The following is a 57,041-nucleotide window of genomic DNA, read 5'->3' as shown; positions in this document are numbered from 1 at the left end:
GTGCTTGCGCCTGCATTGTGCCGGGTTGTCGGGTCGGCTGTCGCACACGCCCCGGTCGAGGCCGCACCTGAGCTCCGCTCAGCGCAGCTCAGGTGCGGCGGGACCGCCCGCCGCCGCCACCCGACGCCCCGCCGAAGAGCTTGGCAAGCAGCCTGAAGGGCAGGGTCACCACAGTGGCGATGGCCGAGCCGACCGTACGCAGTGCGTCTGCAATGGCACGAAACACGTTGAACCTCCTGCTGTCTCGGTCTGTCCCGGTATCCGGCACAGGCACTGATATCCGCTCACGCGGCACGCAAACGCCCTGTACGCCGGTCGTGGTCACTTTCCGCGTACTTTCCGAAGTCAGGCCGCGTCCCAGTCGCCGCCTTGCCGGCCGCGGGAGGTTAGCGCGAACCGCGGCGTCATGCCCCTGCCCGTCGCCGTGCGACTCACCAGCGCCTCCAGCGGTCCAGCTCCGCACTGAGCAGCGCCGTCAGGTGCCGTCGCCACGGTGGTCGCGCAGCAGTGGCCATGGCAGGAAAGGTGGGGTACTCGTCATTGTGGACATCGGTCCGGGCCCCAAAGATGGTCCGTATGACGCAGCGATCCGTGCTCGTCGTCCTCTACGACGACGTCCAGAGCCTCGATGTGACAGGCCCCATGGAGGTCTTCGCCGGGGCGGCCACCCACGCCGGCGATCCGGACACGTACCGCATGCGCACCGCCTCGCTCGACGGCACTCCCGTCCGCACCTCCAGCGGCCTCACGCTGGTCCCCGACACCGCCCTGACCGGGGTGCGGGAAACCCCGCACACCCTTCTCGTCCCCGGCGGCCGGGGGACCCGTACCCCCGACCCGAGGCTGACCGGCTGGCTGCGCGACAACGCCCCGGGCGCCGAGCGACTGGTCTCGGTCTGCACCGGAGCGCTGCTTCTCGCCGCGGCCGGGCTGCTCGACGGCCGCCGCGCCACCACCCACTGGGCCTTCTGCAACCACCTCGCCCAGGCCTACCCGGCCGTCGAGGTCGACCCGGACCCCATCTATGTGCGCGACGGGTACGTGGCCACCTCGGCCGGGGTGACCGCCGGCATCGATCTGGCGCTGGCCCTGGTCGAGGAGGACCTCGGCCGGGACACCGCGCTCGTCGTCGCCCGCTATCTCGTCGTCTTCCTGCGACGCCCGGGCAACCAGGCCCAGTTCAGCGCCCAGCTCGCCGCCCAGACCGCCCAGCGCCAACCGCTCAGGGAGGTCCAGCAGTGGATCTCCGAACACCCCGGCGGTGACCTGTCGGTGGAGGCGCTGGCAGCTCGGGCCCGCCTCTCACCGCGCCACTTCTCCCGTGCCTTCCAGTCCGAGACAGGGACGACCCCGGGCAAGTACGTCGAGCGGGTGCGCCTGGAACACGCGCGGCGCCTCCTGGAGGACTCCGCCGACGGCATCGAGGAGATCTCCCGCGCCTGCGGCTACGGCACGCCGGAGGCAATGCGCCGCGCGTTCGTGAAGACCCTCGCCGCGGCACCCGCCGAGTACCGGCGCCGCTTCCGCCCTCAGCCCATCCTGCCCATCCACCGACCGACCTGAACGGGACCCGTCATGACGCAGATCGCCATCGTCCTCTTCGACCACTTCACGGCTCTCGACGCCGTCGGCCCCTACGAGATGCTGTGCCGCCTGCCCGGCGCAGAGACGGTCTTCGTCGCCGAGCGAACCGGCCCCGTACGCAACGACCGGGACGAACTCACGCTCGTGGCCGACGCGACATTCGCCGAGGTCGCAACCCCGGACATCGTGCTGGTTCCGGGCGGCCCCGGCCAGGACGCGCAGATGGACAACGACGCCCTGCCCGGCTGGCTGCGCACCGTCGACGCCGCCACCACCTGGACGACGTCCGTCTGCACCGGTTCGCTGCTGCTCGCCGCGGCCGGGCTGCTGACCGGCCGCCGCGCCACCTCGCACTGGCTGGCCCTGGACCACCTGAAGACCTTCGGCGCCGAGCCCACCGGCGAACGCGTCGTCACCGACGGCAAGTACGTCACCGCGGCCGGCGTCTCGTCCGGCATCGACATGGGACTCACGCTGGTCGGCAGGATCGCCGGCGACGAGCACGCGCAGGCGGTGCAGCTGCTGACGGAGTACGACCCTCAGCCGCCGTACGACGCCGGATCCCCGCTCAAGGCCCCGGCCGCGCTGGTCGAGGAGTTCCGGGGGAAGAGCCGGTTCAGCTAGTTCGGCCGGGAGGTCCGGGGACCCAGTCGAAGCGTGGCGTACGGCGTTCCAGGAAGGCGGCGACGCCCTCGGCGGTGTCGCCGCTGTCGCACGCCTGGCCCGGCCAGTACGCGTCCCGGTCGGTGCGTCCCGATGCGAACTCCTTCGCCGCCGCCTGGGTCAGCTGCGAGCGCGACACCAGAACCTGGGTGAACTCCGCTACCCGGGAGGCCAGTTCGCCCGCCGGCAGCACCTCGTCCACCAGCCCGGTACGCAAAGCCCGATCGGCCGCGATCAACTCACCCGAGAACAGCAGGTACTTCGCGGCGGCCGGCCCCACCAGGGCGACCAGCCGACGGGTCGACGACGCCGGGTAGACGATCCCGAGCTTCGCCGGTGTGACCCCGAACGAAGCGCCCTCCTCCGCGAACCGCAGATCGCAGGCGGCGGCCAGCTGGCTGCCGCCGCCCACGCAGTACCCCCGGACGGCCGCGAGCGTCGGCTTCGGGAACGCCGCCAGCGCCTCCTCCGCCCGTACGGCGAGGCTCTGCGGCCCCTCGTCCTTGCCGCGCGGCTCCCGCAGAGACGAGATGTCCGCACCCGCGCAGAAGGTGCTCCCCGCGCCGGTCAGCACGACCGCCCGGATACTACGGTCGGCGGCCAGCGCGTCCAGCAGACCCGGCAGCGCCCGCCACATTCCGGCGGTCATGGCATTGCGCTTGCCGGGGTTGCTGATGACGATGGTGGCGACCCCGTCCGCGACGGTGTGTTCCAGCTGCGGCTCCATGCGCCGGATGCTATCCGGACCGTACGAACCTATGATCAAGAAGGGGCCGACAAGCGGACGACGCTGCGTTGAAGGAGTCGCTGATGGACGCTCACACCGGGCCCGACGACCGCACCGGCCACGACGACCGCACTGGCCACGACGACGGCACGGCCCGCCCCGCCGGCCCCGCCCGCACCCCCCGCTCGGGCCGCACCGCCCGCTCTTCGGCCGGCGAGCGCAAGAAGCTCCGCCGGGACTTCGGCCGGCTCGCGGTCCTCGGCGTCATCCTGGTGCTCGGCGGCATCGTCGGCCTGATCTACACCGGCGTCGCCACCCTCACCTCGATGATCCTCTTCGGCTGGCTGCTGCTGATCGGAGGTCTCGTCGGACTGCTCCAGGCGGTCCAGTCCCGCGGCTCGAACTTCTTCTGGCTCGGTGTGGTGGTCGCCGCGCTGAACCTGGCCGCCGGGGTCGTCGTGATCCGCCACCCCGAGGGTTCCGCCGAGGCGCTGACGATGTTCGCCGCCCTGCTCTTCCTGACCGGCGGGGTGTTCCGGCTGGCCGGGAGCGTGGTGGTGCGCGGCCCGCAGTTCGGCTGGACGCTGGTACAGGGCGCCTTCGGCGTACTGCTGGGCCTGCTGGTGCTCTTCGACTGGCCGCACAGCAGCCGCTACGTCCTGGGCTGCTTCTTCTCGCTCGGCCTGCTCTTCGACGGCCTCGGCCTCATCGCCATCGGTACGGGCGGCCGGCACATGGTCGACCTGGTCGCACCGGCCCCCGTCGAGGAGCAAAAAAAGCCAAGCACGTGACAGCCGCACAGCCGCACCGGTCATATGTCGTCGATTGCGGCTGATTTCAGTTCAGTGGGCCGGTCCGGACCAACTCGTTCCCAACACTCTCAGGGTGGTCACGAGCGAACACCCTGAGAGGTGCCGGTCCATGGAGAACCACGGGGGCGTACCCTCTCCAAGATCCACCGACGAGCCCCGAGCCGCATACGCAGGCGTCTGGCGATTCACCGCCCCGGCAGTGGACGCCTCCGTCCCGCAGGCCCGCCACGCCGTCCGCGACCTCCTGAACCGCCAGGGCGTCCCGGCCGAGGACGACTTGGTGCAGGGACTGCTGCTCATCGCCTCCGAGCTCGTCACCAACGCGGTACGCCACGCGGCGCTGCTCTCGCCCGAGCTCGCCGTCGAGGTGACGATCGCAGCGGAGTGGATCCGCGTCTCGGTGGCGGACAACCACCCCTACCGGCCCAAGGCCCTGGAGCGTGACTACGCGCAGACCGGCGGGCGCGGCCTGCTGCTGGTCCGGGAGATCACCGCGGAGGCCGGCGGGGTCTGCGACATCGAGCAGACCGCGAGCGGCGGAAAAGTCATCCGGGTAGCCCTGCCGCTGGCGGTCCTGCCCGTCACCAGCCCGCGCCCGGGCCCGTCAGCTCTCTGACCGCCGGGCGCGCCGCGTCCAGCACGGTGGAGAACCACGCGGAGAACGGCGCCGCCGCGTGCCGCTGGGCCAGTTCGCCCGCCGTGACGAAGGCCGTCTCGCCCACCTCGTCCGGATCGGGCCGCAGCGCCGCCTGGACCATGCCGACGAAGAGGTGGTTGTACTCCTGCTCGACCAGACCCGAGTCCGGGTCGGGGTGGTTGTAGCGGACCGTGCCGGCCTCGGCGAGCAGCGAGGGCGAGACCCCCAGCTCCTCGTACGTACGGCGGGCGGCGGCGGCGAACGGCGACTCCCCGGGGTAAGGGTGCCCACAGCAGGTGTTGGACCAGACGCCGGGGGAGTGGTACTTGCCGAGCGCGCGGCGCTGGATCAGCAGCCGGCCCGAGGCGTCGAAGAGGAACACCGAGAACGCGCGGTGCAGTCGGCCGGGGGCCTGATGCGCGGAGAGCTTCTCCGCGGTGCCGATGGTGCGACCGTCCTCGTCGACCAGCTCCAGCAGGATCTCCTGCGCCGGGCTGTCGGGCTGCGCTGTACCGTCGGGCTGCGCTGTGCCGTTGGGTGAGCTGTTCGCCGCGGTGACTGGTGTGCTCGGCATGACCATCCTTCGCTTCGGTACCCGGCTGCCAAGTCTGCCGTACAAAAGCGTCTTGTCCGTACTTCACGGAACGCCCCGCATGTCCGCCCCCGCCCGCCCGGCGTCGCGCGGGCGCAGGCGGACGGCGGATCAGCTCAGGGCGCAGGTGGGCCGCAGGACATAGCCCGTGTAGCCGTACTCGTCGCCGTGCTCGGCCCGTACGGCGATCTCCTCACGGGCGCCGCGAGCGCCTCGGCCATGCCGGGCGCCTCCGGTGCGGCGGCGTCGGCGCGGGCGCCGAGCGGGACGTAGTACTCGTCCCAGTCGCTCTGCGGTTGCGCGTACACCCCGAGCACCTCGTAGCCGGCCGCGACGGCCGCGGCCCTGTTCTCGGGCCGGCCGCGCAGAGCGTAGTGCTGATCCCAGAACGCCCGTACCGCGTGCGACGGCTCGGGGACCGTCCATTCGCACTCGGTGACGACGAGAGCACCGCCCGGGGCGACGAGCCGCCGCCACTCGCGCAGTGCGGTGTCGAAGCCGATGCTGTAGGCGGAACTCTCCGCCCAGACGAGGTCGAACGACCCGTCGGCGAAGGCCAGTTCGCCCATGTCGGCCGCGGTGGTACGGATCGAGTCGCCGAGCCCGCGCACTTCGGCCGACTCACGCAGCTCGGCGAGGAACGGCTCGTACAGGTCGACGGCAGTCACCTCGGCGTCGTACTCGCCCGCCAGGAGCAGCGAGGCCCGGCCGGGGCCGCAACCCAGGTCGAGGACGCGCGGCCGGCGCGGCACCGGTCCTGCGAGGGAGAACAGACGGCGGGTGGTGGCGTCGGAGCCCGGCCCCTGACGGGGAAGCCCGCGGTGCAGGGTCATGAAAGCTTCGAACATGGCGTTGTCGGTCAACGTGGGAACCCTTGGGTGTCAGGGCGCGGGCCGACGCGCGAAGGGTCAGCCGAGGGCCCGGGAGTTGAGGATGAACCGGACACTGCTCGCAGCAGCATCGACCGTGACGGTCATCAACCTCAGCTCCCCTCATCGTGTCCCCGAGGCCTGAATGCCTCGTCGAACACCGTATCAGCTCACCGGCAGAGCCCAGGGGCAGAGCTTCGGCCGCAGAGTTTCAGTGGCAGAGCATCGCCTCATGCTCGGCGTGCCCGTACGGCTCCAGCTGGAACGTGCAGTGCTCGACGTCGAAGTGGTCGCCGAGACAGCTCTGGAGAGCGTGCAGCATCTTCTCGTGGCCCACGGAGTCCAGGATGTCCTGGCTGACGACGACGTGCGCGGACAGCACCGGCATGCCGGAGGTGATCGTCCAGGCATGCAGGTCGTGTACGTCGTCGACGCCCGGCAGATCGAGTATGTGCGCCCGTACCTCGGCCATGTCCACGCCCGCCGGGGCGGTCTCCAGGAGCACGCGCAGCGTCTCCCGCAGCAGCTTCCAGGTGCGGGGCACGATCATGAGGCCGATCAGCAGGGAGGCGATCGGGTCGGCTGCCTGCCAGCCGGTCGCCATGATGATCGCGGCCGAGATCAGCACGGTGACCGAGCCCAGGGTGTCCGCGAGCACCTCAAGGAACGCGCCACGCACATTGAGGCTGTCCTTCTGGCCCTTCATCAGCAGGGACAGCGAGATCATGTTCGCCACGAGGCCGACCAGGGCGAAGACGATCGCCGTACCGCTCCTCGTCTGTGCCGGGGTGATGAACCGGTCCACGGCCTCGAAGAGCAGGAAGCCCCCCACACCGAGCAGCAGCAGACAGTTGGCCAGCGCTGCCAGGATCTCGGCCCTCGCGTAGCCGAAGGTGGCGTTGGCGGTGGCCGGGCGGTTGGCGAAGTGGATCGCGAGCAGCGCCATCGCCAGGCCGAGGGCGTCCGTCGCCATGTGGGCCGCGTCGGCGATCAGCGCCAGCGAGTTGGCGACCAGCCCGCCGACGATCTCGACCGTCATGACGGTCAGGGTGATGCCGAGGGCGATACGCAGCCGCCCCTTGTACGCGGCCGCGGCGGTGCCGGTGCGCCGCGGACCGGCGTGCGAATGCCCGTGATCGTGTCCTGCCCCCATGAGGGACGCCTCCCGCGGTCGTGTGACTGCCTGCCCGAAGTGCCAGTGAACTACGGGCGGGGGGTATGGGCAACACGAGACTGAACACCGTTGTCATGTGCTCTGACCTGCGGAAATGACCGCAGGTCAGAGACTCGCAAGATCACTTCGTGGCGGTCTGAGCAGCGACGGCCCCGGCGGCCTCCGGGTGACGCAGCACCCAGCCCTCCCAGGCCGAGGCGACCATCTCGCGCACCCCGTGCCGGGCCGTCCAGCCCAGTTCCTTGGTGATCCGCTCCGAGGACGCGACGGCCTTCGCGGCGTCGCCCGGCCGCCGCGGCTCGACGATCGGGGTGAGGGCGCTGCCCGTGACCTCGGCCACCAGGTCGGCGAGTTCGCGCACCGAGACGCCCTCGCCGCGGCCGATGTTGAGCGTCAGGTCCGCGGCCTCGTCCCGGGTTGTCAGCGCGCGGGCGACCGAAAGATGGGCGTCGGCGAGATCGGCGACGTGGATGTAGTCACGGACGCAGGTGCCGTCGGGCGTCGGATAGTCGTCGCCGAAGATCCTCGGGGCCTCGCCGCGGGTGATCCGGTCGAAGAACATCGGGATGATGTTGAACACTCCGGTGTCGGCCAGCTCCGGCGCCGCCGCCCCCGCCACGTTGAAGTAGCGCAGGCACGCGGTCGAGATGCCGTGCGCCCGGCCCGCCGCCCGCACCAGCCACTCGCCGGTGAGCTTTGTCTCGCCGTACGGGTTGATCGGTGCGCAGGGGGTGTCCTCGGAGATGAGCTCCGCGTCGGGCACGCCGTACACGGCGGCCGACGAGGAGAAGAGGAACCGCCGCACCCCGGCGGCGGCGACGGCCTCCAGGAGCACCGTCAGTCCGTGTACGTTCTCCCGGTAGTAGAGCAGCGGCTTGTCGACGGACTCGCCGACCTGCTTCTTCGCCGCCAGGTGCACCACACCGGTGACGGCGTGCTCCGCGAGCGTACGGTCGAGCAGGTCACGGTCCAGCACGGAGCCGCTGACCCTCTCGATCTCGGGGGGCAGCCGGTCCGGGACCCCGGACGAGGCGTCGTCCAGTACGACGACCCGCTCACCCGCCCCGGCCATGGTTCGCGCCACGTGCGCGCCGATGTATCCCGCACCACCTGTGATCAGCCACGTCATGACTGCCACCCTAGGGGCTGGGGGTGCCCGGCCAGCGCGGTTTGTGACGCGGGGCCTTGATCGACCAAGATGATCGCGGTGTGCTGCCCGCGTCCCGGTCCTTCTTATCGGGGCATGAACGGGCCGTGAATTCCAGCTTCCGAACATCCGATAACCTCTGCCGACACGCCTTCCCCGCCCGTGCCGGGCCGGGATGCCGCATGTCACACAGGGCCAGCCATGTCAGCTCCAAGGAGTGAGTTCGTCTGTCGACCGCCATCCTCACCGGCCCGCCGGTACCCGGATCGCCGCTCGAGGGCGATCTGCGGTCGCTCGGATTCAACGTGCGGTCCCCGGCGGCCGCCGACGCCGCGCAGATCCTGGAGCTGCTCGGCTCCGCCCCCGCCGGTGAACGCGTAGCGCTCGTCGACCCGCGCTTCGTCGGTCACCTCCACGCGCTGCGCCTCGCGCTGACCGACCCCCGCTTTCCCGCTGCCGGTGTCCCCGGCGCGCTCACGGCGCAGCCCGAGGCGCGAGCCGCGCTGGCCGGGGCCGTGCGCGACGCACCGGCGGGCGGGCCGGCCGGGCCCGACGCGGTCGCCGCCGGGCTCGCCGCCGCCGGCACCGCCGTGCAGCGCCCCGAACTGGGCTCCCTGATCGCCGCCGTCCCGGCGGACGAGGCCGAGCGCGAGCAGGCCCGCGCCGCCGTGGCGGCCGTCGACGAGGAGGCCGTACGGCTGCGTACGGCCGTGAAGTCCCGCGACGGCTTCTTCACCACGTACTGCGTCAGCCCGTACTCGCGCTACCTCGCACGCTGGTGCGCCCGCCGGGGCCTGACCCCGAACCAGGTCACCACCGCCTCGCTGGTCACCGCGCTGATCGCGGCGGGCTGCGCCGCGACCGGCACCCGCGGCGGCTATGTCGCGGCCGGGGTGCTGCTGCTCCTCTCCTTCGTCCTGGACTGCACCGACGGGCAGCTCGCCCGGTACTCGCTGCAGTACTCGACGATGGGCGCCTGGCTCGACGCGACCTTCGACCGGGCCAAGGAGTACGCCTACTACGCGGGCCTCGCCCTCGGCGCCGCCCGGGGCGGGGACGACGTATGGGCGCTGGCGCTCGGCGCGATGGTGCTGCAGACCTGCCGGCACGTCGTCGACTTCTCGTTCAACGAGGCGAACCACGACGCCGAGGCCAACACCAGCCCCACCGCCGCCCTCTCCGGCCGGCTCGACAGCGTCGGCTGGACGGTCTGGGTACGGCGCATGATCGTCCTGCCCATCGGTGAGCGGTGGGCGATGATCGCCGTACTGACGGCGGTGACGACCCCGCGCATCGTCTTCTACGCCCTCCTCGTCGGCTGCTCCTTCGCCGCCCTCTACACCACGGCCGGCCGGGTCCTGCGCTCGCTGACGCGCAGGGCGCGCCGCAGCGACCGGGCTGCCCGCGCCCTCGCCGACCTCGCGGACAGCGGCCCCATCGCCCAGTTCATCGCGGCCCGGACCGCCGGCCTCAGGGGCCCCTGGACGGCCCCGGTGGTCGCCGCCGTCGGCGCCGCCGCGCTGCTGGCCACCGCGCTCACCCGGCCGCCGGGCAGCCCGCAAGTGATCATCGCGGCGGCCTGCTACGCGGCCCTGTCCGGTGTGGCCGTCGCCCGCCGCCTGGGGGGCCCTCTCGACTGGCTCGTCCCCCCGGTCTTCCGGGTCGCCGAGTACTCCGTCATCCTGATCCTCGCCGCCCGCTCCGAGGTGAACGGAGCCTTGCCTGCGGCTTTCGGCCTGGTGGCGGCAGTCGCCTACCATCACTACGACACGGTGTACCGCATCCGCGGTGGCACCGGCGCGCCGCCCCAGTGGCTGGTGCGGACGATCGGCGGGCACGAGGGCCGGACGCTCGTGGTGGCGGTACTCGCCACCGTCCTGCCGGCCTCGTCCACGCACGACACAGACCTCACCCTGGCGTTCACGGCCCTCGCTGTGGCCGTGGCGCTGGTGGTGCTGGCGGAGTCCATCCGCTTCTGGGTGTCCTCCGGAGCACCCGCAGTACACGACGAAGGAGAACCCGCATGATCGGCCTCGTACTGGCTGCCGGCGCCGGCCGGCGTCTGCGTCCCTACACGGACACCCTCCCCAAGGCACTGGTGCCCGTGGACGGTGAGACGACCGTCCTGGACCTGACTCTCGGCAACTTCGCCGAGGTCGGCCTGACCGAGGTCGCGATCGTCGTCGGCTACCGCAAGGAGGCCGTCTACGCGCGCAAGGAGGAACTCGAGGCGAAGTACGGCCTCAAGATCACGCTCGTTGACAACGACAAGGCCGAGGAGTGGAACAACGCCTACTCCCTGTGGTGCGCGCGTGACGTCCTCAAGCAGGGTGTGATCCTCGCCAACGGCGACACCGTGCACCCGGTCTCCGTCGAGAAGACGCTGCTCGCCGCCCGCGGCAAGGGCCAGAAGATAATCCTCGCCCTCGACACGGTGAAGAGCCTCGCCGACGAGGAGATGAAGGTCATCACGGCCGAGGGCAAGGGTGTCCAGCGCATCACCAAGCTGATGGACCCGGCGACGGCCACCGGTGAGTACATCGGTGTCACCCTCATCGAGCCCGAGGCCGCCGAGGAGCTCGCCGACGCGCTCAAGACGACGTTCGAGCGCGACCCCGACCTCTACTACGAGGACGGCTACCAGGAGCTGGTCAACCGCGGCTTCACCGTCGACGTCGCCCCCATCGGCGAGGTGACGTGGGTCGAGATCGACAACCACGACGACCTCGCGAAGGGCCGGGAGATCGCGTGCCAGTACTGACCCGGCTCATCCCGTCCCCGGTCGTCGTCGACATCAACCGCGGCGCCATGGACGACCTGGCCGGCCTCCTGGCCGACCAGCGGATCTCCGCCTCCGGCAAGCTGGCGATAGCCACCAGCGCCGGTTCGGGCCTGGCCCTGCGTGACAAGCTCGCGCCTTTGCTGCCCGACGCCGACTGGTTCTCCGTCGCGGGCGGGACCATCGACGCGGCCGTGACGCTCGCCGACGGCATCAAGGGCAAGCGGTACGACGCCGTCGTCGGCATGGGCGGCGGCAAGATCATCGACGTGGCGAAGTACGCTGCGGCGCGGGTCGGTCTGCCGATGGTCGCCGTCGCGACGAACCTCTCCCACGACGGCATCTGCTCACCGGTGTCCACCCTGGACAACGACAACGGCCGCGGCTCCTACGGCGTGCCGACCCCCATCGCCATGGTCATCGACCTCGATGTGATCCGCGACGCCCCGGTCCGTTTCGTCCGGTCCGGCATCGGTGACGCGATCTCCAACATCTCGGCCATCGCGGACTGGGAGCTGTCCCACCGCATTACCGGCGAGCCGGTCGACGGACTGGCCGCCGCCATGGCCCGTACGGCCGGAGAAGCCGTACTGCGCCAGCCCGGCGGGGTCGGCACCGACGAGTTCCTGACGGTCCTCGCCGAGTCGCTCGTGCTGTCCGGCATCGCCATGTCGATCAGCGGCGACACCCGCCCCTCGTCCGGTGCCTGTCACGAGATCAGCCACGCCTTCGACCTGCTGTACCCCAAGCGGGCCGCCAGCCACGGCGAGCAGGTGGGCCTCGGCGCGGCCTTCGCGATGCACCTGCGCGGCGCCCACGAGGAGTCGGGTCTGTTCGCCGAGGTGCTGCGCAGGCACGGCCTGCCGGTACTTCCGGAGGAGATCGGCTTCAGCGTCGACGAGTTCGTCAAGGCCGTGCAGTACGCCCCGCAGACCCGCCCGGGACGCTTCACCATCCTGGAGCACCTGGACCTGTCCGCCGATCAGATCAGGGACACCTACGCCGACTATGTCAAGACCATCAGTAGCTGAACTCCGTCCGGTCGTTCACCCCGAGGGTGTGAAGGACCGGCGCAGCGGTGAGCACTGGGCCGGGCGGATGTACATGCGGGAGATCTCGCTGCACATCGACCCGTACCTGGTGAACACCAAGATCACGCCCAACCAGCTCACGTACCTCATGGTCGTCGTGGGTGTCCTGGGTGGCGCGGCCCTGCTGATCCCCGGGCTGACCGGTGCGATCCTCGCGGTGGTCCTGTTCCAGATCTATCTGCTGCTCGACTGTGTCGACGGCGAGGTGGCCCGCTGGCGCAAGCAGACCTCGATCACCGGGGTCTATCTGGACCGCATCGGCCACTACCTGTGCGAGGCGGCGCTGCTCGTCGGCTTCGGCCTGCGCGGGGCGGACCTGTTCCACCAGCAGGGCGTGACGAACTGGCTGTGGGCCTTCCTCGGCACGCTCGCCGCGCTCGGCGCGATCCTGATCAAGGCGGAGACCGACCTGGTCGACGTGGCCCGTACGCGCAGCGGGCTGCCCGCCGTCAAGGACGAGGCCTCCGTGCCGCGCTCCTCCGGGCTGGCCGTGGCGCGCCGACTGGCCGCCGCGCTGAAGTTCCACCGTCTCGTCGGCGGCATCGAGGCGAGCCTGTTCATCCTGGCCGTCGCGATCCTCGACGTCGTGCGGGACGACCTGTTCTTCAGCCGCCTCGGTATCGCCGTACTGGCCGGGATCGCGATCGTGCAGACGTTCCTGCACCTCGTGTCCATCCTCGCTTCGAGCAGGCTGAAGTGACCGGCATGAAGGTCGGCGCCGTCATCATCACCATGGGCAACCGCCCCGATGAGCTGCGGGCACTCCTCGACTCGGTCGCCAAGCAGGACGGCGACCGAGTCGAGGTGGTCGTCGTCGGCAACGGTTCCCCGGTCACCGGCGTCCCCGAGGGCGTACGGACCGTGGAGCTGCCGGAGAACCTCGGCATCCCGGGCGGGCGCAACGCGGGCATCGAGGCGTTCGGTCCCAGCGGCGCCGAGATGGACGTGCTGCTCTTCCTCGACGACGACGGCCTGCTGGCCCAGGCCGACACCGCCGAGCTGTGCCGACAGGCCTTCGCCGCCGACCCGGCCCTGGGCATCATCAGCTTCCGGATCGCCGACCCCGACACCGGGCAGACGGCACGCCGCCACGTGCCCCGGCTGCGCGCCGCCGACCCGATGCGCTCCTCACGGGTGACGACCTTCCTCGGCGGCGCGAACGCCGTACGCACCCAGGTCTTCGCCGAGGTCGGCGGGCTGCCCGACGAGTTCTTCTACGCACATGAGGAGACCGACCTGGCCTGGCGAGCGCTCGACGCCGGCTGGATGATCGACTACCGCTCGGACATGGTCCTGTACCACCCGACGACCGCTCCCTCCCGGCACGCCGTCTACCACCGCATGGTCGCCAGGAACCGGGTCTGGCTGGCGCGCCGCAATCTGCCGGCGGCTCTGGTGCCCGTGTATCTCGGTGTCTGGCTGCTGCTGACGCTGGCGCGGCGGCCGTCCGGGCCTGCGCTGAAGGCTTGGTTCGGTGGTTTCCGGGAGGGCTGGACGACCTCCCCGGGTACCCGCCGCCCGATGAGGTGGCGTACCGTCTGGCGCCTGACCCGGCTCGGCCGACCTCCCGTCATCTGACAAGCTCGGGTCTGAAAGCATCGGTGGCACGCGGGACCTGGAGCCCGGTCCTGCGCCCTACTGCCTGCGCATCTTGAACACGAAAGTTTCAACTTGTGAGTGACACAACCCACGACGGAGCGGTCGCGACCAGCGTTCCCCCGTCTCCCGACGACGGACTCACCCCGGCGCAGCTCGCCGACAAGTACGACTTGTCGGTGAGCGGTGCCCGACCCGGGCTGATCGAGTACGTCCGGCAGCTGTGGGGGCGCCGCCACTTCATCCTCGCCTTCTCCCAGGCGAAGCTGACCGCCCAGTACAGCCAGGCCAAGCTCGGCCAGCTGTGGCAGGTGGCGACCCCGCTGCTGAACGCCCTGGTGTACTACCTGATCTTCGGCCTGATCCTGGAGGCCGACCGCGGTATCCCCGAGGACGTCTACGTTCCCTTCCTGGTCACGGGCGTCTTCGTCTTCACCTTTACCCAGAGCTCGGTCACGGCCGGCGTCAAGGCGATCTCGGGCAATCTGGGCCTGGTGCGAGCCCTGCACTTCCCCCGCGCCTCGCTGCCGATCTCCTTCGCGCTCCAGCAGCTCCAGCAGCTGATGTTCTCGATGATCGTGTTGGTCGCCATCGCGGTCGCCTTCGGCAGCTACCCCGCGCTGTCCTGGCTGCTCATCCTTCCCGCGCTGGCGCTGCAGTTCGTCTTCAACATCGGTCTCGCGCTGATCATGGCCAGGCTTGGCAGCAAGACGCCCGACCTCGCGCAGCTGATGCCGTTCGTGATGCGTACGTGGATGTACGCGTCCGGCGTGATGTTCAGCATCCCGGTCATGCTTCACGACAAAGACCTGCCCGCCTGGGTCACCGATGTGCTCCAGTGGAACCCGGCGGCCGTCTACATGGACCTGATCCGCTTCGCCCTGATCGACGACCCGTTCCTCACCGAGAACCTCCCCCCGCACGTCTGGGCGGCAGCCCTCGCCTGGGCGCTGCTGATCGGCGCCGCGGGCTTCGTGTACTTCTGGAAGGCTGAGGAGCGTTACGGCCGTGGCTGACGACAACCATGCTGACGACAACCATCAGGGACGCATCCCCACCGTCATCGCCGACGACGTGCACATCGTGTACCGCGTCAACGGCGGAGCGGGCGGGCGGGGCAGCGCCACCGCAGCGCTCAGCCGCATCGTCAAACGCGGCAAGGGCGACTCGCCCGGCGTACGCAAGGTCCACGCGGTACGGGGTGTCACCTTCACCTCCTACCGGGGCGAGGCGATCGGCCTGATCGGCAGCAACGGGTCGGGCAAGTCCACGCTGTTGCGGGCCATCGCCGGCCTGCTGCCCACCGAGCACGGCAAGGTCTACACCGACGGCCAGCCCTCGCTGCTCGGCGTGAACGCCGCACTGATGAACGACCTCACCGGCGAGCGCAACGTGATCCTCGGCGGCCTCGCGATGGGCATGACACGCGAGGAGATCCGCGAGCGCTACCAGCAGATCGTCGACTTCTCCGGCATCAACGAGAAGGGCGACTTCATCACGCTGCCGATGCGCACGTACTCCTCAGGCATGGCTGCCCGCCTGCGCTTCTCCATCGCCGCCGCCAAGGACCACGACGTCCTGATGATCGACGAGGCGCTGGCGACCGGCGACCGGAAGTTCCAGATCCGCTCGGAGGAGCGCATCCGGGAGCTCCGCAAGGAGGCCGGCACCGTCTTTCTGGTCAGCCACAACAACAAGTCGATCAGGGACACCTGCGACCGCGTGCTGTGGCTGGAGAGGGGCGAGCTGCTGATGGACGGCCCCACGGACGAGGTCATCAAGGCGTACGAGAAGGAGAACGGCCGCTAGTCCGTTCGATTTCTTACTCCCGGAGCCCCCGCCGGTCCGTCCCGGCGGGGGCTCCGGCGCGGGCGGCCCCGGCGGTCCCGCGTGCCGTAATGGCCAACTCCGGGCGTCTTCGGGACGGTTGAGAGGAATTAATGCGCGGTTGTACTGCGTCGAGCGCCCCGACGCGGCGCCTGGCGTTGTACAACGTAAGCTGTACCGGTGCTGATTCGCGGCAAGTGGGGCGATATTGGCCCCGGAAGCCCGTTTCGGGTGGTGTCACCAGTGGTGCGCCGCCCAACCGACGGGCGGCGTGTCCGAAAAGGGATGTATCAGGTCAGCAGTGTAGAACGGGAGATGTGACGGCAATGGCAATGGGAACGCTCCAGCTCCACGACGCCTGCGCCCCTCTCGCCCCGGGCGGCCCGCGATGACGGGCACCCCCCGCACGCGCCCCGACGCCCCCGCGCGCACCACCATCGACAAGGCCGCCGACGAGAACTTCCCGGTGGCCCCGTTCTTTCTGCCGCGCGCCTGGCGCGACGACCTGATCGCCGTCTACGGCTACGCCCGGCTCGTCGACGACATCGGCGACGGCGACCTCGCCCCCGGCGGCGCCGACGCCCGCCTGCTCGGCGTCGCACCCGGCCCGGCCGACGACCGCCTGGCCGTCCTCGACGCCTTCGAGGCCGACCTCCACCGGGTGTTCGACCCGGCCGACGCAGGCCCGCGCCACCCCCTGATGCGCGCCCTGGTGCCCACCGTCCGCCGCTGGTCCCTCACCCCCGGCCCGTTCCTCGGGCTCATCGAAGCCAACCGGCAGGACCAGCTCGTACGCCGCTACAAGACGTACGACGAACTGCTCGCCTACTGCGAGCTGTCCGCCAACCCCGTCGGCCGGCTGGTCCTGGCCATCACCGGCACGGTGAGCCCCGAGCGCGTTCGCCGCTCCGACGCGCTCTGCACCGCGCTGCAGATCGTTGAACACCTCCAGGATGTCGGCGAGGACCTCGCCCGCGACCGGATCTATCTGCCCGCCGACGATATGGCTCGCTTCCGCGTCGACGAGGCGGACCTCGCCGCGCCCACCGCGAACGCGTCGGTGCGCGCCCTGATCGCCTACGAAGCGGAGCGCGCCGGCCACCTCCTGGACGAAGGAGCCCCGCTCGTGGGCAGCGTCGACGGCAGGCTCAAGCTGCTGCTCGCCGGCTTCGTCGGCGGCGGACGGGCCGCGCTCACCGCGGTCGCCGCCGCCGGATTCGACGTACTGCCCGGACCGCCCAAACCCACCAGACTCGGCCTGCTGCGCGCAGTGGGAGCCGTCCTGCGACGAGACCGAAGAGAGGGGTGAGCCGGACCGTGGAAGGACCCACGCAGATGTCCGCACCGGTACTCGCCGCATACAGCTACTGCGAGGCCGTCACCGGCCGGCAGGCGCGCAATTTCGCCTACGGCATCAGGCTGCTGCCCACCGACAAGCGGCACGCCATGTCCGCGCTGTACGCGTTCTCGCGCCGCGTCGACGATATCGGCGACGGTGTGCTCGCGCCCGGCGTCAAGCAGGTGAGGCTCGAAGAGACCCGCGCGCTCCTCGACCGCGTCCGCAAGGGCGCTGTCGACGACGACGACACCGACCCGGTCGCGGTGGCGCTCGCGGACACCGCGCGCCGCTTCCCGCTCCCGCTCGAAGGGCTTGACGAACTCATCGACGGCGTTCTCATGGACGTACGCGGCGAGACCTACGAGACGTGGGACGACCTCAAGGTCTACTGCCGGTGCGTCGCGGGCGCCATCGGACGGCTCTCGCTCGGCGTGTTCGGCGCCCAGACCGGCGCGCGCGAAGCGGAACGCGCCCCGGAGTACGCCGACACGCTCGGCCTCGCCCTCCAGCTCACCAACATCCTCAGAGACGTGCGCGAGGACGCGGGCAACGGACGCACCTACCTGCCCGCCGACGACCTCGCCAAGTTCGGCTGCGCCACCGGCTTCGAGAGCGCCACCCCGCCCGCCGGGTCCGACTTCGAGGGCCTGATCCACTACGAAGTGCGCCGAGCCCGCGCCCTGTTCGCCGAGGGCTACCGCCTGCTGCCGCTCCTCGACCGCCGCTCCGGCGCCTGCGTCGCCGCCATGGCCGGGATCTACCGGCGGCTCCTGGACCGCATCGAGCGCGAGCCCGAGGCGGTGCTGCGCGGCCGCGTCTCGCTGCCCGGACACGAGAAGGCGTACGTCGCCGTGCGCGGCCTCTCGGGCCTCGACGCCCGCAGCGTCTCCCGGATCCGTGCCAGGAGGCGCCCGTGAAGGGGCCCGTTGCGCCCGGGCACGCGTCGCACACGGTCGTCGTCGGCGGAGGGCTCGCCGGGGTCACGGCAGCGCTCCGGCTCGCCGACGCCGGGACGCGGGTCACCCTGCTCGAAGGGCGCCCACGCCTGGGCGGACTCGCCTTCTCCTTCCGGCGCGGCGACCTCACCGTCGACAACGGCCAGCACGTCTACCTGCGTTGCTGCACCGCCTACCGGTGGTTCCTCGACCGCGTCGACGGCGCCGAACTCGCGCCGCTCCAGGACCGGCTCGACGTCCCCGTCCTCGACGTGGGCCGGGCGACGGGCCCCCGCCTCGGACGGATCCGGCGCACCGCGCTGCCCGTACCCATGCACCTGGCCGCAGGCCTCGCCACGTACCCGCACCTGACTCTCGCCGAACGGGCCGCCGTGGGACGGGCCGCGCTCGCGCTCAAGGGACTCGACCCGGCCGATCCCGCCCTGGACGGGGTCGACTTCGCTACCTGGCTGGGCCGCCACGGCCAGTCGGAGCGTGCCATCGAGGCGCTGTGGGACCTCGTCGGCGTCGCCACGCTCAACGCCCGAGCCCCGGACGCCTCGCTGGGCCTGGCCGCGATGGTTTTCAAGACCGGCCTGCTCTCCGAGCCGGGCGCCGCCGACATCGGCTGGGCGCACGTACCCCTCGGTGAACTGCACGACACGCTGGCCCGCAAAGCGCTCGACTCGGCGGGCGTACGGACCCAGACGCGCACCAAGGTCACCGCCGTCTCGCGCACCGCGCACGGGCGCTGGGAGGTCGAGACACCGGCCGAGCGGATCGAGGCCGACGCCGTCGTCCTCGCCGTACCGCAGGACGAGACGCACGCGCTGCTGCCCGACGGCGCCGTCGACGACCCGGACCGACTGCTGGACATCGCCGTGGCCCCGATCCTCAACGTCCACGTCGTATACGACCGCAAGGTGCTGCGCCGGCCCTTCTTCGCCGCCCTCGGCACCCCTGTCCAGTGGGTCTTCGACCGTACGCAGGCCTCCGGGCTGCTGGGGCGCGGACAGTATCTGGCCCTCTCGCAGTCGGCAGCCCAGGACGAGATCGACGCCCCCGTGGCCGAGCTGCGCGCACGCTACCTGCCCGAGCTGGAACGCCTGTTGCCCGCCGCGCGGGGCGCCGTCGTACGCGACTTCTTCGTCACCCGGGAGCGGACAGCGACGTTCGCCCCCACCCCCGGCGTCGGACGGCTGCGCCCCGGCGCCCGGACGCACGCACCCGGCCTGTACCTGGCCGGCGCGTGGACGGCCACCGGATGGCCCGCAACCATGGAGAGCGCGGTGCGCAGCGGCATATGTGCCGCCGGCGCGGCTCTGGGCGAGCTCGGGCACGCACACGAACATCCGCTGCAGGAGGCGGTATGAGCACTGGCATTGGAACAAGAGGAGAGCCTGTGACCCCGGTGAACCCGGTCGCCGACACCACGGTGGACATCGCCGCGCTTCTGGAGCGCGGCCGCACCCTGTCCACGCCGGTGCTGAAGACCGCCGTGGAGCGGCTCGCGCCGCCCATGGACACCGTCGCGGCCTACCACTTCGGGTGGATCGACGCCCAGGGCCGGCCCGCGGACGGCGACGGCGGCAAGGCGGTACGCCCTGCGCTCGCGCTGCTGTCCGCCGAGGCGGCGGGCGCACCCGCCGAGACCGGCGTCCCCGGAGCCGTCGCCGTGGAACTGGTGCACAACTTCTCACTGCTCCACGACGACCTGATGGACGGCGACGAGCAGCGCAGGCACCGCGACACCGTGTGGAAGGTGCACGGCCCCGCCCAGGCGATCCTCGTCGGCGACGCGCTGTTCGCGCTCGCCAACGAGGTGCTGCTGGAGATCGGCACCGTCGAGGCGGGCCGCGCCACCCGCCGCCTCACCACCGCCACCCGCAAGCTGATCGACGGCCAGGCCCAGGACATCTCCTTCGAACACCGCGAGCGGGTCACCGTCGAGGAGTGCCTGGAGATGGAGGGCAACAAGACGGGCGCCCTGCTCGCCTGCGCCGTCTCCATCGGCGCGGTCCTCGGCGGCGCCGACGACCGTACGGCCGACACGCTGGAGGCGTATGGCTACCACCTCGGCCTCGCCTTCCAGGCCGTCGACGACCTGCTCGGCATCTGGGGCGACCCCGAGGCCACCGGCAAGCAGACCTGGAGCGACCTGCGTCAGCGCAAGAAGTCCCTGCCAGTCGTCGCGGCGCTCGCCGCCGGCGGCGCCGCCTCCGAGCGGCTCGGCGAACTCCTCGCCGCCGACGCCAAGAGCAACGACTTCGACACCTTCTCCGAGGCGGAGTTCGCCACCCGGGCGGCTCTGATCGAGGAAGCCGGCGGCCGTGAGTGGACGGCACAGGAAGCCCGCCGTCAGCACACCGTCGCCATTGACGCGCTGAGCGGCGTCGACATGCCCGCGCAGGTCCGGGCGGAGCTCACGGCGCTCGCGGACTTCGTCGTCGTACGAAAGAGATGATCAGCATCCGCCTCATATGACCTTCGCAGTCGCCGGCCGGCGCCCGGGAAACCGGGCGCCGGCCGACGGCAGCCCCCAGCACAGCAGATGACCAACTGCACGAAGGGGAAGCCATGACAGCGACGACCGACGGAAGCACCGGGGCCACGAAGCCCCGCGCGGCCGCGGCCAGCGAAACGACAACCGACACGATCCGCATGACGGGGACCGCCGACGCCGTGGACGCGGCGCGGCGGGCCACCGACCGTGCGGTCCAGCACCTGCTGGCCAGGCAGGACCCACGGGGATGGTGGAAGGGGGACCTCGACACCAATGTGACCATGGACGCCGAAGACCTGCTGCTCCGTGAGTTCCTCGGCATCCAGGACGAGGGGACGCTGCGGGCCGCCGCGCTCTTCATCCGCGGCGAGCAACGCCCGGACGGCACCTGGGCCACCTTCTACGGAGGCCCCGGCGACCTGTCCACCACCATCGAGGCGTACGTCGCCCTGCGGCTGGCCGGCGACCAGCCGGACGACGTGCACATGGCCCGCGCCGCGGCCTGGATCAGGGCGCGCGGCGGCATCGCGGCGAGCCGCGTCTTCACCCGCATCTGGCTGGCGCTCTTCGGCTGGTGGAAGTGGGAGGACCTGCCCGAGCTGCCGCCCGAGCTGATCTTCCTTCCCTCCTGGGTCCCGCTGAACATCTACGGCTTCGGGTGCTGGGCCCGGCAGACCATCGTTCCGCTGACGGTGGTCTCCGCGCACCGGCCGGTGCGCCCGGGGCCGTTCACACTCGACGAACTGCACACCGACCCCGGGGTCCCGAACCCGCGCAGGCCCATGGCCTCGCCACTCACCTGGGACGGACTGTTCCAGGGCCTCGACCGGGCCCTGCACCTCTACCACCGGTTCGCGCCCCGCATCGTTCGCGGGGCCGCGATGCGGAGCGCGGCACGCTGGATCATCGAGCGGCAGGAGAACGACGGGTGCTGGGGCGGAATCCAGCCACCCGCCGTGTACTCGCTCATCGCACTCCACCTGCTGGGGTACGACCTGGAGCACCCGGTGCTGCGCGCCGGCCTGGAGTCCCTCGACCGGTTCGCCGTGTGGCGCGAGGACGGCGCCCGCATGATCGAGGCGTGCCAGTCACCGGTCTGGGACACCTGCCTCGCCACCATCGCCCTCGCCGACGCGGGCGTACGCCCCGACGACCCGGCGCTCGTCCGGGCCGCCGACTGGATGATGGGCGAGCAGATCCTGCGGCCGGGGGACTGGTCCGTCCGCAGGCCCGGACTGGAGCCGGGCGGCTGGGCTTTCGAGTTCCACAACGACAACTACCCGGACATCGACGACACGGCCGAGGTGATCCTGGCGCTGCGCCGGGTCGCCCACCCGGACCGTGGGCGGATAGAGGCGACCATCGAGCGCGCGGTGCGCTGGAACCTCGGGATGCAGTCCAAGGACGGGGGCTGGGCGGCCTTCGACGCGGACAACACCAGCGCCTTCCCCAACCGGCTGCCGTTCTGTGATTTCGGTGAGGTCACCGACCCGCCGTCCGCCGACGTCACCGCGCACGTGGTGGAGATGCTGGCCGTCGAAGGACGGGCGCACGACGCCCGCACCCGGCGGGGCATCGAGTGGCTGCTCGCCGCGCAGGAGCCGGGCGGCGCCTGGTTCGGACGCTGGGGCGTCAACTACGTGTACGGCACAGGATCGGTGGTACCGGCGCTGACCGCGGCGGGGCTGCCCGTCGGCCACCCCGCGATCCGACGTGCCGTCCACTGGCTGGAATCGGTCCAGAACGACGACGGCGGCTGGGGCGAGGATCTGCGCTCGTACCGCGACATCCGCTGGGCCGGGCACGGCACGTCGACCGCCTCCCAGACCGGGTGGGCGCTGCTCGCCCTGCTTGCGGCGGGAGAGCAGCACGGCAAGTCCGTCGAGCGGGGCGTCACCTGGCTGGCCGAGACCCAGCGGGAGGACGGCTCCTGGGACGAGCCCTACTTCACGGGCACCGGATTCCCCTGGGACTTCTCCATCAACTACAACCTCTACCGGCAGGTCTTCCCGCTCACCGCTCTGGGCCGGTACGTCCACGGGGAGCCCGCGCTCCCCGATCTCCGGCAGGGACCCTGATGAGCCGTCCGCCGGCTCCTGAGGCGCCGGCGCCGCTGCTGATCGCCTGCGCGCTCGGCATCGAGCGCCTGGCGCTGCGCAGCGGCGACCGCCGCGGGGCGCGAGGGCCCCTGACCGTACTGCGGACGGGCATGGGGCCGAGGGCGGCGGAGGCCGCTGTCCTGCGAACGCTCGGTGCGCTCGGGGAAGGCGGTCACGTCGGTGCGCTCGGGGCGGGCGGTCACGACCGCGCCGACGGCACCGCCGTCATCGCGTCCGGTTTCTGCGCGGGGCTTGCCCCCGGCATGCACCCGGGCGACCTGATCGTCGCCGACGAGACCCGCGGCCCCGGCGGCAGCACCCCCTGCACAGGCGTCGACCTGCTGGCCGAGGCGCTGGCCAGGGCCGTACCGGGACGCACGGTCCACATCGGGCCGCTGACCGGCTCCGACCATGTCGTACGCGGCCCCGAACGGGCCGAGCTGCGGGCCACCGGGGCGATCGCCGTGGACATGGAATCGGCCGCGACACTCCGAAGCGCCCTGCGGGCGGGCCCGCGTCCGGTTGCGGCCGTTCGGGTGGTCGTGGACGCTCCGGAGCACGAGCTCGTCCGCATTGGCACGGTCCGGGGTGGAATATCGGCCTTCCGTGTTCTTCGCGCCGTCCTACCGGCTTTTTTCGAATGGCACCGTTCTTTGCTGCTCCCCAGGAGGTGAGCTAGATGGCCATGCCGCTCCGTCAGACCATCAGGGTCGGGACGTATCTCGTTGAACAAAAGCTCCGCAAGCGAGAGAAGTTCCCTCTCATCGTCGAGCTCGAACCGCTCTACGCCTGCAACCTCGCGTGCGAGGGCTGCGGCAAGATCCAGCACCCCGCAGGTGTGCTCAAGCAGCGCATGCCGGTGGCCCAGGCCGTGGGCGCGGTACTGGAGTCGGGCGCCCCGATGGTGTCCATCGCCGGCGGTGAGCCGCTGATGCACCCTCAGATCGACGAGATCGTGCGGCAGCTGGTGGCGAAGCGGAAGTACGTATTCCTGTGCACCAACGCCGTGCTGCTGCGCAAGAAGATCGAGAAATTCACACCGTCGCGCTACTTCGCCTTCGCCGTGCACATCGACGGGCTGCGTGAGCGCCACGACGAATCGGTGGCGAAGGAAGGAGTGTTCGACGAAGCCGTCGCGGCGATCAAGGAGGCCAAGAAGCGCGGCTTCCGGGTCACCACCAACTCCACCTTCTTCAACACCGACACGCCCCAGACCATCATCGAGGTGCTCAACTTCCTCAATGACGACCTGGAGGTGGACGAGATGATGATCTCGCCGGCGTACGCCTACGAAAAGGCCCCCGACCAGGAGCACTTCCTCGGTGTCGAACAGACCAGGGAGCTGTTCAGGAAGGCGTTCTCGGGCGGCAACCGGCGCAGGTGGCGTCTCAACCACTCCCCGCTCTTCCTGGATTTCCTCGAAGGCAAGGCGGACTTCTCCTGCACGGCCTGGGCGATCCCCAACTACTCGCTGTTCGGCTGGCAGCGGCCCTGCTACCTGATGAGCGACGGGTACGTACCGACCTACCGCGAGCTCATCGAAGAGACCGACTGGAGCAAGTACGGGCGGGGAAAGGACCCCCGGTGCGCCAACTGCATGGCCCACTGCGGCTACGAGCCGACGGCCGTCCTCGCCACCATGGGCTCGCTCAAGGAATCCCTGCGCGCGGTCCGCGAGACCGTCTCGGCCAACCGCGGGTGATGTGATGGACCACCGGTCATCGCCGGGCGGGGACGGGACCGCAGCCCGTCCCCGCCCCGGCCCCCGCCCGGCGGGGGAGTTCGACCTGGCGGCGCTCCTCGCCGAACGCGGCGGGGAGGGCTACGAACTGCACGCCAGGCACCTCAACCACCAACTGCCGCGCATGCTGCGCGCCATCGGCTTCGACAAGGTCTACGAGCGGGCCGAGGGCGCCTACTTCTGGGACGCGGAGGGCAACGACTACCTCGACATGCTCGCCGGCTTCGGGGTGATGGGCCTCGGCCGCCACCATCCCGTCGTACGCAGAGCACTGCACGACGTACTGGACGCCTCCCTCGCGGACCTCACGCGCTTCGACTGCCAGCCGCTGCCCGGACTGCTCGCCGAGAAGCTGCTCACGCACAGCCCGCACCTGGACCGGGTCTTCTTCGGAAACAGCGGCACGGAGGCCGTCGAGACCGCGCTCAAGTTCGCCAGGTACGCGACCGGCCGCCCCAGAATCCTCTACTGCGCCCACGCCTTCCACGGCCTGACGGCCGGCTCGCTCTCCGTCAACGGCGAGAGCGGCTTCCGCGACGGATTCGCCCCACTGCTGCCCGACACCGCGATCGCCCTCGGAGACCTCGCCGCGCTGGAGCGGGAGCTGGAGCGCGGCGACGTGGCGGGCCTGGTCGTCGAGCCGATCCAGGGCAAGGGCGTACGTGCCTGCCCGCCCGGATTCCTGCGCGCCGCCCAGGAACTCCTCCACCGGCGCGGGGCCCTGCTGATCGCCGACGAGGTCCAGACAGGGCTGGGCAGGACCGGCGACTTCTACGCGTACCAGCACGAGGAGGGCGTGGAGCCCGATCTGCTGTGCGTCGCCAAGGCTCTTTCGGGCGGGTACGTGCCGGTCGGCGCGACTCTCGGAAAGGACTGGATCTTCCGGAAGGTCTACTCCTCGATGGACCGCGTGCTGGTCCACTCGGCCAGCTTCGGTTCCAACGCCCAGGCCATGGCGGCGGGTCTCGCCGTGCTGTCGGTGATGGAGAACGAGGAGATCGTCGCCAACGCCCGGCGCACCGGCGACCTGCTGCGCGAGCGGCTGACCGCGCTCGTCGGGCGCTACGAGCTGCTGCACGACGTACGCGGACGGGGCCTCATGGTCGGCATCGAGTTCGGCCGGCCGGCCTCGCTGAAGCTGCGCAGCCGCTGGACGATGCTCCAGGCCGCCCGCAAGGGGCTCTTCGCGCAGATGGTCGTCGCACCGCTGCTGCACAAGCACCGCATCCTTACCCAGGTGTCCGGCGACCACCTCGAAGTCATCAAGCTGATTCCGCCGCTGACCGTGGGGGAGAAGGAGGTGGACCGCTTCGTCCGCGCCTTCACCGCCGTGATGGACGACGCGCACAGCGGCGGCGGACTGATGTGGGACTTCGGCAGGACGCTCGTCAAGCAGGCGGTCGCCAACCGGTAGGCGGGCCGGAGGTGGGCGGCCCGGCCCAGCAGGCGAGGTAGGGGCAGCCCGCCCGGCCCCCGCGGCCGGGCCCTCAGCTCTCGTCGCTCAGCTCTCGTCGCTCAGCTCTCGTCGCTCGGGACGAGCAGCCGGGTCCGCAGCTGCTCGCGGGTCTCGGCGCTGAGCCCCAGTCCTTCCGCGAGGTACCGCGTGGTGGAGCCCCATACCTCCTGGACGGTCTCGAAGGCGGCGTTCAGGTACTCCGCGCGGGCGTCGAACAGCGGCCTCAGCAGCTCCATGACCTCGGGAGTCATTCCGGCCGGGGAGCTGTCGCTGCGGCTCACCCGGTAGCGGCGGCTCGGGTCGTTCGACTTGAGGTAGTCGGCCTCGATGGCGTCACGCTCGACGCCGACAGCCAGCAGGGCCACCGCTATCGACAGGCCCGCTCGGTCCTTGCCCGCCGCGCAGTGCATCAGGGCGGGCACGCTGTCCTCGGCGAGCGCCTGCAGCACTTGGCTGTGCTCGGCCGTGCGCTCCTTGATGATCACGCGGTACGTCTGCGCCATCCGGTCCGCGGCCTTGCCGTCGGACAGGATCTCGCGCAGCTCGTCGAGGTTCCCGTCCCGGACCATCTTCCAGAACACCGCGCCGTCGGCAGGGTCGGTCAGCGGCAGGTTCACGTTGCGCACACCCGGCAGCTCGATGTCCGGGCCCTCCAGCTTCTGGTCCGCCTCGTTGCGGAAATCGAAGATCGTATGAAGACCGAGGGAGCCGAGAAACGCCGCATCGGCCGCCGTCGCGTGTGCGAGGTGACCGCTGCGGAAAAGGACACCGGAGCGCACCCGGCGCCCGTCCACGGTCGGCAGGCCGCCCACATCACGGAAGTTGCGCACTGCGGCAAGCTCGGGCGCTGCCGACGGGACCTGCGGCACCTGCTGTGACACGTGGGCTCCTGTGAGTCTGCCGTCGGCGCTGCTCGCCGACTTCGGCGAGTTTCGACGATACGACACCGTGGCCGTGGCGATCATCGCCGCTGGCCAGGCGCTTCAGGCGTATCTGACAGTTGGGGCGAATCGGGTCATATCACCGTAACGCCCGTTGTGTGCAAGGGAGGTGACGGAGGGGCGGGCGGGCCGCTGGTGAGCAGGATCTCATTCGTGACCGTGCGTGGCGAAGATCCGGATACAAATGCCTTTCCGCAGGCGGGGGGAGAAGATCCGTAATCCACGGAGTGTGACGGCAATTCCCTCGCGAATTCCCCTCGCTCAACGGCTGGGCGAATGAGCTCGCTTGTACGGGGAAGGCCGGTCGGCTTACGGTCACGGTCAATCCGGGCGGACCGCCTAATCCTGCCGCCGCCCGGAATCCGAACCTACTCACGTGTGGCAGGAGCGGGGGAACCAGGTAAGTACGCCGGCATTCGGAAGTTTTTGGTCCGGACCGGCTCGGGGTGAAGCCGCGCATCAGCGCGGCCGGGCATCTCCAGCCCGAACCCGACAGCTCACCTCGTAGGCGCCGGAGAGGAATACCCCATGCCCGCAAAGGGTAAGCACCGCCGCCAGAGGCCGAACTCGATCACCCGCGGATTTATCGCCGCAGGCACGGGCGGAGCGGCTCTCGCACTTCCGTTCATGACCGTGACCGGCGCGAACGCCGCGGAGAAGGCCGCCCCGGCCTCCGCGTCCGCCGCGTCCTTCGGCAAGGCGGCCCCCGCGGCCGCCGCCGAGAAGGCCGCCGCGAAGAAGGCCGGCACCAAGACCTACTCCGTGGTCTCCGGCGACTATCTGTCGAAGATCGCCGAAGAGCAGGACGTGCGTGGCGGCTGGCACAAGCTCTACAAGGACAACCGTGTGGTCGTCGGCGGCAACCCCGAGCTGATCCTGCCCGGCATGAAGCTGACCATCGGCGCGAAGGCGTCCGGCTCCGCGCCGCAGGCGCCCGCGAAGCCCGCCCAGCCGTCGAAGTCCGAGAAGTCGTCGCAGCCGTCGCAGCCCTCGAAGTCCTCGGCCAAGGACTCCGCGCCCGCGCCGGCCAAGGACGAGGCCAAGGCGCCCGCCGCCAACAGCGCCTCCAACGCGGCCGCTTCCGGCCAGAGCAACGGATCCGGCTTCACCGCTCCGGTCGACGCGGGCGTCTCCACGCCGTACCGCGCCTCCGGCGGCAGCTGGTCCAGCGGCTACCACACGGGCGTCGACTTCACCGCCTCCAGTGGCACCCCGGTCAAGGCCGTGGCCACCGGCACCGTCGTCTCCGCCGGCTGGAGCGGCTCGTACGGCAACGAGGTCGTCATCAAGCACGACGACGGCCGCTACTCGCAGTACGCCCACCTCTCCTCGCTGTCCGTCTCCTCCGGCCAGAGCGTCGGAGGCGGCACCCAGATAGGCCTCTCCGGCAGCACCGGCAACTCCACCGGCCCGCACCTGCACTTCGAGATCCGGACCGGCCCGAGCTACGGCTCGGACGTCGACCCGCTGGCCTACCTGCGCGGCAACGGCGTCTCCATCTGACGCTCGCCCCGCGACGGCTCCATGCCCGTACGCCCCTTCTCTGCCGCTCACCCCCAGGCGGCAGGAAAGGGGCCTACGTGCGTTCAAAGGCGTATTCCGGGTTGGCCGAACCTGACCCGTGTCGTATCTCACGCTGCGTCACCCCCTCCCTACGGTGGCGTAGGTCACGTCCGCCGGTGAAGGATGTGCCGACGTGGCAGACGATTCGCGATCATTCAGAGCAGGCGCCATCGGGTCGTACGCGGCGATCGGTGACAGCTTCACCGAAGGCGTCGGCGACCCCGGGCCCGGCGGTACGTTCATCGGCTGGGCGGACCGGTTGGCCGTACTCCTCGACGACCGCGTCCCCGAGCACACCTTCCGCTACGCCAACCTCGCGGTCCGCGGCCGCCTCCTCGACCAGATCGTGGCGGAGCAGGTCCCGCGGGCGCGGCAGCTCGCCCCCGATCTGGTGAGCTTCTGCGCCGGCGGGAACGACATCATCCGGCCAGGCAGTGACCCCGACGACGTAGCCGAGCGCTTCGAGACAGCGGTCGCTGAGCTCACCGAGGCCGTCGGCACCGTCATGGTGACCACGGGCTTCGACACTCGGGACGTTCCCGTGCTGCGCCATCTGCGCGGCAAGATCGCGACGTACACGGCGCATGTGCGCGCGGTCGCCGACCGCTATGACTGCCCGGTGCTCGACCTGTGGTCCCTCAAGTCGGTCCAGGACAGACGCGCCTGGGACGGCGACCGCCTGCACCTCTCGCCCGAGGGCCACACCCGGGTCGCGCTGCGGGCCGGCCAAGTGCTGGGCCTGGACGTCCCCGCCGACCCCGACCAGGTGTGGCCGCCGCAGGTGCCGCGCAACTCGCTGGAGGCGCGCAGAGACAACATCCAGTGGGCGCGCGAACACCTGGTGCCGTGGATCGGGCGGCGGCTGCGCCGGGAGAGCTCGGGGGATCACGTGGCGGCGAAGCGCCCGGACCTGCTGCCGCTCTGAGGCGCTGAGCAGGGCGTGGTGGCCTTGACGTTCAGTCTCGGCCAGGGGCGTGCGCCCCCCTGTGCCAGACGTGAGGCCGGCGCCCTACGGGGACAGGAGGTCGCCCGCGCCGATCAGGGCCGTGTTTCCCTCCGTGGTGCAGGCGTGGGCTCCGGCGCGTGCGCCCAGCCGGGCGCACTCCTCAAGGCCCTGGCCGGCCAGCCGCCCGTACAGGAATCCGCTGACATAGGCGTCCCCGGCGCCGTTGGAGTCCACCACCGGGCCGGGCGGCACCGTCGCGGGAACCGGCCGTGGGGTGCGGCTGCCGTCCCGCGTCAGCAGGTACGAGCCGCCCGCGCCCGCCGTGGCCACCACGGCCTCGGCCCGTCCCTCCCGCAGGATTTCCCGCATCACGGCGGCGATCCGCTCCCCGGCGCCGGCAGCGCTGAGGAACACCAGATCGCAGCGGAGCGCGAACTCCCTGTGGTGGTCGGCCAGTCCGTCCCAGTCGTGCAGGTCCGTCGAGACCGGAACACCCAGCTCCTCGATGTCGTCGAGGAGATGACGCGCGAAGTCCACTATGCACAGGTGGACATGACCGGCACGCCGCAGATGCGGAAGGTAGAAGTCCCGCGGCATCCGCAGGCCGCCCGGGTCGCGGGCGTCGTAGAACGACATCCGGCGGCCCGTCGAGCTGTCCACGAGATTGACCGCGCGCCGGGTCCCCGCCGGTGAGATCAGCGGCTCGAAATCGACTCCACCCTTGGCCAGCCGCTCCCTGACCTGCCCGCCGATCCAGTCATCCCCGATGAAGTCGATGAATTTGACCTCAAGCCCCAACGCCCGGCAGCCCAGCGCGACATTGCCGCCGGTGTGCCCCGGCCACTCCCGGATGGGTGGCACGCCAAGCGAATCCGCGAGCGGTACGGGCAGCGAATCGACGCGGACGACGGTGTCCACCCCACTGCCGCCGACGACCAGGACGTCATACACCGCGTGCACAGACTGCTGTTCCGACATCGCAACCCCTTCCGGCTCCGCGGCCCAGTATGAACTGCTCCCGGATCAAAGGGACTGAGATCAACGGGACAGGTGGTGTGACACCCCTGGTCAGCTTGTCAGCGGGCGGCCGCCGCCAGCGCCGCGCGATCGATGCCCAATTCGCGGGCGAGCGCGTCCTCGGCCCATTCCAGCATGGTGCCCCGGGTCAGAGCTACCGGGGTTCCCGCGTACGACATCATCTGGACGGCGAGCCCGTCCAGCAGCGCAGTCAGCCGCCAGGCCGCCGACGCCGGGTCCTCGCACCGGAACTCACCGGCGTCCGCGCCCTCCCTGATGGCCTCGGTCAGCGCCGCCTTCCACTGCCGGTCGAGGTCGCGGGCCACTTCGCGGAGCACCGGCTCACGCAAGGACGCCGCCCAGCCCTCGATCCAGAGCCTCCATCCCTTGGCCTGCCCGGCCGGTGCGTACCAGCGGATCGCGGCCCGGAGTCTGCGTACGGCGCTGGTGCGCCGGCCGAGCAGTTTGCGCAGCTGCGCGAGGTCGCCGGCCGCGGCGTACACGAAAGCGGCGCCGACGAGCTTCTCCTTGGTCGAGAAGTGGTACAGCACCAGCGCGTTGCTCACGCCGAGGGCAGAAGCGACATCGGCGATGCGCAGGGCGCTCACTCCCCGCGCCTCGATCTGTCCGACCGCGGCACGCAGCAGTTCCTCGCGCCGTTCCTCCACGCTCAACCGCACTCTCGCCACCCGGCAAACCCTACACACGGGGGCGTCCCACCTGCCCCTACTGCGCAGCCACGACCGATCCGGCGGGCCCCGATCCGGTGGGCCCCGATCCGGTACGCGTCACCGGTACCAGCCGAACCGTTCCGCCATGACCGGGAGCCGGTCGTCGACGATCGCGTGGGCGGCGGCGCGCGGCGTCGTGCCGTCCGCCTCGGCCCGCGCCAGCATCTGGCCGACGAGGGTGCGCATCGAGCTCCGCGTGTACGCGAACGCCTCGTCCGGGTCGGGGCCGATGTCCCCGAACAGCGTCCACCACCACCAGGCGTTCGTACCCGAGTTCACGACGACGTCCGGCAGCACGCTCACCCCTCGTTCCGCCAGCAGCGCCTCGGCCTCGGGCAGCACCGGCATGTTCGCCGCCTCGACGACCCAGCGGGCCTTGATCCGCCGCTGGTTGGCCGCGTCGACGGCGTACGACACGGCCGCCGGAACCAATACCTCCGCCTCCGCGGACAGCCAGGCGTCGCCCGCCAGTTCCTGGTCGTCGGAGCGCAGTACGGCCCGGTCCACCGCGCCGTACGCGTCACGGGCGGCGAGCAGCGCTTCGACGTCCAGCCCGTCCGGGTTCGCGACCGTGCCCAGCACATCGGCCACCGCGACGATCTTCAGCCCGGCCTTGGACAGGAAGCGGGCGGTGGCGCCGCCCATCGTTCCCAGGCCCTGCACCGACACGCGCGTCCCCCGGTGCGGGATCGCCGCGGAGTCGAGCGCCGCGAGCACCGACTCGGCGACCCCGCAGCCGCCGACGAGCTCGCCGAGCCCGATGCCGCCGACCGTGACGCCGAACGCGTCGGCGAGCCGCCCGCGCGCCGCGCTCTCGTCGTCGAGCAACGGGTAGACGGCCTGAATGGTGGAGACGAGGCCGGCCTCCGCCGCGGCCTTGTCGACGATCTCCTGGGACAGCCCCAGATCCTCGCCGGTCGTCCAGAAGCTCTCGATGTGCGGGCGCATGGCGCGCAGGTAGCGCACCAGAATGCTGTACGCCTCGGGGTCCTGCGGGTCACAGTCGATGCCGCCCTTGGCGCCGCCGAGCGGTATGTAGCGCCCCCTCGGATGCGCAGGGTCGTAGTGGAGGGCTTCCTTCATCGTCATGCCGCGGGCCAGTCCCGCGACCTCGTCCACGGTGCAGCCCTCGCGCATGCGCAGGCCGCCACTGGCCACTCCGCGCAGCAGCCGGTCGACGACCAGGAAACCCCGCCGTCCCGTGATGTGGTCGGTCCAGGTCAGCGAGACCAGTGGGGCGCTCATACGGGGGACGGACAAGAGGGTGCCTCCGGGCGCGTGACGGTGCCTGCGACTCGCTGGTTCGACTGGCTGAAAAACTCGACTGAACAGTCAGTCAGTATCGGAAGCGGGTGCACCCCTGTCAACGCAGTCGCCGGCCCGGTCCCGTACCCGCCCACGTGACGGGCCGGTTCCCGCGCTGTCGTACCCGGCGCCCATAATGGATGGACCCGTGAGCTCCAGGAGGTCCTGTGACCGGCGACGACACCCTGCACACGCTGCGCACCCGGCTGCGCTCGCTGCGGACCGCCGCATTCGGCGCCGATCCGGCGGGGGAGCGTATGGAGCGCATCCGACGCTCGCCGAACTTCGCCGACGGCGTCTTCCAGAACCCCGTGGGCGCCCGCACCAGGCCGACCGGCTCCTCTCTCGAACTCGCGAAGGTGTACTTCCGCAAGGAGGAGCGGCGCCGCAGGGCCCCCACCGGTCCCGTGCCCCTGCACGCCACGACCCTCGCCGACCTCGCCGAGGCGCCCGCCACGGGGCTGCGGCTCACCTGGATGGGGCATTCCAGCGTGCTCGCCGAGATCGACGGCCGGCGCCTGCTCTTCGACCCCGTCTGGGGGCAGCGCTGCTCTCCCTTCGCCTTCGCCGGGCCCAAGCGGCTGCACCCGGTGCCGGTGCCGCTCGCCGCCCTGGGCGCGGTCGACGCGGTCGTGATCTCCCACGACCACTACGACCACCTGGACATGCCCACGATCCGGGCTCTCGCCGGTACCCGTACGGTCTTCGCCGTGCCGCTCGGCGTGGGCGCGCACCTGGAGCGCTGGGGCGTACCCGCCGACCGGATCCACGAGCTGGACTGGAACGAGACGGTGAAGATCGCCGGACTCAGCCTCACCGCGACCCCCGCGCGGCACTTCTGCGGCCGAGGCCTGCGCAATCAGCAGCACACCCTCTGGGCCTCCTGGGCGGTGGCGGGACCGGAGCACCGCGTCTACCACAGCGGCGACACGGGTTACTTCGACGGGTTCGAGGACATCGGCGCCGAGCACGGCCCGTTCGACGCCACCATGATCCAGATCGGCGCCTACAGCGAGCACTGGCCCGACATCCACATGACGCCCACCGAGGGCGTCCGGGCCCACCTGGACCTCCAGGGTGGCAGCGCCCAGGGCCCGTCGGCCGGACCGATGCTGCCGATCCACTGGGGTACGTTCAACCTCGCCCCGCACCCGTGGGCGGAGCCCGGCGAGGGCACCGTCGCGGCTGCGCGCGATGCCGGCGCCAGGATCGCGCTGCCACGTCCCGGTGAGCCCTTCGAACCCACGGCCGGCACGCTGCCGGCCGCGCCGTGGTGGCGCCCGGTCGCAGTTGCCCCCGCACCGGACGACCGCCCTGCCGCGCCCGCCTCAGCCGCGGGTCCCGCAGCAGATGTCCCCGCCGCCGGCCGGCCGACGGACGCCGGGGAACCGGAGACCGCACCCGCTGTCTAGACCTCAGAGGTCTCCATTTATTCGGTCTTCAGTGCGGGGTGTCATACCAGAGCGGGACGCTGCGCGGGCAAGTTTGGCAACTGCCCGTCGATCATGAAAGGTTGCCGACTACTGTGAGTCGCCGGTGATCAACATGGGGCCACATCACCTGAGTTGAGCCCAGACCGACAGTGGTCGAACAGACGCATTACGCCGATCCCTGGGGCCCCACGTACCGAGGACGCTGATGTCTCAACTTCGCGCACCCGCCGCGCGCGCAGACCGCCGCGATGGCGGCGGGCGGCACGGACGGCCGGGCGCCCGGCCCCATCACGCACATCTGATGCCCGACAACCACATACGGCCCCAGCTGCTGCGCGCCGCCGTGCTTCCGGCCCTCGTCGTCGCCCTCAGCGGCGCGGCGGCCGTACTCTTCACCCTCCGCGCCACCACCACCGAGCCCGCCCGCAGCCTGTGGGTGGCGCTCGCGGGGGCCGGAGCGCTCGCCCTCGTCGCCCTCGCGGCCGCCTTCGTGGGCGCCGACCGGGCCGCGAAGACCGTGCTCGACCGCTGCAACGCCCTGCGCGGGTCCACCGCGCGCGGGCAGGCCGACCTGCGTGCGGTCGTGGAACACCTGCGGCGGGGCGAAGGCCCGCCGCCCCGGCGTACGCCGCCGCCCGGCCCGGCCCAGGGCCCTTCGGGCGGCGACGAGTTCGACCTGCTGGAAGTGGAAGTGGGGCGGGCTCACGAGGCCGCCGTGAGCGCTGTTGTACAGGCTTCCCGACTGTCCAGCAGCGCCGGGACCGACCAGAAGGTCGAGGTGTTCGTCAATCTCGCCCGCCGGCTCCAGTCGCTCGTCCACCGCGAGATCCAGCTGCTCGACGAGCTGGAGAACGACGTCGAGGACCCCGAGCTGCTCAAGGGCCTCTTCCAAGTCGACCACCTGTCCACCCGCATCCGCAGGCACGCGGAGAACCTCGCCGTCCTCGGCGGCGCCGTCTCCCGGCGCCAGTGGAGCAACCCGGTCACCATGACGGAGGTACTGCGCTCCTCGATCGCCGAGGTCGAGCAGTACTCCCGGGTCAAGCTCGTGCCGCCCATCGACGGCACCCTTCGCGGCCACGCCGTCGCCGACGTCATCCACCTCCTGGCCGAACTCGTCGAGAACGCCACGGTGTTCTCCGCCCCGCACACCACCGTGCTGCTGCGCGCCCAGCACGTCACAGCGGGCCTCGCCATCGAGGTCGAGGACCGCGGCCTCGGCATGTCCCTCACCGAGCAGAACAAGATGAACGCCCTGCTCCACGACCCGGACAACGTCAACGTCGCTCACCTGCTACAGGACGGGCGCATCGGGCTGTTCGTGGTGTCCGCACTCGCCCGCAGGCACGGCATCACCGTGCGGCTCCAGGCCAACATCTACGGCGGTGTGCAGGCCGTACTCGTCCTGCCGCAGGGCCTGCTCGGCGGCGAGGACCCGCACGGCCTCGACGGTCACGCGGGAGCGCCCGGCCTCAAGCCGACGGTGACGGCCCCCCTCCCCGCACCGGCCCGGACACCCACGCCGACCCACACCACCCCGGCGACTCAAAGGCACGCCGCACCACCCCCCGCCGCGCCCGCCCACCCCGCAACGCCTGCCGCAGCCGCAGCCCCAGCTCCTCTGCCCATGCGAGGCGCGCGCACAGACCGGCTCACCCCGGCCGACGCCCGCCCCGGCCTCACCCCCGCCGCCCGGCCCGATCTCATCGCGGAACCGGTCCCTCCACAGACCCGGCCGCCCGCCGTCGAGTACGTAAGCGACACGACAAGCCGCCCCCAGCTGCCCCGGCGCCGCAGCCAGGAACACCTGGTACCGCAGCTGAGAGACGCCCCCGTCGCACGCCCCGACGACGAGTACGCCGCCGTCCACGACCCGGGCCTGATGGCCGCATTCCAGCGCGGCATCGGCCTGGCGGAAGCGCAGCCCGCCCCGGTACTCGCACCGGAGCACCCCACCGGCGAGGGAGAAGCGGGCTGAACACCCGCTTCACCGCGCCCCCTTCCCACTCCCGTGTCCGGCAGTACCCAAGGAGTAGATGCACCATGGCCAGTGAAGCGCCGACCGGCCAAGCCACCGACCTCGACTGGCTGTTGAGCGGCTTGGTCCAGCGGGTCCCATTCACCCGCAACGCGGTTCTGCTCTCCAGCGACGGCCTGGTCAAGTCCGTCCACGGTCTCGACAGCGACAGCGCCGACCACATGGCCGCCCTCGCCTCAGGCCTCTACTCGCTCGGCCGCAGCGCCGGCGCCCGCTTCGGTGACGGCGGTGAGGTCCGCCAAGTGGTCGTGGAGCTCGACTCCACGCTCCTCTTCGTCTCCACCGCCGGCTCCGGCACCTGCCTCGCGGTGCTCGCTGCCCGCGAGACGGACGCGGCCGTGCTGGGTTACGAGATGGCCATGCTCGTCAAGAGCGTACGGCCGTACTTGGTGACCCCGGCCAGGCAGAGGGCAGGCGCGCCGAGCGCCGCGGGACGCTGACCCCGATGGCGGCGCCCCCGCAGGACGGCCCGTGGCTCGACGACGACGCCGGCCGGCTCATCCGCCCGTACACCGTGAGCGACGGACGCACCCGCCCCACGGCCGCGCTCGACCTGCTGTCCCTGGTGCGGGCCACCGGCACGGAGCCACTGATCGCGCTGAGCCCTGAGCACTCCCAGGCGCTCGGACTGTGCGCCGGCCCCACCTCGGTGGCGGAGATCGCGGCGTTTCTGCGGCTTCCCGTCGTCGTCACCAAAGTGCTGCTGTCCGATCTCCTGGACTGCGGGGCCGTCACGACCCACGCACCCCGCTTCGACGACCAACCAACCGACCTATCCCTGCTGGAGGCAGTGCTCGATGGCCTACGACGACGGCTCTGATCTGTTTCCCACCGCACTCAAGATCCTCGTCGCGGGCGGGTTCGGTGTCGGCAAGACCACCTTCGTGGGAGCGGTCAGCGAGATCGCACCCCTCAACACCGAGGAGCTGCTCACCCAGGTGAGCGTGGGTACCGACAGTCTGGAGGGCATCGAGGACAAGGCCACCACGACCGTCGCCATGGACTTCGGCCGGATGACCCTCGACGACCAGCATGTGCTGTACCTCTTCGGCACACCCGGCCAGGAACGCTTCTGGTTCATGTGGGACGAGCTCTCCAAGGGGGCCCTCGGCGCCGTCGTGCTCGCCGACACCCGCCGGCTCCAGGAGAGCTTCTCCGCCCTCGATTTCTTCGAGCGGCGAGGCATCGAATTCGTCGTCGCCGTCAACGAGTTCGATGGCGCGCATCGCTACGGACCGGAGGAGGTACGGGCCGCGCTCGACCTCGGGCAGGAGGTCCCCGTCGTGCTCTGTGACGCCCGCATCGCCAGTTCAGGGATCAAAACGCTGGTCACGCTCGTCCGGCGACTGCTCACCATCACCCCGGCCACGCCGAGCTACGGAGCACCCGCATGACCTACGACCGCCGGCTGCTGCTCACGCCCGCCGACCGGGAGGCGCCCGCCCGGGTCAGGCGGCTCCACCAGCTCGGATTCGGTGACCGGGCCGTGCCGGCCTTCGACGCGTTCGCCGACCGTCTCGCGGAGATGACCGGCGCGCCGTACGCGATGGTCAACTTCATCGACGAGAACCGCCAGTTCTTCGCCGGACTGCACACCCCCGCGGGCACCCACAGCGGCACCGACCTGGGGGCGGTGGCCGCGGCGAGCCGCATTGGCCGGTTCCTCGCCCGCGACCACGGCTACTGCCCGCACGTGGTCGCCCGCCGCAAGGCCCTCGTCCTGGAGGACGTCTGCGACTACCCCCGGTTCGCGGGCAACCCGGTCGTCGACGAGATCGGCATCCGCTCGTACATGGGCGCACCCGTCATCGACCGTACGGACATCCTGCTCGGCACCGTCTGCGTCGTCGACACCGAGCCGAGGCAGTGGGGGCGCACCGGGCTGGAGACGATCAAGGCGATGGCGGCGGAGCTGGCGGAGATGATCCGCCGCCGCGAGGACGGCGGCATCTGACGGCACCGCGACGGTACGTGCCCGGCTGCGGCAGCGCGATGGTGTGAGCCGCTTTCCTCCGGTGAGAGTCACCCTCAGCACCCGAACGCAGATCACAGGAGGCGTTGCCCGATGACCACCGCACACCGCACCGGAACGGCGACCGCCCGCGACGGCGCCCAGATCGCGGCGTACACCTGGCTGCCCGACAACGGCAGGCCCCGCGCCATTGTCCAGATCGCCCACGGAGCGGCCGAACACGCCCTGCGCTACGACCGGTTCGCCCGCCACCTGGTTTCCCGGGGATACGGCGTCATCGCCTCCGACCACCGCGGCCACGGCGCGACCGGCGCCGGCACCGGCGGGTACGGCGTGGCCGGTGACGACAGCTGGCGCGCGATGGTCGACGACCTGTCGGCGGTCGGCGACCAGGCCAGGGCGCTGCATCCGGGACTTCCCGTCGTGCTGCTCGGTCACAGTCTCGGCGCGATGCTGGCGCGCGACTACGCCCAGGAGTACCCGGACGGCCTCGCCGGACTCATCCTTTCCGGCGCGTTCCGCACCCTGCCCGGAGCCGACCTCCAGGAGTCGATCACGACGCTGGAGGCGGAGGTCGCGCAGCACGGCCGCGCCCACCTCTCACCGTTCGTGCCCACGGTCTTCTCCTCCTTCAACGACCCCTTCCCGCGTCGCACTGCCTTCGAATGGCTCTCGCGTGACGAGGCGGAGGTCGACGCGTATGTCGCGGACGAGCGCTGCGGCTTCCCGTTCAGCGTGGGCCTCTCGCTGGACTGGCTGCACGGGATCCGCAAGCTGAACGACCCGCGCAACGTCGCCCGCATCCCCGCCGACCTGCCCGTCCACGTCGCGGCGGGCACGCAGGACCCCTGCAACCAGCGGATGACACTGGTGTACGAGCTGCTGGAGGACTACCGGTATCTCGGCACCGAGGATCTGACCTGGAAGGCGTACGAGGGCGCCCGCCACGAGATCCTCAATGAGACGAACCGCGAGGAGGTCCAGGACGACCTGACCGCCTGGCTCGACAAGCGCGTCTGACCTGCCCGGCCCGCGTCCGGCCGGAAAGCGGTTCGTGACCAGTGGCCCAAGTGCGGTATTGTGCTCAAGCGCGTTCAGCCAGGGAAAGACCCCAGGCCAGACGGGCATCGGGACGTGGCGCAGCTTGGTAGCGCACTTGACTGGGGGTCAAGGGGTCGCAGGTTCAAATCCTGTCGTCCCGACCAGCGATTGCAGCGGGTCGGAGGTCGTATCGGAGCAATCCGGTACGACCTTTTCGCTGTGTCCGCGCGGATGCCCCGGCTTCCCCGGATTCGGACTCCCCGAACGCACCAGACGTCTACGCGGGCCGGCTGGTGATCGTGAACATCGCGCCGTCCGGGTCGCGCAGCGTCGTCTCCATGCCACTGGGAGTGGAGCGCTGCCCGAGCACGGAGCCGCCGTGACGCCGCGCCGCCTGGACGGTGGCCTCCACGTCGGCCACCGGGAAGAGGACGTGCCAGCGGGGCTGGATCATGGGGTCGGGCGCGGTGTCGACGGCCCCGGAGCTCAGCCGGGCCAGGATGTGGCCGCCCTGGTGGAGTACGACCTCGTCCTCCTGGTAGTCCACCTCGACGCAGCCGGGCCGGTCGCAGGCCCATTCGAGCACCTGCCCGTAGAAGATCGCCGCGTCGAACGCGTCCCGCGTCCGCAGACGCAGCCACGCGGGGGCGTGCTGTCGCCAGACGTGCCAGTCGGAGACCAGCTCCCCCTCCCAGATGCCGAAGACGGCGCCGTCCCGGTCCGCCGCGATGGCTCCCCGGCCTGCCGGGAACCGCAGAGGCCCCACCGCCATGGTGGCGCTCCGCTCCCTGATGCGGCCGGCGGTCTCGTCCACATCGGCGACGGCGAAGTAGGGCGTCCAAGCGACGGGGGCCTGCAGAGCGGGCTCGATCGTCCCGATTCCGGCGACCGGCGTGCCGTCGTGCACCGCCACGCTGAAACCGTCTCCGAGGCCTGCCCGCCGGAACTTCCACCCGAGGACCGCACCGTAGAAGTCCTGCGCGGGCCGCAGGTCGCGCACCATCAGCGTGATCCAGCACGGGGCACCGAAAACCTCGTGGCTCGATGTCACGCCTTTGGCCGTCGTTTCCATTTCCATCGCTCTGTGTCCTGCTCGCGTGGGGGGATGTGGGTCGGCTGCGTAACCCATCCTGCCCTCCGGTTGCCGCGCAGGCGAGCCGCGTCACCGCCGGTGACGACCGTCGATCATGGAATACGGCGGTCCCGGCCCCCCCGTCGAGGCCTTCCGCGACGCGAGCGCCACATCAGTCGCGAGGCTCCAGCGGACGCGTCGCCGGGCCGTGCAGCACCGAGCCGTCCGTGGCGAAACGTGAGCCGTGGCAGGGGCACTCCCAGGCCTTCTCGGCGTCGTTGAACTGCACCAGGCAGCCCAGGTGCGTACAGCGCGCCGACACGATGCTTGCCGTACCCGACTCGTCGCGGTACACGGCGCACCGCTTCCCCTGCAGTCGCACGACGGCCCCGCTTCCCGGCGGGATGTCGTCCACCGAGTCGACGTGCCCGGTGTGCAGCCGGTCACCGACGAAGTGCTTGGCGACCCCCGTCTGGAACTTCGCCAGTTCCGCCGCCTCCTTCGCTCGCGGCAGCCGCCGCGGGTCGTACAGCTCGGTCCATGCCGGACGAGGACCGCCCGCCACATGGGCCGCGAGCAGGCGACCCGCCATCACACCGTTGCTCATGCCCCAGCCGCCGAAGCCGGTCGCCACGAAAACGTGCTGCGTACCGGGGTGGGCATGGCCGACGTACGGCAGATGGTCGCTCGAATCGTTGTCCTGGGCCGCCCACCGGTACACCAGGTCCGCCTCGGCGTATCCCGGCATCCGCTCGCGGGCCCAGCCGTCCAGTCGCGCGAACCGTTCGCGTACGTCCCCGGCCCCCGGCTCGAACGACTCACCGGTGACGATCAGCAGCCGGTGCGCCTCGTCGTACGGCGCACTGCGCACCGAGCGGACCCTGTCGTCCGGGCTCATGTACATGCCCACCGGCGCCGCACCGGCCGGTACCGGCGCAGCCACCACCAGCTCCCGCCGCGGCTTGAGCCGGGTGAACAGCAGTGTGTGGTCGAAGACCGGGTAGTGCGTGGCGATGACGACGTCCTGTACGTCGACCCGGTGCCCGCCCTCGGTCGACAGCCGGCAGTTCGCGCCGTCCCGCAGCCCGGTGACCCGGGTGCGCTCATGGATGCGGCCGCCGGCAGCCGTGATCCGCTCGGCCAGCGCCAGCAGGAACTTGCGCGGATGAAACTGCAGCTGCCCCTCGACACGCACCGCCCCGGCCACCGGGAACGGCAGATCGGTCTCCGTCACGAACGACGCGTCGAGCCCCGCCAGCCGGGCCGCGTCCGCCTCCTCCCGGAGTTCACCGGTGCGCTGCGGATCCTCCAGATAGGTGAAAGCGGCAGCGCGTTCCAGCTCGGCTCCGATGCCCAGCTCGTCGCAGAGAGCGGCAGTCCGGTCGACGGCGTCCTGCTGCGAGAGCGCGTACAGCCGCGCGCTCTCCGCGCCGTGCGCAGCGGCCAGCCGGGCGTACGACAATCCGTGCAGCGCCGTCATCTTCGCCGTGGTGTACCCCGTCACGCCGGTGGCGATCCGGTCCGCCTCCAGCAGTACGACATCCAGCCCCGCCCGGATCAGCTCCCACGCGGTGCACAGCCCCGCGATGCCACCGCCGATCACGGCGACGTCCGCCGTCAGGTCGGCCTGCGCCGGGGCATAACGGGTGCCGGGCGCGGTGGTCATCCAGTACGACTCGTCGACGGTCGGGCGCTGTGCAGCCATGGGTCTCTCCGCTTCCCTTTCGCCGGTCCGCTCCGGTGGACGGCGGTCAGAGGAGTGCCTTTCCACGTCGAGGCCTTCCACGCTCGTGTTAGCCCGGGCTTCCACCGGACAGGTGAACCGCATGAGGCGCCCGCCGCGTTGCGCGACCGCTGCCGGCGCGGGAGTGTCGGAGAACCGAGTCATAGGAGGACGGCCGCATGCCCATCGCCACGGTGAATCCCGCCACCGGAGAGACGATCAAGACGTTCGACGCCTTGGGAGCCGAGGAGATCGAACGCCGTCTGGCGCTCGCCACGACCGCCTTCGCGCACCACCGCACCACCGATTTCGCCCAGCGGGCCGAACTGCTCAACCGGGCCGCGGACCTGCTGGAGGCAGAGCAGCAGGACATCGGCCGCACCATGACCACGGAGATGGGCAAGCCGGTGGCCGCGGCGCGGGCCGAGGCGGCGAAGTGCGCGAAGGCTATGCGCTGGTACGCCCAGAACGCCCCCGCGCTGTTGGCCGAGGAGCACCCGTCGGCGGCCGATGTGTTGGACTCCGGCGCCGACCGTGCCAGTGTGCGCTACCGCCCGCTCGGCGTCGTCCTGGCTGTCATGCCGTGGAACTTCCCGCTCTGGCAGGTCGTCCGCTTCGCCGCCCCCGCGCTCATGGCCGGAAACGTGGGCCTTCTCAAGCACGCGTCGAACGTGCCGCAGACCGCCCTCTACCTGGAAGACCTCTTCCGCCGCGCCGGCTTCCCCGAAGGATGCTTCCAGACGCTGCTCATCGGCTCCGCAGCGGTCGAAGGCATCCTGCGCGACCCCCGGGTGGCCGCGGCGACCCTGACCGGAAGCGAGCCGGCCGGGCGCGCTGTCGCCGCGGTGGCGGGCGACGAGGTGAAGAAGACGGTGCTGGAGCTGGGCGGCAGCGACCCGTTCATCGTGATGCCGTCCGCCGACATCGAGCGGGCTGCCCGTACGGCCGTCACGGCCCGGGTGCAGAACAACGGCCAGTCGTGCATCGCCGCAAAGCGATTCATCGTCCACACCGATGTGTACGACGGCTTCTTGGAGCACTTCGTCGCGGGAATGCGGGCACTGAGCGTGGGTGACCCCCTTCAGGAAAACACCGATGTCGGGCCGCTCGCCTCAGAGCAGGGACGTACCGACCTCGAAGAGCTCGTCGACGATGCCGTGCGCCTGGGTGCCACGGCCCGATGCGGGGGACGCAGGCCCGATGGCCAGGACCGGGGCTGGTTCTACGAGCCGACGGTCCTCACCGGCATCACCGACAACATGCGTATCCACCGAGAGGAGGCCTTCGGCCCGGTGGCCACGGTCTACCGCGTCGCCGGCATCGACGAAGCGGTGGCGGTCGCCAACGACACGCCCTTCGGGCTGAGCTCGAACGTCTGGACCCGCGACGACGGGGAGATCGAACGGTTCGCACGCGACCTGGAGGCGGGCGGCGTCTTCGTCAACGGCATGACAGCCTCACACCCCGCTCTCCCCTTCGGCGGCGTCAAGCGCTCGGGCTACGGCCGGGAACTGTCGGGCCACGGCATCCGCGAGTTCTGCAACATCACCACCGTGTGGCACGCCGCTCAGTAGCGGGGCGGCCCGGCCGCACCCCATCATGCGGACCATGCAGAAGACCCTTCACGGCGCCCACGTCACGCTGAGACCCGTCGTGTCCGACGACATCCCCGAGCTGGCGGCGATCCGCGCCACCCCCGAGGTGCGCGCGACGTGGCGCGGCGGTGACGACCTGGTCGCGGCGGTCATGGAAGACCTCGCCGACCCGGACGTGACGACCCTCGTGATCGTGTACGAGGGCCGCACGTCCGGCGCCATTCAATGGAGCGTCGAACAGGAGCCGGACTACCGCCACGCCGGCATCGACATCTACCTGGCGCCCACGGTGCACGGCCGCGGCCTGGGCACTGACGCCGTACGCACACTCGCCCGCCACCTGATCACCGACCTCGGCCACCACCGGCTCGTGATCGACCCGGCCGCGGACAACGCGGCAGCGATCCGCTGCTACACCAAGGTGGGCTTCCGCCCGGTCGGCATCATGCGTGCGTACGAGCGTGGCGGCGACGGCAGCTGGCACGACGGCCTGCTCATGGACCTGCTGGCCGCCGATCTCACGACGGGATGAGCGCGCGGCCCGCGGCTGCCCAGCCGCCTCAGCCGCATTCAATTCGGTCGCATTTGGGTCCGCCGTGTTCGGTCAGTCGCGCGCGAAGAGCGCGTTCAGCTCACCGTAGGCGGCGGTGTCCAAGAGCGCTGAGTACGTGCCGGTGCTGAACAGCTCCTGGGCCGATCGCCGCGCCACCGTGTAGGCGGCCTGGGCGACAGCGGACCCGAGGCTGACGCGGGCCACGCCCAGCCGCCCGAACTCGGCCACGGAGGGCGCACCGGGACCGGCCAGTACGTTCAGTGGAACCGTCAGCTGCGTGGCCAGGGCGCCCACCGTCTCGGGATCGGTGACACCGGGGACGAAGATGCCGTCCGCTCCGGCTGCTACGTAGGTGCCGGCCCGCTCCAGCGTCTCCCGCAGACGCGTGGCCGGGTCACCGACGGAGGCCAGGTAGGTGTCGATGCGGGCATTGATGAACAGCGGCACCCCGGCCGCGTCCGCGGCAGCCCGTGCGGCAGACAGGAACTCGGCCTGCTCCGCGGCGGGGCGCAGGGCAGTGGGCCCGCCGTGAAAAGCGTCTTCGATGTTGACTCCGACGGCGCCGGCAGCGAGTACACCCTCGATGGTCTTGGTGATCCCGTCCGGTGTGTCGGCGAAGCCACTCTCGATGTCGGCGGTTACGGGCACGCGCACCGAGGCCACGACGCGTGCGACCAGTTCGAGGGCGCGGCCCGCGTCGATCCGGTTTCCGTCGGCCACCCCGAGCCCCCAGGCGGCTCCCGCGCTGGTGGTGGCGATGGCGAGGGCGCCCGCCTCCTCCACGAGACGAGCGCTGGCGGCGTCCCAGGCGTTGGCGAGGGCGAGGGGAGAGGAGCCATGGTGAAGGGCTCGGAAGGTCGTGGCCGAGTCGTGCAGAAGGTTGTCCATGGTCCAAGTCCACCAGTGAGCCCGCCAGTTGTCCGGCAGTTTTCCGACATGGCCGTCGCCGCGGGAGCCGATTTGACGCGCGGGCAGCGGATGCGTAATGTCCTCTGAGCTGTCAAGGAGCCGGAACGGTTCCGCGAGAGCGGCCTGCGTCGCACCAGCGACAACCCAAACTCACGACGATCTCCCGCTGGGGATAATTTCGGCATGCCGAAATTCATTCCATGGGCTCGATTATGGGCCTCTCGGGAAATCCGCTAGGGTTCAGCGTGTCGGAACGGCCCAACAGCCGGAAAGACAAAGGCAAATCCCGCCGACGGGGAATCGGACGCGAAAGCGTCTGATAGAGTCGGAAACACGAAGTACCGAACGATAGCCCGGAGGAAAGCCCGCAGGGGTGAGTACAAAGGAAGCGTCCGTTCCTTGAGAACTCAACAGCGTGCCAAAAGTCAACGCCAGATATGTTGATACCCCGGCCCACCTCTGGTGGGTTGGTGGTTCCTTTGAAAAGTCCTGGCCGCCCTTGTGGTGGTCAGGCGAACACAGCGAGGACGCTGAGGACAGCGGGCCATATTCCGGCCCGATCTGTTCCGCTCTAAGTGTGTGTGAGCTCGATTACGAGCAAACATTCATGGAGAGTTTGATCCTGGCTCAGGACGAACGCTGGCGGCGTGCTTAACACATGCAAGTCGAACGATGAAGCCCTTCGGGGTGGATTAGTGGCGAACGGGTGAGTAACACGTGGGCAATCTGCCCTTCACTCTGGGACAAGCCCTGGAAACGGGGTCTAATACCGGATAACACTCTTCCCTGCATGGGGAGGGGTTAAAAGCTCCGGCGGTGAAGGATGAGCCCGCGGCCTATCAGCTTGTTGGTGGGGTAATGGCCTACCAAGGCGACGACGGGTAGCCGGCCTGAGAGGGCGACCGGCCACACTGGGACTGAGACACGGCCCAGACTCCTACGGGAGGCAGCAGTGGGGAATATTGCACAATGGGCGAAAGCCTGATGCAGCGACGCCGCGTGAGGGATGACGGCCTTCGGGTTGTAAACCTCTTTCAGCAGGGAAGAAGCGACTGGGTTTTCCCGGACGTGACGGTACCTGCAGAAGAAGCGCCGGCTAACTACGTGCCAGCAGCCGCGGTAATACGTAGGGCGCAAGCGTTGTCCGGAATTATTGGGCGTAAAGAGCTCGTAGGCGGCTTGTCACGTCGGATGTGAAAGCCCGGGGCTTAACCCCGGGTCTGCATTCGATACGGGCAGGCTAGAGTGTGGTAGGGGAGATCGGAATTCCTGGTGTAGCGGTGAAATGCGCAGATATCAGGAGGAACACCGGTGGCGAAGGCGGATCTCTGGGCCATTACTGACGCTGAGGAGCGAAAGCGTGGGGAGCGAACAGGATTAGATACCCTGGTAGTCCACGCCGTAAACGTTGGGAACTAGGTGTTGGCGACATTCCACGTCGTCGGTGCCGCAGCTAACGCATTAAGTTCCCCGCCTGGGGAGTACGGCCGCAAGGCTAAAACTCAAAGGAATTGACGGGGGCCCGCACAAGCAGCGGAGCATGTGGCTTAATTCGACGCAACGCGAAGAACCTTACCAAGGCTTGACATATACCGGAAACACCTAGAGATAGGTGCCCCCTTGTGGTCGGTATACAGGTGGTGCATGGCTGTCGTCAGCTCGTGTCGTGAGATGTTGGGTTAAGTCCCGCAACGAGCGCAACCCTTGTCCTGTGTTGCCAGCATGCCCTTCGGGGTGATGGGGACTCACAGGAGACCGCCGGGGTCAACTCGGAGGAAGGTGGGGACGACGTCAAGTCATCATGCCCCTTATGTCTTGGGCTGCACACGTGCTACAATGGCCGGTACAATGAGCTGCGATGCCGTGAGGCGGAGCGAATCTCAAAAAGCCGGTCTCAGTTCGGATTGGGGTCTGCAACTCGACCCCATGAAGTCGGAGTTGCTAGTAATCGCAGATCAGCATTGCTGCGGTGAATACGTTCCCGGGCCTTGTACACACCGCCCGTCACGTCACGAAAGTCGGTAACACCCGAAGCCGGTGGCCCAACCCCTTGTGGGAGGGAGCTGTCGAAGGTGGGACTGGCGATTGGGACGAAGTCGTAACAAGGTAGCCGTACCGGAAGGTGCGGCTGGATCACCTCCTTTCTAAGGAGCACTTCTTACCAGGCTTCGGTTTGGTCAGAGGCCAGTTCATCGGCGAACGTCCGGTGCTGGTTGCTCATGGGTGGAACGTTGACTATTCGGCACGGTTGGTTGGGACTGTTAGTACTGCTTCGGCGTGGAACACAGTCTGGATTGGCCGGGTCGGGCACGCTGTTGGGTATCTGAGGGTACGGACTTCGGTCCTTATCTTCGCGATGCCGGCCCCAGTGCACTCGTTCTTCGGAGCGGGGTGATGGGTGGCTGGTCGTTGCTTGAGAACTGCACAGTGGACGCGAGCATCTGTGGGCAAGTTTTTAAGGGCGCACGGTGGATGCCTTGGCACCAGGAACCGATGAAGGACGTGGGAGGCCACGATAGTCCCCGGGGAGCCGTCAACCAGGCTTTGATCCGGGGGTTTCCGAATGGGGAAACCCGGCAGTCGTCATGGGCTGTCACCCATACCTGAACACATAGGGTATGTGGAGGGAACGCGGGGAAGTGAAACATCTCAGTACCCGCAGGAAGAGAAAACAACCGTGATTCCGGGAGTAGTGGCGAGCGAAACCGGATGAGGCCAAACCGTATGCGTGTGATACCCGGCAGGGGTTGCGCATACGGGGTTGTGGGATTGCACTTCAACAGTCTGCCGGCTGTTGGGCGAGTCAGAAACCGTTGGTGTAGGCGAAGGACATGCGAAAGGTCCGGCGTAGAGGGTAAGACCCCCGTAGCTGAAACATCAACGGCTTGCTTGTGCAACACCCAAGTAGCACGGGGCCCGAGAAATCCCGTGTGAATCTGGCGGGACCACCCGTTAAGCCTAAATATTCCCTGGTGACCGATAGCGGATAGTACCGTGAGGGAATGGTGAAAAGTACCGCGGGAGCGGAGTGAAATAGTACCTGAAACCGTGTGCCTACAAGCCGTGGGAGCGTCGCGCATTGAGTTTACTCAGTGCGTCGTGACTGCGTGCCTTTTGAAGAATGAGCCTGCGAGTTAGCGGTGTGTAGCGAGGTTAACCCGTGTGGGGAAGCCGTAGCGAAAGCGAGTCCGAATAGGGCGCATGAGTTGCACGCTCTAGACCCGAAGCGGAGTGATCTAGCCATGGGCAGGTTGAAGCGGAGGTAAGACTTCGTGGAGGACCGAACCCACCAGGGTTGAAAACCTGGGGGATGACCTGTGGTTAGGGGTGAAAGGCCAATCAAACTCCGTGATAGCTGGTTCTCCCCGAAATGCATTTAGGTGCAGCGTCGTGTGTTTCTTGCCGGAGGTAGAGCACTGGATAGGCGATGGGCCCTACCGGGTTACTGACCTTAGCCAAACTCCGAATGCCGGTAAGTGAGAGCGCGGCAGTGAGACTGTGGGGGATAAGCTCCATGGTCGAGAGGGAAACAGCCCAGAGCATCGACTAAGGCCCCTAAGCGTACGCTAAGTGGGAAAGGATGTGGAGTCGCAGAGACAACCAGGAGGTTGGCTTAGAAGCAGCCACCCTTGAAAGAGTGCGTAATAGCTCACTGGTCAAGTGATTCCGCGCCGACAATGTAGCGGGGCTCAAGCGTACCGCCGAAGTCGTGTCATTCACACATATATCCCCAACGGGAGTGTGGATGGGTAGGGGAGCGTCGTGTGCCGGGTGAAGCAGCCGCGGAAGCGAGTTGTGGACGGTTCACGAGTGAGAATGCAGGCATGAGTAGCGATACACACGTGAGAAACGTGTGCGCCGATTGACTAAGGGTTCCTGGGTCAAGCTGATCTGCCCAGGGTAAGTCGGGACCTAAGGCGAGGCCGACAGGCGTAGTCGATGGACAACCGGTTGATATTCCGGTACCCGCTTTGAAACGCCCAGTATCGAATCCGTTGATGCTAAGGCCGTGAAGCCGCCCTGGAGCCTTCGGGCAAAGGGGAGTGGTGGAGCCGCCGGCCCAATGCGGTAGTAGGTAAGCGATGGGGTGACGCAGGAAGGTAGTCCAGCCCGGGCGGTGGTTGTCCCGGGGTAAGGGTGTAGGACGCACGGTAGGTAAATCCGTCGTGCATATAGTCTGAGACCTGATGCCGAGCCGATTGTGGTGAAGTGGATGATCCTATGCTGTCGAGAAAAGCCTCTAGCGAGTTTCATGGCGGCCCGTACCCTAAACCGACTCAGGTGGTCAGGTAGAGAATACCGAGGCGTTCGGGTGAACTATGGTTAAGGAACTCGGCAAAATGCCCCCGTAACTTCGGGAGAAGGGGGGCCATCACTGGTGATCGGATTTACTCCGTGAGCTGGGGGTGGCCGCAGAGACCAGCGAGAAGCGACTGTTTACTAAAAACACAGGTCCGTGCGAAGCCGTAAGGCGATGTATACGGACTGACGCCTGCCCGGTGCTGGAACGTTAAGGGGACCGGTTAGTCATGATTCGTCATGGCGAAGCTGAGAACTTAAGCGCCAGTAAACGGCGGTGGTAACTATAACCATCCTAAGGTAGCGAAATTCCTTGTCGGGTAAGTTCCGACCTGCACGAATGGCGTAACGACTTCTCGACTGTCTCAACCATAGGCCCGGTGAAATTGCACTACGAGTAAAGATGCTCGTTTCGCGCAGAAGGACGGAAAGACCCCGGGACCTTTACTACAGTTTGATATTGGTGTTCGGTTCGGCTTGTGTAGGATAGGTGGGAGACTGTGAAGCATGCACGCCAGTGTGTGTGGAGTCAATCTTGAAATACCACTCTGGTCGTGCTGGATGTCTAACCTCGGTCCGTGATCCGGATCAGGGACAGTGTCTGATGGGTAGTTTAACTGGGGCGGTTGCCTCCTAAAGAGTAACGGAGGCGCCCAAAGGTTCCCTCAGCCTGGTTGGCAATCAGGTGTTGAGTGTAAGTGCACAAGGGAGCTTGACTGTGAGACCGACGGGTCGAGCAGGGACGAAAGTCGGGACTAGTGATCCGGCAGTGGCTTGTGGAAGCGCTGTCGCTCAACGGATAAAAGGTACCCCGGGGATAACAGGCTGATCTTCCCCAAGAGTCCATATCGACGGGATGGTTTGGCACCTCGATGTCGGCTCGTCGCATCCTGGGGCTGGAGTCGGTCCCAAGGGTTGGGCTGTTCGCCCATTAAAGCGGTACGCGAGCTGGGTTTAGAACGTCGTGAGACAGTTCGGTCCCTATCCTCTGCGCGCGTAGGAATATTGAGAAGGGCTGTCCCTAGTACGAGAGGACCGGGACGGACGAACCTCTGGTGTGCCAGTTGTCCTGCCAAGGGCATGGCTGGTTGGCTACGTTCGGAAAGGATAACCGCTGAAAGCATCTAAGCGGGAAGCCTGCTTCGAGATGAGTATTCCCACCAACTAGATTGGTTAAGGCTCCCAGTAGACGACTGGGTTGATAGGCCAGATGTGGAAGCCCGGTAACGGGTGGAGCTGACTGGTACTAATAGGCCGAGGGCTTGTCCTCAGTTGCTCGCGTCCACTGTGTTAGTTCTGAAGTAACGAACTGTGCTGTCACCGGTTTGTGCAACTTCATAGTGTTTCGGTGGTCATAGCGTTAGGGAAACGCCCGGTTACATTTCGAACCCGGAAGCTAAGCCTTTCAGCGCCGATGGTACTGCAGGGGGGACCCTGTGGGAGAGTAGGACGCCGCCGAACAATCATTGTGGGAAAGCCCCGCACCTTATGGTGCGGGGCTTTTCTGCGTTCAGGGCCCGTATTCTCGGGTCCACCGGCCGCGTAAGTCGGCCCGGACGGCATCGAGTGGAAGTTGACGCCCATGGGAACTGTGGTGCATGTCCCCCAGACGCGGGACATGATCGGGGAGGAACTCTCCGGCGATGAAGCCCTGACCGCGCTGCGCCACTACGGAGGCCGCAAGCTGCTCCTCGACGCGTTCGCTCGCTTCCGGTACGCCGACGGGTTCAGCCACGCGCGGTCGCTGGCCTTCCAGGTGGTGCTCGGCATGGTCCCCTTCGTCATCGCCCTGGTCGGTGTCGCCGCGACCGTTCACACCGAGAGCGTGGGACGGGTGGTGGAACTGACGCTGGAACGCATCGTGCCGGGCGACAGCAGCGAACTGGTCGAGCAGGCCTTGGCCGACACCCGGCGCAGCGCCAGCGGCAGCACGGCGAGCGCCATCGCGATGTGGCTCGGGCTCGGCTTCGCCGTACAGAACCTGACGTCCGCCATGGGGCAGATCGAGCGGGGCAGCAACCGCATCTACGGCATCGAGCGGGACCGGCCCTTCCACGCGAAGTACGGCCGAAGTCTCCTGCTGGCCATGGGCGCCGGCCTGCCCATGGTGCTGGGATTCCTTGTGCTCGTCGCCGGTGAGGCGGTGGGAGAGTCGCTGGTCGAGGCCCTGGGGTGGTCCGAGCAGCTGCTCGACGTATGGGGAGTACTGCAAGTGCCGCTCGGTCTGCTGCTGGCCCTCGTCGCATCGGCGGTGATATTCCGCTGGGCGCCCAGGCGGGACCAGCCGGGATACACCTGGCTCGCCGTCGGGTCCGCCGTACACCTCGTGCTGTGGGTCGTCGCGACCTGGCTGCTCGCACTGTACGTCGCCAAGAGCGGCTCCTTCGGCGCGGTGTACGGGCCTCTCACCGCCTTCGTCGCCCTGCTGCTCTGGGCCAACCTCACCGGTATCGCGCTTTTCCTCGGCGTGGCGTTCGCTGCCCAGCTCGAGTGCGCCCGTGCGGGCATCGTCGAGCCGGTACGGCCCGACCCCGGTCCCGGAGCCTGAAAGCCGGCCACTGAACGCGGCTTCTCAGCCTCAGCGGTGATGAACCGATCGGTGACGAACCGTCGGAACTTCTGCAACTCTGGTCATCCAACGGTCAACTTGTTCTCGGCAATGGCCAGTTGCATTGTTGCTGATGGTCGGACATGGGCGTATACGCCCCAGCGCACGCGGGGCACTCAATGAGGAGGCCAAACATGACCGTAGTCTCAGGTCGTCGACTGGGTCAGCCGCTGCCGGTCGTGCCCTTCTACTGTCCGGTTCCGGCCGCCGTCCACCCGGCAGCGCGGGCGCTGAACGAGCTGACGGTGGCATGGATGCTCCAGCAGCGCCTCGACACGGACGACAAGCAGCGCCAGCGCCTCGCCCTGTGCGACTTCGGCGGTCTCACGGCAGCCACCATGGCGTACGGACAGCTTGACCCGCTCACGCTGATGGCCAAGTTCCACGCCGTGCTGTTCTCCCTCGACGACGGCGTGTGCGACGAGGCGTACGCCACCGCGGACACGCTGGCCCGGGAAACGGCCCGCCTGGTAAGGGCGATAGAGGCGCCCACCTCACGCGCCCCCGACGAGTCGCCGCACGCCGCAGCCCTGCGCGTCCTGCGCCTGGAGCTGGAGCGGTATGCCTCCCGGCAGCAGATACGCCGCTGGACCGACGCCATGCGGGTCTACACCTCCGGGCTGGTGTGGGAGGCGTCCTGGCGCCGCAGCCCCGACCTGCCCTCGCTGAACGACTACGTAACGCTGTGGATGCGAGCCATCGGCATGGCCCCGTGCACCGCCATGATCGAGATAGTCGCCGGGTACTCCGTCCCCGACAACGACCTGGAGGACCCGCGGGTGCGGGCCCTCACGGAGATCACCTGGACCCTGGTCAGCTGGGACAACGATCTCTACTCCCGCAACAAGGAGCTGCTGCGGGCCGGCGACGACCTCAACCTGATCGACGTCCTCTGCCAGGAACTCGACTGCGATCCGCACCGTGCCCTCCAGGAGGCGGTGGCGATGCGGGACCGCGTCATGGTGCTCTTCCTGCGCCTGAGCGGCGAAGTGCTGAGGGACGCGGGCGGGGGACTGCGCCGGTACGTCCTGGGGCTCGGCCAGTTCATCCGGGGCCACCTCGACTGGGCCTCGGTCTGTCCCCGTTACGCCGCGCCCTCCCCGCCCGGGGACATGGCCGACGGGTGGTGGAAGCAGCGTCCGGCCGACGACAGCTTCGAGCCGCTTGCCCTCCCGACGATCGCCTGGTGGTGGGACCAGCTGTCGGTCAGTGCCCGTGCCACCATCGGGTGACCGCCTGCCACATGCGTTTCGGGGCCGCGTGCCTGCGCTGAGCCGGGAGGGCGGCGTACGTCCGCGCCTCGGCCTCTGCTGTCGGCTCGGCGGTCACCGCTGTGGCCTGGGCGGGCAGCGGCATCGGTGCGGCAGTGGCGACAGGCTCCGCGACAGACGCCGGTACGGCCGGTACGGGCTGGGGCCCGGCCGCCCTGGGCGGTGAGCCCACCTCCCAGCCCCGGCTCGGCCTGCTGCGTGCCGGGGTCGTCGCGGGATCTGCGAGGTCCAGTGGCGGGCGCGGTGCGAAGGTCGCGGGGAGCGCGTTCAGATGCCGGGACATGAGCGCGCTCGTCCAGCGCAACTCATGCTCTTCACCGGCGAGTTGCAGGTCCGGTAGGCGCATCAGGAGCGCATCGATGCCGGTGTCGGCGATGGCCCGGCCGATGTCCTGTCCGGGGCACTCGTGCGGGCCGCCGCTGAACGCGAGGTGCGAGCGGTTGCCCTGCATCGACGCGCGCAGATCGGGCCGTACCACCGGGTCGGCATTGGCCGCGGCCAGCCCGACGACCAGGGCGTCGCCCTTGCGGATCTGCTGGCCGCCGAACTCGGTGTCGCCGACCGCCCAGCGCCCCAGGATCGTGGTGAACGGCGGCTCGTCCCACAGCGTCTGCTCGACCGCTTCCGGCAGCGTCATGTGGCCGCCGCTGAGCTGTGCGCGAAAGCGCGGGTCGGTGAGCACCATGCGCAGGACGTTCGCGATCAGGTTGGCGGTCGTCTCGTACGCCGCGATCAGCACCAGCCGCAGATGCTGGCCGACCTCGTTGTCGGTGAGCGCCGCCGGGTGCTCGACCAGCCACGTGGTGAAGTCGTCCATTGGGGCGACCCGGCGCCTTGCCACGTGCCTGCTCAAGACCCCCATCACGTACGCGTTGCTGGCGTTCGCCGTGGCCGTGCCCTTGATCATGTCGCGGGCGGACTGCACCATCCGCTCGTTGTACTCCTCCGGCATGCCGAGGATCTGGCACATCACCATCATCGGCAGATGCTCGGCGAACCGGCTGACCAGGTCGGCCCGGCCGTCCCGGCAGAAGTCGTCGACCAGCCGGTTGCTGAACCGGTTGATGAAGCGGCGCACGCCCCGGTGGTCGATGCGGGCGATGCTGTCGGTGACGGCGCCACGCAGCCGCTCGTGGTCCCCGCCGTCCGCGAACACGCACAGCGGCTGCCACGTGAAGACCGGGGCCAGCGGGTGGTCGGGCGGTACGGTGCCGTCGTTGACCAGGCGCCAGCGGCGCGAGTCGCGGGAGAACTGCGACGGGGTCCGCGTCATATGGAGGTTCTCGCTGTGGCCGAGGACCAGCCAGGCGGGTACGTCGCCGTTCAGCAGCACCGGAGCCACCGGGCCGTGCTCGGCGCGGAGCTTCTCGTACAGGCCCATCGGGTCGTTCGCGTGCTCCGGCCCGTACAGCCGGCGCAGGCCGCCGGGGCCCGTACCGGCGGTGGCGTGGGCCGGGCATCCCGGGGGCGGCAGCGCCCCGTCGTCCGCTCCGGGCAGCTGGTGGAAGGGGGTAGTCACAGTCACTCCAGGGGGATCACAGGGACAAGGAGTGCAGATAGCGCATCAGCGTCATGAGGACATCGCGGCTGGATCCGCGCCCGCGCGCGTCGCAGGCCACTATCGGCACTTCGGGGGGCAGGTCGAGGGCGGTCCGCAGCGCCTCGACGGGGTGCTGGGGTGCGTCGGAGAAGGTGTTGACGGCTACGACGAACGGCACGCCCCGCTCCTCCAGGCGCCCGATGACGTCGAAACTCACTTGGAGGCGTCGGGTGTCGATGAGGACCACCGCGCCCAGAGCGCCCTCGAAAAGGCCGTTCCACAGGAACCAGAAGCGCTCCTGGCCCGGTGTGCCGAACAGATAGAGGACCAGTTCGTCGCTGAGGCTGATCCGGCCGAAGTCCATGGCCACCGTGGTGGCGGTCTTGCCCTCCAGGTGGTCGTCGACTCCGACGCCCGCCTGGGTCATGGTCTCCTCGGTGGTCAGCGGGCGGATCTCGCTCACCGAGCCCACCATCGTCGTCTTGCCGACGCCGAACCCGCCAACGATCACGACCTTCACCGCGGACGTGGCCGTGGCGGGCAGGACGTCCTCGCTGCGCGGGCCGGTGATCGTGTCAGAGCTTCTGAAGTCCATGCATCACCGCTTCGAGGAGGGACCGGTCAGGCAGGGTGGCGCGGACGACGGGTGCCCGCGACTCGACCAGTTCGGTGGTGAGGAGCTCGGTCAACAACGCCGTCACGACACTGAACGGCAGGCTGAGGTACGCGGAGATCTCCGCCACCGACAGCGGCGCCCGGCACAGCCGCAGGATGGCGGCCTGCTCGGGCTGGACCGTGGGGGTCGGCTCGGTGCGGGAGATGACCATGGTGACCAGGTCGAGCGGGGCGCGGTCTGCGCCGTCCGGGCCGCCGGTGAGCACGTACAGCCGTTCCGGGTCCCCCGTGCCGCGTTGCCGCGGCCCGCGCCGTTCCCGTTGGGGCGGACTCATACGATGTGCCCCTCATGGCGTGGCGGGCTCGTCAGATGCGCTCCGATCCGGATGACCATGTCCCGCATCCGGGCACCCACCAGGCCCGCGTCCACCGTCTCGTCGGCGAGCACCGCGAGGTACGCCCCGGTACCCGCCGCCATCAAGTAGAAATAGCCGCCGGTGACTTCGATGACGACCAGCTGCATCTTGCCGTCGCTGTCCGGGATTTCGGCGGCGACGGCCGAGGCGAGGCTCTGGAGACCGGCACAGGCCGCCGCGAGACGGTCGGCGGCGTCCGGGTCGCCGCCGTACCGGGCGATGCGCAGTCCGTCCGCGGACAGCACCACGATCTGCTGGACCTGCGGAACTCCGTCCGCGAGTTCCTTGAGCATCCAGTCCAAGTTCGTCCGTTGCTGGATCACTTGAGATCTCCCTTGTCCAACGCATCGTCAGGTTCGTCGTCGGCCGACGGGTCCGCCGGAGTGCCGCTGACCGCTTTGGTGAACGCCTCGAGCCAGATCCCCGGCTCCTTGGCCGCGCCGTTGCCGTTGCCGTGACCGCCGGTCGCCACGGGTGGCTCTTCGGGGGGCAGCGCGTAGGTGCCGAGCGGGGCCCGGCCCCGGCTGCGGCGCTGCGGCAGGCCCTCGGGCGTCCACTCGGTGACCTCGGGTACGTCGTCGTCCTGAGCGGGCACGCGGGGGGCGGGCGGGGCGGCCGTGTGGCCCCTGGGGGCGGCGGGCGCGGCCGGCGCGGGCACCGTCCGTCGCGGCTCCGCGGCCGGGCGCGGCTTGCGCCGGGGGACGCGGGCCTCTTCCTGCTCGGAGAGGCCGGAGGGGCCCCGGTGGGGGACGGCGGTGGCGCCGATGCCGTGGGCGATGCCCGGGGCAGGCCCGGTGGTGATCACGGCGCGCGGCACGATGAGTACGGCGCGTACGCCGCCGTACGCCGACTGACGCAGGGAGACCTGGAGGTCGTACATCTGCGAGAGGCGGCCCACCACCGCCATGCCGAGGCGCGGGGTCTCGCCGAGGTCGTTGAGGTCGATGCCGGCCTGGGCCTGGGCCAGCATGCGCTCGGCCCTGCCGCGGGCCTCCTCGCTGAGGCTGACGCCGCCGTCCTCGATCTCGATGGCGATGCCGGTCTGCACCTCGACAGCGGTGACATGGACCCGGGTCTGCGGGGGCGAGTAACGGGTCGCGTTGTCCAGCAGCTCCGCGCAGGCGTGGATGAGCGGTTCGACGGCCGTACCGATGACGGCGACCTTGGCGATGGAGTGCAGATCGACGCGCTGGTACTCCAGGATCCGGGACATGGCGCCGCGCAGCACGCTGAACAGCGGTACGGGCTTGGGCCATTGACGCCCGGGGCGGCCACCGCCGAGCACCGCGATGGAGTCGGCGAGCCGTCCGATCAGCGCGGTTCCGTGGTCGATGCGCAGGAGGTCGTCGAAGACCTCGGGGTTGCGTCCGTGGTCCTCCTCCATCATCCGCAGCTCACTGGCCTGCTGGTGGACGATGGCCTGCACCCGGCGGGCGATGTTGACGAAGGCGCGCTGCGCGGCCTCGCGCATCGCCTCCTCGTTGTCCACGATCTCCAGCACGGAGTTCAGCAGATCGCGCTGCGGCCCGGGGAGATCGCGGTACGCCGGGTCCCCGTCCACCACGGCCCGGATCACCTCGGCTGGCGATTCGCCGCGTCGCAGCCGGTGGATGGCGGTCGGCAGTAGCTCCTTGCTCAGCCGCAGGGTCTCCTGGTCGTGGCCCGCGAGGCGTCGTTCGAGGAGGGCGAGCCGCTGCCCGTACTCCGCGCGCTGGGCCCTCAGGGCCCGGCCGCGGCGCGCGGACTCGGCGGCGAACGCCGTCACCACAACCGTGGCCAGGGCGCCGAACCACGCCACTGGTATCCGTGCGGCGTCCGGTACGACGACCGCGGCGAGCGCGGTGGCCGTGGCCATCAGGAGCACGGGTGGCACGAGCGCGCG

Annotated in this window: 49 protein-coding genes, 1 tRNA gene, 3 rRNA genes, 2 pseudogenes and 1 riboswitch (1 of these 56 running past the window's edge); of the genes and pseudogenes, 36 read left to right on the top strand and 19 right to left on the bottom strand. The window is 69.6% G+C overall.

What is annotated here, in order from left to right; all coding sequences use genetic code 11:
* Positions 1-88 precede the first annotated feature (88 nt).
* Together ACU6WZ_RS01430 and ACU6WZ_RS01425 are read right to left on the bottom strand one after the other, a co-directional pair.
* Positions 89-226 (bottom strand): LPFR motif small protein, encoded by a 138-nt coding sequence (locus ACU6WZ_RS01430; protein WP_447031274.1) that lies wholly within the window; start codon positions 224-226, stop codon positions 89-91.
* Positions 227-348: 122 nt separating this feature from the next.
* A pseudogene (locus ACU6WZ_RS01425) lies at positions 349-508 on the bottom strand (helix-turn-helix domain-containing protein); the annotation flags it as partial.
* Positions 509-576: 68 nt separating this feature from the next.
* On the opposite strand from ACU6WZ_RS01425, the gene ACU6WZ_RS01420 reads away from it, so the two are divergent.
* Positions 577-1,563, top strand: a complete 987-nt coding sequence (locus tag ACU6WZ_RS01420; RefSeq protein ID WP_447031273.1) for a GlxA family transcriptional regulator — start codon at positions 577-579, stop codon at positions 1,561-1,563.
* Positions 1,564-1,575: 12 nt separating this feature from the next.
* Complete coding sequence (locus ACU6WZ_RS01415; protein WP_447031272.1) at positions 1,576-2,208, top strand: DJ-1/PfpI family protein; 633 nt, start codon at positions 1,576-1,578, stop codon at positions 2,206-2,208.
* Here ACU6WZ_RS01415 and ACU6WZ_RS01410 read toward each other — a convergent pair.
* Positions 2,201-2,974 carry an enoyl-CoA hydratase/isomerase family protein gene (locus tag ACU6WZ_RS01410; protein WP_447031270.1) on the bottom strand — a complete coding sequence of 258 codons (774 nt, stop codon included), beginning with the start codon at positions 2,972-2,974 and terminating at the stop codon, positions 2,201-2,203. The genes ACU6WZ_RS01415 and ACU6WZ_RS01410 overlap by 8 nt on opposite strands.
* An 83-nt stretch (positions 2,975-3,057) precedes the next feature.
* On the opposite strand from ACU6WZ_RS01410, the gene ACU6WZ_RS01405 reads away from it, so the two are divergent.
* Together ACU6WZ_RS01405 and ACU6WZ_RS01400 are read left to right on the top strand one after the other, a co-directional pair.
* Positions 3,058-3,765: an HdeD family acid-resistance protein gene (locus tag ACU6WZ_RS01405; RefSeq protein WP_447031269.1), complete on the top strand. Its 708-nt coding sequence runs from the start codon at positions 3,058-3,060 to the stop codon at positions 3,763-3,765.
* A 130-nt stretch (positions 3,766-3,895) separates the two neighbouring features.
* Entirely contained in the window at positions 3,896-4,402 is a 507-nt protein-coding gene (locus ACU6WZ_RS01400) for an ATP-binding protein (protein ID WP_447031268.1), read from the top strand.
* Here the strand turns inward: ACU6WZ_RS01400 and idi are convergent.
* From idi to galE, 4 genes and pseudogenes are all read right to left on the bottom strand, one after another.
* Complete coding sequence (gene idi / locus ACU6WZ_RS01395) at positions 4,368-4,997, bottom strand: isopentenyl-diphosphate Delta-isomerase (protein WP_447031267.1); 630 nt, start codon at positions 4,995-4,997, stop codon at positions 4,368-4,370. The two genes, ACU6WZ_RS01400 and idi, sit on opposite strands and share 35 nt — an antisense overlap.
* A 147-nt stretch (positions 4,998-5,144) precedes the next feature.
* Positions 5,145-5,848: pseudogene (locus ACU6WZ_RS01390) on the bottom strand (class I SAM-dependent methyltransferase); the annotation flags it as partial.
* Between the two features lie 247 nt (positions 5,849-6,095).
* Positions 6,096-7,037: a cation diffusion facilitator family transporter gene (locus ACU6WZ_RS01385; protein WP_447031266.1), complete on the bottom strand. Its 942-nt coding sequence runs from the start codon at positions 7,035-7,037 to the stop codon at positions 6,096-6,098.
* Positions 7,038-7,179: 142 nt separating this feature from the next.
* Positions 7,180-8,187: a UDP-glucose 4-epimerase GalE gene (galE, locus tag ACU6WZ_RS01380; protein ID WP_447031265.1), complete on the bottom strand. Its 1,008-nt coding sequence runs from the start codon at positions 8,185-8,187 to the stop codon at positions 7,180-7,182.
* Between the two features lie 245 nt (positions 8,188-8,432).
* Here galE and ACU6WZ_RS01375 point away from each other — a divergent pair, with 245 nt between their 5' ends.
* The 15 genes from ACU6WZ_RS01375 (at position 8,433) to ACU6WZ_RS01305 (ending at position 25,529) form a co-directional block, all read left to right on the top strand.
* Positions 8,433-10,232: a DUF5941 domain-containing protein gene (locus ACU6WZ_RS01375; protein ID WP_447033791.1), complete on the top strand. Its 1,800-nt coding sequence runs from the start codon at positions 8,433-8,435 to the stop codon at positions 10,230-10,232.
* Positions 10,229-10,966: a phosphocholine cytidylyltransferase family protein gene (locus tag ACU6WZ_RS01370; protein ID WP_447031264.1), complete on the top strand. Its 738-nt coding sequence runs from the start codon at positions 10,229-10,231 to the stop codon at positions 10,964-10,966. The genes ACU6WZ_RS01375 and ACU6WZ_RS01370 overlap by 4 nt, the downstream gene beginning before the upstream one ends.
* Positions 10,954-12,015: an iron-containing alcohol dehydrogenase family protein gene (locus ACU6WZ_RS01365; RefSeq protein ID WP_447031263.1), complete on the top strand. Its 1,062-nt coding sequence runs from the start codon at positions 10,954-10,956 to the stop codon at positions 12,013-12,015. Before ACU6WZ_RS01370 ends, ACU6WZ_RS01365 begins: the two co-directional genes overlap by 13 nt.
* Positions 11,993-12,775, top strand: a complete 783-nt coding sequence (locus ACU6WZ_RS01360) for a CDP-alcohol phosphatidyltransferase family protein (RefSeq protein ID WP_447031262.1) — start codon at positions 11,993-11,995, stop codon at positions 12,773-12,775. The genes ACU6WZ_RS01365 and ACU6WZ_RS01360 overlap by 23 nt, the downstream gene beginning before the upstream one ends.
* Positions 12,776-12,780: 5 nt before the next feature.
* Complete coding sequence (locus ACU6WZ_RS01355) at positions 12,781-13,653, top strand: glycosyltransferase family 2 protein (protein WP_447033789.1); 873 nt, start codon at positions 12,781-12,783, stop codon at positions 13,651-13,653.
* A gap of 95 nt (positions 13,654-13,748) precedes the next feature.
* Entirely contained in the window at positions 13,749-14,687 is a 939-nt protein-coding gene (locus tag ACU6WZ_RS01350) for an ABC transporter permease (protein WP_447031261.1), read from the top strand.
* Positions 14,680-15,480 (top strand): ABC transporter ATP-binding protein, encoded by an 801-nt coding sequence (locus tag ACU6WZ_RS01345; protein WP_447031260.1) that lies wholly within the window; start codon positions 14,680-14,682, stop codon positions 15,478-15,480. The genes ACU6WZ_RS01350 and ACU6WZ_RS01345 overlap by 8 nt, the downstream gene beginning before the upstream one ends.
* Before the next feature lie 406 nt (positions 15,481-15,886).
* Positions 15,887-16,807, top strand: coding sequence for a squalene synthase HpnC (hpnC, locus tag ACU6WZ_RS01340; protein ID WP_447031259.1), 921 nt, complete (start codon positions 15,887-15,889; stop codon positions 16,805-16,807).
* Positions 16,804-17,754: a presqualene diphosphate synthase HpnD gene (gene hpnD, locus ACU6WZ_RS01335; RefSeq protein WP_447031258.1), complete on the top strand. Its 951-nt coding sequence runs from the start codon at positions 16,804-16,806 to the stop codon at positions 17,752-17,754. Before hpnC ends, hpnD begins: the two co-directional genes overlap by 4 nt.
* A complete protein-coding gene (gene hpnE / locus ACU6WZ_RS01330) occupies positions 17,751-19,145 on the top strand; it encodes a hydroxysqualene dehydroxylase HpnE (RefSeq protein ID WP_447031257.1) in 1,395 nt (464 codons plus the stop codon). Before hpnD ends, hpnE begins: the two co-directional genes overlap by 4 nt.
* Positions 19,142-20,236: a polyprenyl synthetase family protein gene (locus ACU6WZ_RS01325; protein WP_447031256.1), complete on the top strand. Its 1,095-nt coding sequence runs from the start codon at positions 19,142-19,144 to the stop codon at positions 20,234-20,236. The genes hpnE and ACU6WZ_RS01325 overlap by 4 nt, the downstream gene beginning before the upstream one ends.
* A gap of 113 nt (positions 20,237-20,349) precedes the next feature.
* Positions 20,350-22,353 carry a squalene--hopene cyclase gene (gene shc, locus ACU6WZ_RS01320; protein WP_447031255.1) on the top strand — a complete coding sequence of 668 codons (2,004 nt, stop codon included), beginning with the start codon at positions 20,350-20,352 and terminating at the stop codon, positions 22,351-22,353.
* Positions 22,353-23,048: a phosphorylase family protein gene (locus ACU6WZ_RS01315; RefSeq protein ID WP_447031254.1), complete on the top strand. Its 696-nt coding sequence runs from the start codon at positions 22,353-22,355 to the stop codon at positions 23,046-23,048. The genes shc and ACU6WZ_RS01315 overlap by 1 nt, the downstream gene beginning before the upstream one ends.
* A 5-nt stretch (positions 23,049-23,053) precedes the next feature.
* On the top strand, positions 23,054-24,076 hold the full coding sequence (gene hpnH, locus ACU6WZ_RS01310; RefSeq protein ID WP_447031253.1) for an adenosyl-hopene transferase HpnH: 1,023 nt from the start codon (positions 23,054-23,056) through the stop codon (positions 24,074-24,076).
* A 4-nt stretch (positions 24,077-24,080) separates the two neighbouring features.
* On the top strand, positions 24,081-25,529 hold the full coding sequence (locus ACU6WZ_RS01305) for an aspartate aminotransferase family protein (RefSeq protein ID WP_447031252.1): 1,449 nt from the start codon (positions 24,081-24,083) through the stop codon (positions 25,527-25,529).
* A gap of 101 nt (positions 25,530-25,630) precedes the next feature.
* Here ACU6WZ_RS01305 and ACU6WZ_RS01300 read toward each other — a convergent pair whose 3' ends face one another.
* Positions 25,631-26,452: a tyrosine-protein phosphatase gene (locus tag ACU6WZ_RS01300; protein WP_447031251.1), complete on the bottom strand. Its 822-nt coding sequence runs from the start codon at positions 26,450-26,452 to the stop codon at positions 25,631-25,633.
* A gap of 415 nt (positions 26,453-26,867) precedes the next feature.
* Positions 26,868-27,036, top strand: a riboswitch (cyclic di-AMP (ydaO/yuaA leader).
* Positions 27,037-27,040: 4 nt separating this feature from the next.
* On the opposite strand from ACU6WZ_RS01300, the gene ACU6WZ_RS01295 reads away from it, so the two are divergent.
* A complete protein-coding gene (locus ACU6WZ_RS01295) occupies positions 27,041-28,015 on the top strand; it encodes a M23 family metallopeptidase (protein ID WP_447031250.1) in 975 nt (324 codons plus the stop codon).
* Between the two features lie 193 nt (positions 28,016-28,208).
* Positions 28,209-29,000, top strand: a complete 792-nt coding sequence (locus ACU6WZ_RS01290) for an SGNH/GDSL hydrolase family protein (protein WP_447031249.1) — start codon at positions 28,209-28,211, stop codon at positions 28,998-29,000.
* Between the two features lie 84 nt (positions 29,001-29,084).
* On the opposite strand, the gene ACU6WZ_RS01285 is transcribed toward ACU6WZ_RS01290, so the two are convergent.
* The 3 genes from ACU6WZ_RS01285 to ACU6WZ_RS01275 all read right to left on the bottom strand — a co-directional run bounded on the left by ACU6WZ_RS01285 (position 29,085) and on the right by ACU6WZ_RS01275 (position 32,014).
* A complete protein-coding gene (locus ACU6WZ_RS01285) occupies positions 29,085-29,999 on the bottom strand; it encodes a carbohydrate kinase family protein (protein WP_447031248.1) in 915 nt (304 codons plus the stop codon).
* 98 nt (positions 30,000-30,097) lie between these two features.
* Positions 30,098-30,727 carry a TetR/AcrR family transcriptional regulator gene (locus tag ACU6WZ_RS01280; RefSeq protein WP_447031247.1) on the bottom strand — a complete coding sequence of 210 codons (630 nt, stop codon included), beginning with the start codon at positions 30,725-30,727 and terminating at the stop codon, positions 30,098-30,100.
* Positions 30,728-30,826: 99 nt separating this feature from the next.
* Entirely contained in the window at positions 30,827-32,014 is a 1,188-nt protein-coding gene (locus ACU6WZ_RS01275; protein ID WP_447031246.1) for a Glu/Leu/Phe/Val dehydrogenase dimerization domain-containing protein, read from the bottom strand.
* Positions 32,015-32,241: 227 nt separating this feature from the next.
* Here ACU6WZ_RS01275 and ACU6WZ_RS01270 point away from each other — a divergent pair, with 227 nt between their 5' ends.
* The 8 genes from ACU6WZ_RS01270 (at position 32,242) to ACU6WZ_RS01235 (ending at position 38,722) form a co-directional block, all read left to right on the top strand.
* Positions 32,242-33,486 carry an MBL fold metallo-hydrolase gene (locus tag ACU6WZ_RS01270; protein WP_447031245.1) on the top strand — a complete coding sequence of 415 codons (1,245 nt, stop codon included), beginning with the start codon at positions 32,242-32,244 and terminating at the stop codon, positions 33,484-33,486.
* Positions 33,487-33,712: 226 nt separating this feature from the next.
* Positions 33,713-35,485, top strand: a complete 1,773-nt coding sequence (locus ACU6WZ_RS01265; RefSeq protein ID WP_447031243.1) for a sensor histidine kinase — start codon at positions 33,713-33,715, stop codon at positions 35,483-35,485.
* Positions 35,486-35,550: 65 nt separating this feature from the next.
* Positions 35,551-35,985, top strand: a complete 435-nt coding sequence (locus ACU6WZ_RS01260) for a roadblock/LC7 domain-containing protein (protein WP_447031242.1) — start codon at positions 35,551-35,553, stop codon at positions 35,983-35,985.
* Between the two features lie 5 nt (positions 35,986-35,990).
* Positions 35,991-36,365 carry a DUF742 domain-containing protein gene (locus ACU6WZ_RS01255; protein WP_447031241.1) on the top strand — a complete coding sequence of 125 codons (375 nt, stop codon included), beginning with the start codon at positions 35,991-35,993 and terminating at the stop codon, positions 36,363-36,365.
* Positions 36,343-36,939, top strand: coding sequence for a GTP-binding protein (locus tag ACU6WZ_RS01250; protein WP_447031240.1), 597 nt, complete (start codon positions 36,343-36,345; stop codon positions 36,937-36,939). The genes ACU6WZ_RS01255 and ACU6WZ_RS01250 overlap by 23 nt, the downstream gene beginning before the upstream one ends.
* Positions 36,936-37,499: a GAF domain-containing protein gene (locus tag ACU6WZ_RS01245; protein ID WP_447031239.1), complete on the top strand. Its 564-nt coding sequence runs from the start codon at positions 36,936-36,938 to the stop codon at positions 37,497-37,499. The genes ACU6WZ_RS01250 and ACU6WZ_RS01245 overlap by 4 nt, the downstream gene beginning before the upstream one ends.
* Positions 37,500-37,610: 111 nt before the next feature.
* Positions 37,611-38,537 carry an alpha/beta fold hydrolase gene (locus tag ACU6WZ_RS01240; protein ID WP_447031238.1) on the top strand — a complete coding sequence of 309 codons (927 nt, stop codon included), beginning with the start codon at positions 37,611-37,613 and terminating at the stop codon, positions 38,535-38,537.
* A 108-nt stretch (positions 38,538-38,645) separates the two neighbouring features.
* Positions 38,646-38,722: transfer RNA gene (locus ACU6WZ_RS01235), tRNA-Pro, on the top strand.
* 113 nt (positions 38,723-38,835) lie between these two features.
* On the opposite strand, the gene ACU6WZ_RS01230 is transcribed toward ACU6WZ_RS01235, so the two are convergent.
* Entirely contained in the window at positions 38,836-39,636 is an 801-nt protein-coding gene (locus ACU6WZ_RS01230; protein ID WP_447031237.1) for a VOC family protein, read from the bottom strand.
* 166 nt (positions 39,637-39,802) lie between these two features.
* Positions 39,803-41,335 (bottom strand): FAD-dependent oxidoreductase, encoded by a 1,533-nt coding sequence (locus tag ACU6WZ_RS01225; RefSeq protein WP_447031236.1) that lies wholly within the window; start codon positions 41,333-41,335, stop codon positions 39,803-39,805.
* 197 nt (positions 41,336-41,532) lie between these two features.
* On the opposite strand from ACU6WZ_RS01225, the gene ACU6WZ_RS01220 reads away from it, so the two are divergent.
* A complete protein-coding gene (locus ACU6WZ_RS01220) occupies positions 41,533-42,927 on the top strand; it encodes an NADP-dependent succinic semialdehyde dehydrogenase (RefSeq protein ID WP_447031235.1) in 1,395 nt (464 codons plus the stop codon).
* A gap of 34 nt (positions 42,928-42,961) precedes the next feature.
* Positions 42,962-43,480 carry a GNAT family N-acetyltransferase gene (locus ACU6WZ_RS01215; RefSeq protein WP_447031234.1) on the top strand — a complete coding sequence of 173 codons (519 nt, stop codon included), beginning with the start codon at positions 42,962-42,964 and terminating at the stop codon, positions 43,478-43,480.
* Positions 43,481-43,552: 72 nt separating this feature from the next.
* On the opposite strand, the gene ACU6WZ_RS01210 is transcribed toward ACU6WZ_RS01215, so the two are convergent.
* On the bottom strand, positions 43,553-44,389 hold the full coding sequence (locus ACU6WZ_RS01210) for an isocitrate lyase/PEP mutase family protein (protein ID WP_447031233.1): 837 nt from the start codon (positions 44,387-44,389) through the stop codon (positions 43,553-43,555).
* 625 nt (positions 44,390-45,014) lie between these two features.
* On the opposite strand from ACU6WZ_RS01210, the gene ACU6WZ_RS01205 reads away from it, so the two are divergent.
* The 5 genes from ACU6WZ_RS01205 (at position 45,015) to ACU6WZ_RS01185 (ending at position 52,549) form a co-directional block, all read left to right on the top strand.
* Positions 45,015-46,554, top strand: a 16S ribosomal RNA gene (locus ACU6WZ_RS01205).
* Positions 46,555-46,855: 301 nt separating this feature from the next.
* Positions 46,856-49,979: ribosomal RNA gene (locus tag ACU6WZ_RS01200) — 23S ribosomal RNA — on the top strand.
* 74 nt (positions 49,980-50,053) lie between these two features.
* Positions 50,054-50,170: ribosomal RNA gene (gene rrf, locus ACU6WZ_RS01195) — 5S ribosomal RNA — on the top strand.
* Together the 16S, 23S and 5S rRNA genes form the textbook arrangement of a ribosomal RNA operon.
* Before the next feature lie 121 nt (positions 50,171-50,291).
* Complete coding sequence (locus tag ACU6WZ_RS01190; protein ID WP_447031232.1) at positions 50,292-51,257, top strand: YihY/virulence factor BrkB family protein; 966 nt, start codon at positions 50,292-50,294, stop codon at positions 51,255-51,257.
* A 194-nt stretch (positions 51,258-51,451) separates the two neighbouring features.
* Complete coding sequence (locus tag ACU6WZ_RS01185) at positions 51,452-52,549, top strand: terpene synthase family protein (RefSeq protein WP_447031231.1); 1,098 nt, start codon at positions 51,452-51,454, stop codon at positions 52,547-52,549.
* Here ACU6WZ_RS01185 and ACU6WZ_RS01180 read toward each other — a convergent pair.
* The 5 genes in view from ACU6WZ_RS01180 to ACU6WZ_RS01160 are tightly spaced (at most 16 nt apart) and all read right to left on the bottom strand, a layout consistent with a single transcriptional unit that may run on beyond the window.
* Positions 52,524-54,107, bottom strand: coding sequence for a cytochrome P450 (locus ACU6WZ_RS01180; protein WP_447031230.1), 1,584 nt, complete (start codon positions 54,105-54,107; stop codon positions 52,524-52,526). The genes ACU6WZ_RS01185 and ACU6WZ_RS01180 overlap by 26 nt on opposite strands.
* Before the next feature lie 16 nt (positions 54,108-54,123).
* Positions 54,124-54,723 (bottom strand): GTP-binding protein, encoded by a 600-nt coding sequence (locus tag ACU6WZ_RS01175; RefSeq protein ID WP_447031229.1) that lies wholly within the window; start codon positions 54,721-54,723, stop codon positions 54,124-54,126.
* A complete protein-coding gene (locus ACU6WZ_RS01170) occupies positions 54,704-55,078 on the bottom strand; it encodes a DUF742 domain-containing protein (RefSeq protein ID WP_447031228.1) in 375 nt (124 codons plus the stop codon). Before ACU6WZ_RS01170 ends, ACU6WZ_RS01175 begins: the two co-directional genes overlap by 20 nt.
* Positions 55,075-55,482 carry a roadblock/LC7 domain-containing protein gene (locus tag ACU6WZ_RS01165; RefSeq protein WP_447031227.1) on the bottom strand — a complete coding sequence of 136 codons (408 nt, stop codon included), beginning with the start codon at positions 55,480-55,482 and terminating at the stop codon, positions 55,075-55,077. Before ACU6WZ_RS01165 ends, ACU6WZ_RS01170 begins: the two co-directional genes overlap by 4 nt.
* Positions 55,479-57,041, bottom strand: partial view of a sensor histidine kinase gene (locus ACU6WZ_RS01160; RefSeq protein ID WP_447031226.1) — the 3' portion only. It continues 48 nt past the right edge of the window; only the last 1,563 of its 1,611 coding nucleotides appear in the window; the start codon falls outside the window, past its right edge; the stop codon is at positions 55,479-55,481. Before ACU6WZ_RS01160 ends, ACU6WZ_RS01165 begins: the two co-directional genes overlap by 4 nt.

The organism is Streptomyces hypolithicus (assembly GCF_052934925.1).
The sequence above is the reverse complement of the archived record's forward strand: the minus strand, read 5'-3'. Positions and strand labels throughout refer to the sequence as shown.

Coding starts and splice junctions, on each gene's coding strand:
- ACU6WZ_RS01225 (WP_447031236.1), bottom strand. CDS start 41,335: ATGGCTGCACAGCGCCCGACCGTCGACGAGTCGTACTGGATGACCACC.
- ACU6WZ_RS01305 (WP_447031252.1), top strand. CDS start 24,081: ATGGACCACCGGTCATCGCCGGGCGGGGACGGGACCGCAGCCCGTCCC.
- ACU6WZ_RS01240 (WP_447031238.1), top strand. CDS start 37,611: ATGACCACCGCACACCGCACCGGAACGGCGACCGCCCGCGACGGCGCC.
- galE (WP_447031265.1), bottom strand. CDS start 8,187: ATGACGTGGCTGATCACAGGTGGTGCGGGATACATCGGCGCGCACGTG.
- ACU6WZ_RS01355 (WP_447033789.1), top strand. CDS start 12,781: ATGAAGGTCGGCGCCGTCATCATCACCATGGGCAACCGCCCCGATGAG.
- ACU6WZ_RS01250 (WP_447031240.1), top strand. CDS start 36,343: ATGGCCTACGACGACGGCTCTGATCTGTTTCCCACCGCACTCAAGATC.
- ACU6WZ_RS01405 (WP_447031269.1), top strand. CDS start 3,058: ATGGACGCTCACACCGGGCCCGACGACCGCACCGGCCACGACGACCGC.
- ACU6WZ_RS01265 (WP_447031243.1), top strand. CDS start 33,713: ATGTCTCAACTTCGCGCACCCGCCGCGCGCGCAGACCGCCGCGATGGC.
- ACU6WZ_RS01185 (WP_447031231.1), top strand. CDS start 51,452: ATGACCGTAGTCTCAGGTCGTCGACTGGGTCAGCCGCTGCCGGTCGTG.
- ACU6WZ_RS01315 (WP_447031254.1), top strand. CDS start 22,353: ATGAGCCGTCCGCCGGCTCCTGAGGCGCCGGCGCCGCTGCTGATCGCC.
- ACU6WZ_RS01325 (WP_447031256.1), top strand. CDS start 19,142: ATGAGCACTGGCATTGGAACAAGAGGAGAGCCTGTGACCCCGGTGAAC.
- ACU6WZ_RS01415 (WP_447031272.1), top strand. CDS start 1,576: ATGACGCAGATCGCCATCGTCCTCTTCGACCACTTCACGGCTCTCGAC.
- ACU6WZ_RS01170 (WP_447031228.1), bottom strand. CDS start 55,078: ATGAGTCCGCCCCAACGGGAACGGCGCGGGCCGCGGCAACGCGGCACG.
- ACU6WZ_RS01285 (WP_447031248.1), bottom strand. CDS start 29,999: ATGTCGGAACAGCAGTCTGTGCACGCGGTGTATGACGTCCTGGTCGTC.
- ACU6WZ_RS01420 (WP_447031273.1), top strand. CDS start 577: ATGACGCAGCGATCCGTGCTCGTCGTCCTCTACGACGACGTCCAGAGC.
- idi (WP_447031267.1), bottom strand. CDS start 4,997: ATGCCGAGCACACCAGTCACCGCGGCGAACAGCTCACCCAACGGCACA.
- ACU6WZ_RS01400 (WP_447031268.1), top strand. CDS start 3,896: ATGGAGAACCACGGGGGCGTACCCTCTCCAAGATCCACCGACGAGCCC.
- ACU6WZ_RS01190 (WP_447031232.1), top strand. CDS start 50,292: ATGGGAACTGTGGTGCATGTCCCCCAGACGCGGGACATGATCGGGGAG.
- ACU6WZ_RS01175 (WP_447031229.1), bottom strand. CDS start 54,723: ATGGACTTCAGAAGCTCTGACACGATCACCGGCCCGCGCAGCGAGGAC.
- ACU6WZ_RS01210 (WP_447031233.1), bottom strand. CDS start 44,389: ATGGACAACCTTCTGCACGACTCGGCCACGACCTTCCGAGCCCTTCAC.
- hpnC (WP_447031259.1), top strand. CDS start 15,887: ATGACGGGCACCCCCCGCACGCGCCCCGACGCCCCCGCGCGCACCACC.
- ACU6WZ_RS01260 (WP_447031242.1), top strand. CDS start 35,551: ATGGCCAGTGAAGCGCCGACCGGCCAAGCCACCGACCTCGACTGGCTG.
- ACU6WZ_RS01370 (WP_447031264.1), top strand. CDS start 10,229: ATGATCGGCCTCGTACTGGCTGCCGGCGCCGGCCGGCGTCTGCGTCCC.
- ACU6WZ_RS01255 (WP_447031241.1), top strand. CDS start 35,991: ATGGCGGCGCCCCCGCAGGACGGCCCGTGGCTCGACGACGACGCCGGC.
- ACU6WZ_RS01215 (WP_447031234.1), top strand. CDS start 42,962: ATGCAGAAGACCCTTCACGGCGCCCACGTCACGCTGAGACCCGTCGTG.
- ACU6WZ_RS01295 (WP_447031250.1), top strand. CDS start 27,041: ATGCCCGCAAAGGGTAAGCACCGCCGCCAGAGGCCGAACTCGATCACC.
- hpnH (WP_447031253.1), top strand. CDS start 23,054: ATGGCCATGCCGCTCCGTCAGACCATCAGGGTCGGGACGTATCTCGTT.
- ACU6WZ_RS01385 (WP_447031266.1), bottom strand. CDS start 7,037: ATGGGGGCAGGACACGATCACGGGCATTCGCACGCCGGTCCGCGGCGC.
- ACU6WZ_RS01360 (WP_447031262.1), top strand. CDS start 11,993: ATGTCAAGACCATCAGTAGCTGAACTCCGTCCGGTCGTTCACCCCGAG.
- ACU6WZ_RS01275 (WP_447031246.1), bottom strand. CDS start 32,014: ATGAGCGCCCCACTGGTCTCGCTGACCTGGACCGACCACATCACGGGA.
- ACU6WZ_RS01230 (WP_447031237.1), bottom strand. CDS start 39,636: ATGGAAATGGAAACGACGGCCAAAGGCGTGACATCGAGCCACGAGGTT.
- ACU6WZ_RS01245 (WP_447031239.1), top strand. CDS start 36,936: ATGACCTACGACCGCCGGCTGCTGCTCACGCCCGCCGACCGGGAGGCG.
- ACU6WZ_RS01220 (WP_447031235.1), top strand. CDS start 41,533: ATGCCCATCGCCACGGTGAATCCCGCCACCGGAGAGACGATCAAGACG.
- ACU6WZ_RS01410 (WP_447031270.1), bottom strand. CDS start 2,974: ATGGAGCCGCAGCTGGAACACACCGTCGCGGACGGGGTCGCCACCATC.
- shc (WP_447031255.1), top strand. CDS start 20,350: ATGACAGCGACGACCGACGGAAGCACCGGGGCCACGAAGCCCCGCGCG.